The organism is Paenibacillus sp. FSL H8-0317, assembly GCF_045040685.1.
In the GTDB taxonomy this organism is placed as follows: Bacteria; Bacillota; Bacilli; order Paenibacillales; family Paenibacillaceae; genus Paenibacillus.
In genome coordinates this window covers 6,861,684-6,919,354 of the sequence record NZ_CP150294.1, presented here as the reverse complement: position 1 = coordinate 6,919,354, position 57,671 = coordinate 6,861,684, and the positions used below count along the sequence as shown (strand labels likewise).

The 57,671-nt window shown below is 46.3% G+C and carries 47 protein-coding genes and 3 pseudogenes (2 of these 50 cut by a window edge); 34 read left to right on the top strand and 16 right to left on the bottom strand.

The window, feature by feature from the left end; all coding sequences use genetic code 11:
• Both MHB43_RS30795 and MHB43_RS30790 read left to right on the top strand, forming a co-directional pair.
• Window positions 1-362 carry the 3' portion of a hypothetical protein gene (locus tag MHB43_RS30795; RefSeq protein ID WP_405131010.1) on the top strand. The gene continues 250 nt to the left of window position 1, outside the view, so the window shows 362 of its 612 coding nt (coding positions 251-612); its start codon lies off the left edge, out of view; its stop codon occupies window positions 360-362.
• A gap of 204 nt (window positions 363-566) precedes the next feature.
• Complete coding sequence (locus MHB43_RS30790) at window positions 567-815, top strand: hypothetical protein (protein ID WP_221819765.1); 249 nt, start codon at window positions 567-569, stop codon at window positions 813-815.
• A gap of 427 nt (window positions 816-1,242) precedes the next feature.
• On the opposite strand, the gene MHB43_RS30785 is transcribed toward MHB43_RS30790, so the two are convergent.
• Window positions 1,243-1,824, bottom strand: coding sequence for a hypothetical protein (locus MHB43_RS30785; RefSeq protein WP_221819763.1), 582 nt, complete (start codon window positions 1,822-1,824; stop codon window positions 1,243-1,245).
• A gap of 31 nt (window positions 1,825-1,855) precedes the next feature.
• A complete protein-coding gene (locus MHB43_RS30780; protein ID WP_405131009.1) occupies window positions 1,856-2,398 on the bottom strand; it encodes a hypothetical protein in 543 nt (180 codons plus the stop codon).
• Window positions 2,399-2,588: 190 nt separating this feature from the next.
• On the opposite strand from MHB43_RS30780, the gene MHB43_RS30775 reads away from it, so the two are divergent.
• From MHB43_RS30775 to MHB43_RS30755, 5 genes are all read left to right on the top strand, one after another.
• A complete protein-coding gene (locus MHB43_RS30775; protein ID WP_405131008.1) occupies window positions 2,589-3,086 on the top strand; it encodes a DUF6385 domain-containing protein in 498 nt (165 codons plus the stop codon).
• A gap of 45 nt (window positions 3,087-3,131) precedes the next feature.
• Window positions 3,132-4,232, top strand: coding sequence for a DUF6385 domain-containing protein (locus tag MHB43_RS30770; protein ID WP_405131007.1), 1,101 nt, complete (start codon window positions 3,132-3,134; stop codon window positions 4,230-4,232).
• Between the two features lie 79 nt (window positions 4,233-4,311).
• A complete protein-coding gene (locus MHB43_RS30765; protein ID WP_339306085.1) occupies window positions 4,312-6,594 on the top strand; it encodes a tetratricopeptide repeat protein in 2,283 nt (760 codons plus the stop codon).
• A complete protein-coding gene (locus MHB43_RS30760) occupies window positions 6,551-8,521 on the top strand; it encodes a glycosyltransferase (RefSeq protein WP_405131006.1) in 1,971 nt (656 codons plus the stop codon). Before MHB43_RS30765 ends, MHB43_RS30760 begins: the two co-directional genes overlap by 44 nt.
• A 108-nt stretch (window positions 8,522-8,629) precedes the next feature.
• Window positions 8,630-10,636 carry a glycosyltransferase gene (locus MHB43_RS30755; RefSeq protein WP_405131005.1) on the top strand — a complete coding sequence of 669 codons (2,007 nt, stop codon included), beginning with the start codon at window positions 8,630-8,632 and terminating at the stop codon, window positions 10,634-10,636.
• A gap of 283 nt (window positions 10,637-10,919) precedes the next feature.
• Here MHB43_RS30755 and MHB43_RS30750 read toward each other — a convergent pair whose 3' ends face one another.
• The 4 genes from MHB43_RS30750 to MHB43_RS30735 are packed head-to-tail and all read right to left on the bottom strand — an operon-like array spanning window position 10,920 to window position 15,415.
• A complete protein-coding gene (locus MHB43_RS30750) occupies window positions 10,920-11,591 on the bottom strand; it encodes a class I SAM-dependent methyltransferase (RefSeq protein WP_405131004.1) in 672 nt (223 codons plus the stop codon).
• A complete protein-coding gene (locus MHB43_RS30745) occupies window positions 11,588-13,129 on the bottom strand; it encodes a glycosyltransferase family 4 protein (protein ID WP_260632657.1) in 1,542 nt (513 codons plus the stop codon). Before MHB43_RS30745 ends, MHB43_RS30750 begins: the two co-directional genes overlap by 4 nt.
• Before the next feature lies 1 nt (window position 13,130).
• Complete coding sequence (locus MHB43_RS30740) at window positions 13,131-14,126, bottom strand: glycosyltransferase (RefSeq protein ID WP_405131003.1); 996 nt, start codon at window positions 14,124-14,126, stop codon at window positions 13,131-13,133.
• A complete protein-coding gene (locus MHB43_RS30735) occupies window positions 14,123-15,415 on the bottom strand; it encodes a tetratricopeptide repeat protein (RefSeq protein ID WP_405131002.1) in 1,293 nt (430 codons plus the stop codon). Before MHB43_RS30735 ends, MHB43_RS30740 begins: the two co-directional genes overlap by 4 nt.
• 383 nt (window positions 15,416-15,798) lie before the next feature.
• On the opposite strand from MHB43_RS30735, the gene MHB43_RS30730 reads away from it, so the two are divergent.
• From MHB43_RS30730 to cydC, 4 genes are read left to right on the top strand one after another with little or no spacing between them, the layout of a single operon-like run.
• Window positions 15,799-17,214 carry a cytochrome ubiquinol oxidase subunit I gene (locus tag MHB43_RS30730; protein WP_405131001.1) on the top strand — a complete coding sequence of 472 codons (1,416 nt, stop codon included), beginning with the start codon at window positions 15,799-15,801 and terminating at the stop codon, window positions 17,212-17,214.
• Window positions 17,159-18,214, top strand: a complete 1,056-nt coding sequence (gene cydB / locus MHB43_RS30725; protein ID WP_405131000.1) for a cytochrome d ubiquinol oxidase subunit II — start codon at window positions 17,159-17,161, stop codon at window positions 18,212-18,214. The genes MHB43_RS30730 and cydB overlap by 56 nt, the downstream gene beginning before the upstream one ends.
• Before the next feature lies 1 nt (window position 18,215).
• A complete protein-coding gene (locus tag MHB43_RS30720; RefSeq protein ID WP_405130999.1) occupies window positions 18,216-20,138 on the top strand; it encodes an ABC transporter ATP-binding protein/permease in 1,923 nt (640 codons plus the stop codon).
• A 1-nt stretch (window position 20,139) separates the two neighbouring features.
• A complete protein-coding gene (gene cydC, locus MHB43_RS30715) occupies window positions 20,140-22,077 on the top strand; it encodes a thiol reductant ABC exporter subunit CydC (protein WP_405130998.1) in 1,938 nt (645 codons plus the stop codon).
• 110 nt (window positions 22,078-22,187) lie between these two features.
• On the opposite strand, the gene MHB43_RS30710 is transcribed toward cydC, so the two are convergent.
• The 3 genes from MHB43_RS30710 to MHB43_RS30700 form a co-directional block, all read right to left on the bottom strand.
• The gene (locus tag MHB43_RS30710; RefSeq protein WP_145325010.1) at window positions 22,188-23,147 is read right to left on the bottom strand and encodes an MraY family glycosyltransferase; all 960 of its coding nucleotides are present in this window, start codon (window positions 23,145-23,147) and stop codon (window positions 22,188-22,190) included.
• Between the two features lie 118 nt (window positions 23,148-23,265).
• On the bottom strand, window positions 23,266-24,081 hold the full coding sequence (locus MHB43_RS30705; protein ID WP_405130997.1) for a hypothetical protein: 816 nt from the start codon (window positions 24,079-24,081) through the stop codon (window positions 23,266-23,268).
• Window positions 24,082-24,146: 65 nt separating this feature from the next.
• Complete coding sequence (locus MHB43_RS30700) at window positions 24,147-24,443, bottom strand: metalloregulator ArsR/SmtB family transcription factor (RefSeq protein WP_221820270.1); 297 nt, start codon at window positions 24,441-24,443, stop codon at window positions 24,147-24,149.
• A 376-nt stretch (window positions 24,444-24,819) separates the two neighbouring features.
• On the opposite strand from MHB43_RS30700, the gene MHB43_RS30695 reads away from it, so the two are divergent.
• Entirely contained in the window at window positions 24,820-25,209 is a 390-nt protein-coding gene (locus MHB43_RS30695) for a nuclear transport factor 2 family protein (protein WP_405130996.1), read from the top strand.
• 197 nt (window positions 25,210-25,406) lie between these two features.
• The gene (locus MHB43_RS30690) at window positions 25,407-25,928 is read left to right on the top strand and encodes a hypothetical protein (RefSeq protein ID WP_339284646.1); all 522 of its coding nucleotides are present in this window, start codon (window positions 25,407-25,409) and stop codon (window positions 25,926-25,928) included.
• A 394-nt stretch (window positions 25,929-26,322) separates the two neighbouring features.
• Here MHB43_RS30690 and gntK read toward each other — a convergent pair whose 3' ends face one another.
• The 4 genes from gntK to MHB43_RS30670 form a co-directional block, all read right to left on the bottom strand.
• Complete coding sequence (gene gntK / locus MHB43_RS30685) at window positions 26,323-27,873, bottom strand: gluconokinase (protein WP_405130995.1); 1,551 nt, start codon at window positions 27,871-27,873, stop codon at window positions 26,323-26,325.
• Window positions 27,874-28,148: 275 nt separating this feature from the next.
• Window positions 28,149-28,976: a carbohydrate ABC transporter permease gene (locus MHB43_RS30680; protein ID WP_036612996.1), complete on the bottom strand. Its 828-nt coding sequence runs from the start codon at window positions 28,974-28,976 to the stop codon at window positions 28,149-28,151.
• A gap of 20 nt (window positions 28,977-28,996) precedes the next feature.
• Complete coding sequence (locus MHB43_RS30675; RefSeq protein ID WP_062837111.1) at window positions 28,997-29,863, bottom strand: carbohydrate ABC transporter permease; 867 nt, start codon at window positions 29,861-29,863, stop codon at window positions 28,997-28,999.
• A 128-nt stretch (window positions 29,864-29,991) separates the two neighbouring features.
• A complete protein-coding gene (locus tag MHB43_RS30670) occupies window positions 29,992-31,266 on the bottom strand; it encodes an ABC transporter substrate-binding protein (protein ID WP_405130994.1) in 1,275 nt (424 codons plus the stop codon).
• A 323-nt stretch (window positions 31,267-31,589) separates the two neighbouring features.
• Between MHB43_RS30670 and MHB43_RS30665 the strand changes: the two genes are divergently transcribed.
• From MHB43_RS30665 to MHB43_RS30635, 7 genes and pseudogenes are all read left to right on the top strand, one after another.
• Window positions 31,590-32,357: a GTP cyclohydrolase II gene (locus MHB43_RS30665; RefSeq protein WP_339180347.1), complete on the top strand. Its 768-nt coding sequence runs from the start codon at window positions 31,590-31,592 to the stop codon at window positions 32,355-32,357.
• Between the two features lie 184 nt (window positions 32,358-32,541).
• A complete protein-coding gene (locus tag MHB43_RS30660; protein WP_339180346.1) occupies window positions 32,542-33,108 on the top strand; it encodes a glycerol-3-phosphate responsive antiterminator in 567 nt (188 codons plus the stop codon).
• Window positions 33,109-33,137: 29 nt separating this feature from the next.
• Complete coding sequence (gene glpK / locus MHB43_RS30655; protein ID WP_339180343.1) at window positions 33,138-34,625, top strand: glycerol kinase GlpK; 1,488 nt, start codon at window positions 33,138-33,140, stop codon at window positions 34,623-34,625.
• A gap of 400 nt (window positions 34,626-35,025) precedes the next feature.
• Complete coding sequence (locus MHB43_RS30650) at window positions 35,026-36,684, top strand: glycerol-3-phosphate dehydrogenase/oxidase (RefSeq protein ID WP_405130993.1); 1,659 nt, start codon at window positions 35,026-35,028, stop codon at window positions 36,682-36,684.
• Between the two features lie 68 nt (window positions 36,685-36,752).
• Window positions 36,753-37,757: a Gfo/Idh/MocA family protein gene (locus tag MHB43_RS30645; RefSeq protein WP_405130992.1), complete on the top strand. Its 1,005-nt coding sequence runs from the start codon at window positions 36,753-36,755 to the stop codon at window positions 37,755-37,757.
• 459 nt (window positions 37,758-38,216) lie between these two features.
• A pseudogene (locus MHB43_RS30640) lies at window positions 38,217-39,375 on the top strand (IS3 family transposase).
• Between the two features lie 70 nt (window positions 39,376-39,445).
• A pseudogene (locus tag MHB43_RS30635) lies at window positions 39,446-39,568 on the top strand (IS3 family transposase); the annotation flags it as partial.
• A 57-nt stretch (window positions 39,569-39,625) separates the two neighbouring features.
• On the opposite strand, the gene MHB43_RS30630 reads toward MHB43_RS30635, so the two are convergent.
• On the bottom strand, window positions 39,626-39,877 hold the full coding sequence (locus tag MHB43_RS30630) for a hypothetical protein (protein WP_339180334.1): 252 nt from the start codon (window positions 39,875-39,877) through the stop codon (window positions 39,626-39,628).
• 8 nt (window positions 39,878-39,885) lie between these two features.
• Complete coding sequence (locus tag MHB43_RS30625; protein WP_339180332.1) at window positions 39,886-40,242, bottom strand: hypothetical protein; 357 nt, start codon at window positions 40,240-40,242, stop codon at window positions 39,886-39,888.
• A gap of 1,077 nt (window positions 40,243-41,319) precedes the next feature.
• Between MHB43_RS30625 and MHB43_RS30620 the strand changes: the two genes are divergently transcribed.
• The 11 genes and pseudogenes from MHB43_RS30620 to MHB43_RS30570 all read left to right on the top strand — a co-directional run bounded on the left by MHB43_RS30620 (window position 41,320) and on the right by MHB43_RS30570 (window position 53,913).
• Entirely contained in the window at window positions 41,320-43,683 is a 2,364-nt protein-coding gene (locus MHB43_RS30620; protein WP_405130991.1) for a hypothetical protein, read from the top strand.
• A gap of 75 nt (window positions 43,684-43,758) precedes the next feature.
• Entirely contained in the window at window positions 43,759-44,109 is a 351-nt protein-coding gene (locus tag MHB43_RS30615; RefSeq protein ID WP_339180327.1) for a hypothetical protein, read from the top strand.
• A 205-nt stretch (window positions 44,110-44,314) separates the two neighbouring features.
• A complete protein-coding gene (locus MHB43_RS30610; RefSeq protein ID WP_339180324.1) occupies window positions 44,315-44,530 on the top strand; it encodes an S-layer homology domain-containing protein in 216 nt (71 codons plus the stop codon).
• Window positions 44,531-44,804: 274 nt separating this feature from the next.
• The gene (locus MHB43_RS30605) at window positions 44,805-45,680 is read left to right on the top strand and encodes a copper amine oxidase N-terminal domain-containing protein (protein WP_339180320.1); all 876 of its coding nucleotides are present in this window, start codon (window positions 44,805-44,807) and stop codon (window positions 45,678-45,680) included.
• Between the two features lie 51 nt (window positions 45,681-45,731).
• Window positions 45,732-45,884: pseudogene (locus tag MHB43_RS30600) on the top strand (YolD-like family protein); the annotation flags it as partial.
• Between the two features lie 965 nt (window positions 45,885-46,849).
• Window positions 46,850-48,616, top strand: a complete 1,767-nt coding sequence (locus MHB43_RS30595; protein WP_405130990.1) for a VWA domain-containing protein — start codon at window positions 46,850-46,852, stop codon at window positions 48,614-48,616.
• A 51-nt stretch (window positions 48,617-48,667) separates the two neighbouring features.
• Entirely contained in the window at window positions 48,668-49,522 is an 855-nt protein-coding gene (locus MHB43_RS30590) for an N-acetylmuramoyl-L-alanine amidase (RefSeq protein WP_339180316.1), read from the top strand.
• A 48-nt stretch (window positions 49,523-49,570) separates the two neighbouring features.
• On the top strand, window positions 49,571-50,065 hold the full coding sequence (locus MHB43_RS30585) for a zinc ribbon domain-containing protein (RefSeq protein WP_339180313.1): 495 nt from the start codon (window positions 49,571-49,573) through the stop codon (window positions 50,063-50,065).
• Between the two features lie 25 nt (window positions 50,066-50,090).
• Window positions 50,091-51,650: a hypothetical protein gene (locus MHB43_RS30580; protein ID WP_405130989.1), complete on the top strand. Its 1,560-nt coding sequence runs from the start codon at window positions 50,091-50,093 to the stop codon at window positions 51,648-51,650.
• 1,265 nt (window positions 51,651-52,915) lie between these two features.
• On the top strand, window positions 52,916-53,419 hold the full coding sequence (locus tag MHB43_RS30575) for a hypothetical protein (RefSeq protein WP_405130988.1): 504 nt from the start codon (window positions 52,916-52,918) through the stop codon (window positions 53,417-53,419).
• Between the two features lie 35 nt (window positions 53,420-53,454).
• Window positions 53,455-53,913, top strand: a complete 459-nt coding sequence (locus MHB43_RS30570) for a hypothetical protein (protein WP_339180306.1) — start codon at window positions 53,455-53,457, stop codon at window positions 53,911-53,913.
• A 395-nt stretch (window positions 53,914-54,308) separates the two neighbouring features.
• Here MHB43_RS30570 and MHB43_RS30565 read toward each other — a convergent pair whose 3' ends face one another.
• Window positions 54,309-55,190, bottom strand: coding sequence for a hypothetical protein (locus MHB43_RS30565; RefSeq protein WP_339180303.1), 882 nt, complete (start codon window positions 55,188-55,190; stop codon window positions 54,309-54,311).
• 573 nt (window positions 55,191-55,763) lie between these two features.
• Here MHB43_RS30565 and MHB43_RS30560 point away from each other — a divergent pair.
• From MHB43_RS30560 to MHB43_RS30550, 3 genes are all read left to right on the top strand, one after another.
• Window positions 55,764-56,165, top strand: a complete 402-nt coding sequence (locus tag MHB43_RS30560; RefSeq protein WP_339185470.1) for a zeta toxin family protein — start codon at window positions 55,764-55,766, stop codon at window positions 56,163-56,165.
• 100 nt (window positions 56,166-56,265) lie between these two features.
• Window positions 56,266-57,222: an IS30 family transposase gene (locus tag MHB43_RS30555; RefSeq protein ID WP_339180301.1), complete on the top strand. Its 957-nt coding sequence runs from the start codon at window positions 56,266-56,268 to the stop codon at window positions 57,220-57,222.
• A 273-nt stretch (window positions 57,223-57,495) separates the two neighbouring features.
• A protein-coding gene (locus tag MHB43_RS30550) for a hypothetical protein (RefSeq protein WP_339180298.1) crosses the window boundary here: on the top strand, window positions 57,496-57,671 show its beginning. It continues 517 nt past the right edge of the window; the window shows 176 of its 693 coding nt (coding positions 1-176); it begins with the start codon at window positions 57,496-57,498; its stop codon lies off the right edge, out of view.

Sequence of the window (57,671 nt, the reverse complement as noted above, 5' to 3'; positions counted from 1 at the left end):
ATATTGGGGATTTAAAGAGTCGTTCTAATGATGATGATTTGATTACACCATTTGCTTTGATTGATCGAAGTAGATACGTTCAGGCTGGCTTCGTACCTACAGTGTATCGGCAAAATTTAGCTCGCAGAATTTCCGTTCCGGTTTATAATTCTGGGACACAAACTGCCACTAGAACTATCTCCTTTGCGGCTTCACAATCCTTTACGAGTAACGTTAGTTTATCCGCTTCTCATACAAAAAAAGCATTTACTGCAGGGGTATCAGTAGGGGCATCGTGGAGCAACTCATACTCTAACACTGATTCAATTGCTCAACCAATACCTCCAAAAATTACTCATGGATGCAATATACTCCCAACATGAGTAATTCTTTTGGTACAATGTATGAAGAACTATGGAACTTCGATGGTAAAACCAATGTGAAAATAACTGATGAGACATATTTTCTAGACGTTTATATCGCTAAAAAAGGAAATGCAGGATTGCCTGATGGGCTCTATGTAATAATGGAAACTGATACAGTTCCGAATTAAAACAAATCTATTGATACCAAGGAGGAATGATTATATGAATAAACGGGCAGCTGGTATTACCCTCCTTGTCATCTCTGCCATATTGTTTATTTCGAGAAATAGTACACATTTTATTGTTGCGGCAATTATGGGCCGCAAAGATAATGTTTTAGGTGAGGGTATGTTTGAGTACGCTTTGTCAGTTACTAGATCCTTTTCTTTTGTCCCAGAAATAATTGCACTATGTCTAGGAATTATTTATCTAGTATGGGCTGAAATGGACAAAAAGAAAGAAGTGCATTGAATAATAAATCATCGTTTTACTCATTCTTAGAGAGCATCCATACGGGTGCTCTTTTTGATCTTAAATGAATCGATTTTATGTCCGTGAGAATATAACACACTGCAAGCATGAATTTTTACGTGTCGCCGCCACATTAGGTGGCCATTACATTCTCGTAACTACTTAGAAGGTATAAGTGTAGATAACTTATTAAAACCGGAGTGGGAGCAATTCATTATGCTCTGTGCTGAACAATCGGTAGAGGTAACGGATTATGATAGAGTGCTTTTTTGATGGTTCGATCTTCGAAGTACAAATCCATATGCTTTTAGGGAAATAAGAAAGATAGACACTAAAGAGATTAAAACATGGCGAGAACTGGCATATGCCGGTTCTTTTTAATGTGTGTCGGCCGTTTGCTATCCTAGAATGTTATATATTGAACGAATCATACTTCCCACCAAGCAAAATAAGCAGTGGAGGCCATCAGTCCTCCAACCGAAAGTGATCCGCTGACAGAGAGATTAATGGCTTGACCCGGAGGAACCACGTAACGGCCATATTCATTGGACAGAAACGGCCCTGCTTGAAGGGGCATAGCCATCAATGGGGTCGCTCCTGAAGGTGTAGCAGCAGAGAACCGTACCGTGGCTACGCTGGTATTGCTGCTGGAAAGATTGCTGTTTACTGATGTTAGTGTGGTGGGCGATGTCAGTGTTCCATTCGCGCTCAGACTCATGGAACCACTGAAGGAAGATAATAGATTGAGTGATACCGTGATTCCGCCGGAGAGCCGTGATACGTATAGGGTTTTCCCACTCCCTGCGGGATTGGCCAATTGTACGGTGGCGATCACCGTTCCTCCCAGCAACCCCAGTGTTGTGGAATTGGTGGAACCTGCATTGTACAGATTGCCTGTATTGCCGGCATCGTTCTCCGGTGGGGCAACAATGCCGGGAGAGGTATATGTGTTGGTATTCGACGTATAGACGGGCTGGCTTAACGGGTTAAATACATTATTGTTTGGCACTGGTTACACCACCTTCTACATATAATCACACTCAGAATTCCCACCAGAACAGGTTAATGGCTGCAGTCTGATTCCCCGTACCTACGCTTATGGATAATGTTTGTCCTGGTGGAACAATAATTGAGCCGTTCAGATTGAGTAAATACATACCTGCTGTCAGCGGGATACTGGTTAGGCTCGTGAAGGCACCACCCAATGTACCTGTATTTTGCCTTGTGGAAACTACACTGGTGTTCGTGTTTCCAAGTAGTGTATTGACGGGTACAGGTGTACTCCCACCAGTCACCGTTCCACCAGAGTAGATGACCAGGGTAGCTGCTGCTGTAGTTCCCCCGGTGAGGCCGGAGATTCGCAAAGTTCTTCCGCTACCTGCTGCATTCACGACTTGTAGTAGAAGGTTCTGGTTGGAAGGAATCGAGGAATTGTTGGTCGTTAGGGCAAAAAAGCTGCCTGCAGCAGCTGCACCGCTGTCTGGTGAAGCTTCAATTCCAGGTGCCGAGAAGGTATTGATCAGTTGAGTAAACAGAGGACCATTGGATTGGTTGAATACATTATAGTTGGTTATCTCATCCACCTCCCATAAACCAGTTCATTTTGAGAAATAATCCGTTTGAATCGCATTTCATTGTACTTGCAGTGTATGTGTAATGAAGAAGAAGGGATTGGGGACTGAACCGTATATCTGGAAATAACGGCGGTTGCCGTGCCCGTATTTCCAATCCGGGCATACGATGCGTAAGCACATTTTTTAAGGGGAAATCGAGATGAGTCGAACAGCGAAGCGAAGCAAGAAGAGAACGAAGCAACCAACTAAATATGTAAGTCGCCGCCGCTCCCGTCTTTCCTGCCGCGCTAAATTGCTGAAACCTCCTTGTTCCCGGATCACTCGTCCCCGGTTCAAGCAGGGTGCTTCCTCACGTACGAAACTCCCTGGTGCTATTCACTGTTTTACAGAGCATACGTATGTCGGAGCCGAGACCAGTAGCAGCATACACTCACTCCCGGCACAAGACACCTCATCCCTCAGCATGTATACCTATGGCATTGTGAATCGCGGCAAACATCCGGCTCTTGTACAGATCCAGATCAGTCCCAATGCCGTGGACTATGCTGTGGACAGCCAGGAGGTGGTCGCGGGAGGACAGACCAAAGCGCTTGTACCCTTGCGTTTTTTGCATTATACCCGGCTTGCCATTCGATCCGTTGAACCGGATCAGTCGACCCGGCTCGATGTTTACTTTCAGGCACAGCGTATGCCGTAAGGGAGTATGATCTCACAGATTTGACCAGGGAGGAGGACGAGACACATGCCTAACTTTACAACGTTTAATACGAATCCGGATAATCTGAGGACGTTGATCTTCGGCCAGGATAGTACAGGCACAGCCCAGCCCGTCAGAACCGATACGAGCGGAAACGTGGTTGGGATCATTTTGGACGGAACAATCAGTAACATCTCCGGTCTGACCACTGTTACGGTTAATGCCGGAACCATTACCAACATTCTGAACGGCACAATTACGAGTGTGCTCGGAGCGACCATCACGGCAGGTACGATCAACAGTGTGCTTGGAGCTACAGTGACCGCAGGTACGTTGACGAACTTGTTGAATGGTACGATTACCAGTGTATTGGGAGCAACGATCACAGCCGGAACCATTACAAGTGTACTCGGGGCAACCGTAACAGCAGGAACACTCACGAACTTGCTTGATGGTACACTTACCAGCGTGCTCGGAGCCACAGTGACCGCAGGGACACTGACGAACTTGTTGAATGGTACGATCACCAGCGTGCTGGGAGCAACGATCACGGCCGGAACCATCACCAGCGTGCTCGGAGCCACGGTGACTGCAGGGACACTGACGAACTTGCTGAATGGTACGATTACGAGTGTGCTTGGAGCAACAATCACTGCAGGTACGCTGACCAATCTGCTGAACGGAACGATTACAAGCGTACTTGGAGCAACGATTACAGCAGGAACACTGACGAACTTGTTAAACGGAACGATCACCAGCGTGCTCGGCGCTACGATTACGGCAGGGACACTCAGCAGTGTGACGTCCATTTCACAGAAGAGTTTTCAGGAGTCGCAGCTCATTAGCACCCCGACGGCTAACACCTTTACACCGCTTCCAGCAGTGACCACTAGTGTATTTGGTACGTATTCTTTCTTTGTATACAATAGGGGACCGGGTGTAAACCGGGTAGATGCTCGCGTTGAGATCAGTGCGAACGGTTCGAACTGGTACACGGATGTGACGACGGTGACGGGCATTTTGTCCGGGTCAGTGGATGTATTGGTTCCGCAGCGTTTTCTCAAATATACACGTCTATCCTACCGCTCCAGCCTAGTTGGTGCACCAAGTACGATTGATGTGTTCTTCAATGGACAAGGCACATAACCCATTCGTTTGTCATATAGGTACATGGAGTTCCTTTGGTGGACTTCATGTACTTTTTTTGTATTGGAGGTGGTTACATTTGCAGAACCGTTTACTTGGAATCCATATGATTGTGCAAAATGGAGAACATCACCTGCCCCGCTGTCTCGACAGTTTGAAGCATATCGGCACGGAATGCTATATCACCGATACAGGCTCGTCCGACCGTACAGCCGAGATCGCCAGATCATACGGAGCAACGGTGCTGCACGCCCGTTGGGAGGATGACTTTGCACAAGCACGAAATATCAGTCTGCCTCTGGCGAACACGGAATGGGTCCTGTATTTGGATGCTGATGAGTACGTTACGCAGGGATTGGAAGAACTGCTGACTTATTTACCTAAAGTCCATAAAAGCATTACAAGATTGCGTATAACTATAGAGAACCGATACGGAGAAGGGGTAGAAGAGAGCGTTATCTCTCAGCCAGTGAGACTGTTCCGTGCTCATCAGGGATATCGATACAAGGGGCGTATTCATGAGCAATTGGTTCGTAGTGGCCCATGCGAGCCTGTCCGGTATGAGGCTGGTGATATGGATAAGAGCGAGAACTGTATAGATGAAGAACATTTGTTGGTTGAGAATGAACCGCTTGCTCCACTATGTCTCATTCATGATGGGTATCTGGCTTCCGCGATTGCCCAGGAGCATAAGCCAAGACGTAATTTGAAGCTGATTAAGCGTGAATTACAGGATGATCCGAAACAGCCCTTTCAACTGTATAATCTGGGCGTGACCTATTGCCAGCTTGGTCAGAATGAACAGGCAATTGAAGCGTTCAGTGAATCATTACGCCTGACAGAGTTGCACGCGCCATATCGTCCTACATTGGTTAGAGATTATGGGAAAGTCCTTGTGGGATTGGAACGATATGAAGAGGCGCATTCACTTCTGGCTGTGGAAAGGCATCGTTACCCATCTTATGCTGATCTGCACCTGTTGTATGGGGAGACGTTGGAGCAGCAAGGTTTGGAGGAACGTGCATACCAATCCTATGCGCGAGCGACCGATTGCCGGGTGGCGCTGGATAGTGATGGACAGAGGAATAGCGGTAGCACGTTAGACGCGTCATATGTAACGGAAGCGGGTTCTGACAGTTACAGAGCGTATACCGCCATGGCCAGACTTGCACAGAAACGGGGCTTCCTGAATGAGTCCGCACATCTGTACGGGCTGGCTCTGGATAGTATGTCTGTGTATGCTCCGGCATGGATGGGGTTGGCAGATGTGCTGCAACAGTCCGGAGAAACGGATGAGAACATAGCAGAAACATTGCTCGTCAGATGCAGAGAGATCGGAGAGTCAGGGCATGGTGACTTGGTTCGTGGTGAATTGTCCCATCCATACGCCGTGACGAATGAGGATCATCTGGTGCATGTGATTCATGTTCTCGCAGGCTGCGGGGCATATGGGCAGTCATTGAATATGCTGGATTCCATTACGCGTAGTGCTCGTATCCATGTAGCAGATCGAATACATTGGTTGTTATGTGCGAACAGGGTTTCGGATGCCTTGCAACTGGTGGAAGAACACTGGGAAGCTGAGGGTATGAATGGGGTTAGCATACAGGCAGAACACAGAATGAATTGGGCACTGGCTTGTTGGGCCAATGGATTACGATTAACCGAGACATTCTTCGCAACTGCGTATCCAGAGGAAAAGGATGTATGGAAGGTCATTGACCGTTTGCTGCATCAGTTGCCCAAAGAGCCACGCTACATGGAACCTGAGTCAGGAGAACAGAAGCTTCTACAATGGGGTCGGCAGGCACAGCTGGTGGCAGAGAAAATTGTGCAGCAGGCCATAAAGACAGGGCAGCTTACGCTTGCTGAGCAACTGCATGAGCTGCGGGCAATCATGATGAGTGAGCATCGGGGAACATCCGTAACGGTACGGCGGGAGTTGGCAAGCCTGCTATATTGTCACGGGTACACCATGGTAGCCGCGAACATCCTGATTCAGTGCATGACCGAGAGTGAGCTGGATGCCGAAGGGTTATTCTGGCTGGGTGAAACGCTGTATACCAAAGGCCACAATGATCAAGCGCTCTCTCTGTTTGAGCAGGCTCTGGAGCGGGAGCCTGCTATGTGGCAGGCTCGAGTTGGAGCAGCGGTATGTTACATGCAATTGGCAATGGAGGCAATTCGGCAGGAATTGGTTCGTTCTCCGTCTTCAGGGGAACTCGCTGCACAACTTACCGCATTGGAACAAAGGCTACAAACGACCGAAGGCATCCCGTGGCGTACGCTTTTCCATGCAAAGGAAAGGAGGAATCAGCTTGCGAGCGGAACGAATTTCCCTATGCATGATCGTGAAGGATGAGGAAGAGTTGCTGCCTCATTGCCTTGCCAGTGTCCAGGGAGCGGTGGACGAAATTATTGTGGTGGACACCGATTCATCGGATCGCAGCGCGGAGATTGCGCAGCAATATGGCGCGTTGGTTGTGCGATTTGAGTGGTGCGAAGATTTTGCCGCAGCACGGAATGCTGGCCTGGAGCGCGCTTCCGGCGACTGGATTCTCTTTCTTGATGCGGACGAGGCGCTCGATAGGGCTGCGCGGGAGCAGATCAGGAGCTGGACGACGGTCAGCGGATGTGACGGATTGTTTTTAAACATTCATAACTATACAGGCTCGGGTCAGCAGGGGGTTACCGTGAATCCGGTTTTGCGTCTCTTCCGTAATGCCCCGGAGCATCGGTTCGAAGGTCGGATTCATGAGCAGATTGCCGCGGCGATTTGCCGTAGGAACCCAGAGGCTGCTTTTCATGTGACGGACATGGTCATCCATCATTATGGGTATCAGACGGCGATTGTGGAGCGCAAAGATAAGGTGAACCGTAATGTTCGCCTGCTGCAACAGGCAGTGGAGGAAGAACCGGATCAGCCGTTCCATCACTATAATCTGGGTGTCGAGTATCTGCGTGTGGGGGAAGCGGAGCGGGCCTTGGAGACGTTTGGTATGGCTCGGATGGGGATTGATCCTGCGGTGACCAGTTACGCGCATTTGCTGTTCAAATATGAAGTTCGTTGTCTCCAGCATCTGAATCGCTGGCAGGAGGCATTAGATCGCATTGATGCTGCGCTTGAACTCTTTCCAGAGTACACGGATCTGATGCACCATCGCGGGGTATGTGCAGACGCATTGGGTGATGCAGATCGGGCAGAATATTCGCTCCGTGAAGCTGTTCGCATGGGACCACCTCCGCCCATATATCATACGGAAGAAGGCATCGGCACCTATCAGACGTGGCATACACTAGGGCGATTGCTGGAAGGAAGGGCGGATCTGGAGGGTGCGGTAGATGCTTACGTCGAGGCGGTGCGTGCCAAATCGAGTCTGTTACCGCCGCTCTATCGGATATTCCGGATTATGCGAGTCTCCGGGCAGGAACATCAGATTCCAGAGCTGGTGAGGGAGCGCTTTGCACTCAGTTCGGAAGGGGCTACACACAAAGTATTGGGCATTCTGGAGCAAAGTCGTTGTTATGATGCGGCTTTGCAATTGTTATCGGGTATATCCTCACAACCTTCCGCAGAGATGAGGGAGCGTTTATCTGTGGCGGAGGCGATGCTCCAAATCCAACAGGGAAGATGGAATAAGGCGCGTCTGAAACTGGAACCTGTGCAGCGGAAAAAAGGGCTGCTCGCAATCTCGTCTGCCCGATGGCTCGAACGTTTGGAGTGGATCGAGGGGAAGAAAGTCAACGGAGATGATCCATTGACCTTGTGGTTAAAGCGTAGTTCGCAGGTGGGTGAAGGAACGAATGAGGAATCTGCTGTGCAGACAGGGCGAACGGTTGGTCTGAGAGCGATAAAGAAGAAGGACATGGACTCCAGCATAGACGGAACGGTTGCAGGAAGAGAGTATGATGGCTGGCAGGCGCTTGGACTGATGATGGAAGGATGTGTACAGTCAGGGAGATGGAAAGAGCTGCATAGCCTGATTCAGATGTGTCGACAGCAATTGGCTGGAGCAGGATTATCGGTGGAACAGAGCGTTCGAATGGGAGAGAAGGAGAAAGAGATGGAAGGGAAAAAGGAAAACGGGAAGGTGAGTGACATTGATTCGTTCCCTGGGGCTTCGGATACCCTGACGGGAACAAGCTGGCTGGTGAAAGGATTGGTCAGTGCTGCGGACCATCATCTGGAGGTGTTCGCTCAGCATACAGATGGACAGCGGCACCGTTGTTGGCCTGTCGTTCAGCATATTCGGCTGGAGTTGCCGGGAGCGGACGGGTTTGAGAGCTGAGAGGGATCAGGTAGCGGGAGTTCAACTTAATTCAGCGGGCTAATTGGTGCGGCTGAACTCCTTTGGTGAGGGGTGGTGATGAATATGGGCATAGGGATTAGCTTGTGTATGATCGTGAAGGATGAAGCGGTGTCACTCCAGCGGTGCTTGAATGCAGTCAAGGATGTTGTGGATGAGATCATCGTTGTGGACACAGGTTCGATAGATGATACAACTGAAATTGCGCGTCTCCATGGTGCCGTTGTAATTCGTACGGAATGGAACGGAGATTTCAGTGAAGCCCGTAATCTGTCACTGGCCGCTGCTACGAAACCGTGGATTCTGGTGCTTGATGCGGATGAGGTATGGGTACAGACCCCTCAGATGAAGACAGAACTCATGCGGTTGTTAGCGGCAAGCAGGGATGACGTGTGGGGATACTGGATACAGGTCACAAGTCTGCTGGGTGTGTCCGGTGAAGAGCATGTGACGGATGCGGTATGTCGTTTGTTCCGAAATGATCCCCGAATTGTTTTTCAGGGCAGAATTCATGAAGAGATTGCTTCTTCCATTATGGCACTGGCTCCGCAAGGTGTGCTTCATTCTGGACTTGAAGTCATTCATTACGGATATCTGGAGCAGGTGATTACCGACAAAAATAAAGGCTCACGGAACATGCAGTTGATTCGCTCTGCGTTGAATCAGGAGGGAGACCAACCGGAGTTGTTATATGCTCTGGCCGCAGAATGGTTTCAGCAAGCGAAGTATGATGAAGCACTCCGTTTGTTACAGCCATTATTGGCACAGCTTAAGCCGGAGTGTGGATATCACTCGGATCTGGTGCTGAAAACGGCTTACGCCTGGCGAGAGATTGGCAGCCCGGAACGGGCGCTTGCTGTAGTGGAAGCATGGGCGTCCGTGTATGAGGATTTTCCAGATTTGTTGGAGTTTGGTGCTGTACTTGAACTGGATCAAGGGCGAGAGGACATAGCCTTGAATTGGTTAAAACAGGCTAAATCAGCTGCTTCCACAGCCAGCAGGTATACATCAGTCTCTGGTGCTGGGACCTATCGTAGCCTGACGCTGGAAGGCATGGCATATGAGCGGGCTGGCCGTTGGGCAGAGGCAGAAACCGCGTACACGGCGGCGCTGAGCATGCAACCCGGCAGCATGTCTGCATGGCAGCGGCTGTTGTTGTTGGCCGCAGCCACAGGGCGGCCGCATGCCATCGCCAGCGTCGCAGCCCGGGTAAGCTTGCCGTCTGCGGCATGGCAAGCGTTGATCCCGGCCGCGCTTGCCGCACATCGGCCGGAGTGGCTGCTGCGCCATGCGGCGGCGCTTGCTGGCCCGCTGCGGGCACAGCCGCTGGCCGCAGGGCTTGCGCTGGCCCAGCTGGGCGAGGACGCCGCGGCTCAGGCGGCTTTGCAGCCCTGGGCGGCGCATGCGCAGCACGGGCCAGAGGCGGCCCTGGCGCTGTGGGCGCTGGGCCACAAGCAGCCCGGCGGGCGCAACGCCCGAGCGGCGGCTCGCCAGCAGGCAGCGCTGAACGCCGCGGCCCATGCCGCCGAGGCGCTGCTGCAGCGTGGGGCCTTGGCCCGCAGCCGCAGCAGCAGCGGCAGCCCGCCCCGCGGCGCAACGCCCGCTGGCCCGGCCGCGCGTGCGCCGGGCGGCGTGCTCGCGGCTGCGCAAGCGCTCGCCGGCGTAGGCGCCTGGGCCGCATGGCTGCGCCTGCTGCAAGCCCTGCCGCCCCGCGGCGCGCTGGCGTTGCTTGCAGCGCTTCCGCCTGCGGCACGCTGCGGGTTGCTGCGCGCACCCGCGAGCGTCCGCGAAGGGCTGCTTGCGCTATGCGGCACGCCTGACGGCACGCAGCAGCCCCACGCGGACGAAGTGCCCGCCTCGGAGCGCACCGCTCACGCGCTCCTCGCGGGCACGCTCGCGCTGCTCGCCGGGCGGCAGAACCTGGCGCGTGAATGGGCCGAATCGGCCCAACTCACTGCGCGGCAACCTGCCGCCACAGGTCGCCCGGCGACGACAATCCCGCCGGGCCTGCAAACCCTGCTGTGCCTCACAGCACACGGCGCAGCCTCTGCTGATGAATACACCAACCAGTGCAACATGTTACTGGTACACCTTTAATCTTTAATCTTTAATCTTTAATCTTTAATCTTTAATCTTTAATCTTTAATCTTTATATCTTTAATCACTAATCACTAATCTCTGATTTCTAGTCCCGAACCTCCAACCCCTGTACATCCCCACATATTCCCGCACTAGCCCATCCGATCGAAATTGTAAAAGCAACGGAGCTACCGGTAATCGGAGCATTTCCCGAACCGTGTATTGTTCCGTTGCTAATGGGTCGAGCCCTTAAGCCCTCAATTTTCCACTCTGCACTTAACTCAACGTAAGCCAATTCGTCTCAGCCTTTGCATATCACTGCTCGAAAACAGCGGATCGGCGTGCCGTACATGTCAGACCAGATGGCATCGTCCGGCTCATCCACATTCAGTTTATCTTCAATGGTTAATCCGGTGACAGCCATAATCGTTTCCAGCAGATCCGGCCGCATCTCAGGCACATCGAAGGTAGCGATTAACTGTCCGTTTGGTTTCAGAACCCGAGCGAATTCACGAAACGCCCGCAGCATCGTGCCCGTATCCAGATGTTCCAGTACAGAGATACAGAACACCCGATCAAACTTACCTGACTCGTACGGAAGCTGGGCCAGATTAGCCTTTGCACGGTGCAATCGGATGAGAGTTGATTCCGGCAGATCCTGGGCCGCTTGCTCACCAAAATCAGAAACGATATCCAGTCTTATCGCCTCTTCAGACAAAATACGTTCATCCCAGTCACAGGCGTGAACCTCGCGGCAGTGTTCGGCAAGCCAGAATTTGAACGGATGGGAGATACCGCAGGCTGCATCAAGGACGACGTCATCTGGACGTGCAAACCGCCGGGCCCATTCATATTCGTAGGGACGGCTCCACCATGCCGGATGCAGCGGGAAGACCAATGTGTCCGTTTTAGGATCACTCTGCCGAATGTATCTTGATTCCATGAATTCCGTTGCCTTGGGCATATCCATCATCCCCGAATTCCCTCCTTCAATCCTGTCTCTGCCAAAAAAGATTCCAACACCGTGTTCCAACGGCTCCGCCACCTGGCAAGATCATAGGACAGTGCAGTCTCGCGCGCATAGATTCCCAGTCGTTCTCGCTCGGCCCGATCCTGTACAAGACGTACCAGTGCAGCGGTTAGTTCCTGCTCACCAGGAGGTACCAGCAGCCCATTAAAACCATCCTGAATCAGATCATTCAATCCGCCAACATTGGAGGCAATTACCGGAAGTCCACAGCTCATCGCTTCCAGACAGGCATAGGAGGTGCCTTCCGAGAACACGGTGGGAATTACGGCGATATCTGCCTGATGGTAGGCCTCTCGAATATCACGGAAATCATACGTGCGCTGGTTAATTCGCTCCGCATGTGGATGAGTACGATGCCAGTAACGAAAGACTCTCCCGACCGTACTGCCTTCGACCAGTTCCCCGGCAAATTCAATCTCCAGATCCGGAAAGGCTCCAAGAAGTTTATCCGCCGCCAGCATCATTGGGATAATACCCCGTTCCATGCTGATGCGGCGCGGATAGATAATGCGAATCGGGCGGGGAGAGGTCACACGGGCATCCACAGTTTTCTTTTCAACCTGTCCCTGAATCGGAACATTAACCTGATAATCAGCATCTGCTTCTACCAGAATCTCCGTAGCCCAATCCGTTGAATTCCGGTGGTTATGAGCAAACCTATACGTTTCGCCATCTGCCTCAGCTTCTTCCCGTTTCGATAACTGCAAATGGAGATCTAACATCCCTTTCTCCTTTCGTTCTTGTTCGCTATCTGTATCCCCACCTCCGTCTCCGTTAGCCTTACCATTGTTCGCTCCATCACGACTCATTCCACCCTTACCTTCTACAGCTTGCACCCCTGATATAACTGCACCAACATTCTCTTCATGACTCGCCAGATCATGCTTCCATGCGACAAGCCATTCGTCTTCCTGTTTCTGCTCCAAGGTCCGTGTTGGTGGGGCTGGTGTGAAATAGGACGTATCCACTGCGTTGGGAATCAGGACAACCTGCCTTGGATCAGTATAGGTGCACGCAGCCCGGCAAAAGGTCTGGAAATGAGAATCCACGGATACAATGCGCACGAGTCCATCCAAAGCCAGTTGAATATGTTCCGCGACTTGTTGTTTGGTCTCCAGTGGCAGTCCGGGACGATCCCAGTTAATGCCGTGACAGATGCCAAGACTGCCGGGTTTGTAGGTGATGGGTTGCCACAGACAGCTGGCATAGATCACGGGACCGCGCGCTGCGGCTGCCATCCGGTCAAAGGCTTCCGGTACATTATCCATGTCGTACGAATAACCAAATACGTCAATCTGCTCCGTCCGAGTCTGGAATGCTTCAAAATAGGACAGTTGATGAACTTCGGGAATATGCCCGAGTCCCCGGATGACACTGCACAGATCCAGAATGTAGCGTTCCAGTCCACCACCAAATACACGACCGAATTCCCGGTTGTACCCGTCGGTGAAACTATGTGTCAGAATACTCACCACGCCCATCTCACGGTCCCTCCTTCCAGGGAATCAGCCGAGGTTCCGGATCGAGAATAGACTCGTAATGTGCAAGATTGCCCCACTCACCGCTAGGATCAATGCGCTTGTAACGCAAATATTTACGAACCCGGTCCTCCAGACTGCCTGCCCAGCCGAGGTGCTGAACCTTCAATTCCGTGCTGACTCCAGGCAATACAGTGCAGGACAAGGGAAGACGGGGGACATGATGATTCTGTTGTGGATAAAAATAAGGATATCCAGGCATATACCGTACAAGTGAAGCGGTATGCCGCTTGTGAAGAGACCAGAGATCATCTTCCCGATAGTGGGTCCGGCCACCCCACATATCGTAGAAACGGAATGCAAACCAGTCCGCATACTCCTGATTAATCAAAGTGCGTATGGCCTTCTTGGCCTCTGAGCTGTACAGCTCATCCGCATCAACTGAGAGCAACCAGTCGGGACATGTTCCCGCCGCCGCTTGCCATAAGGTGTTGCGAAGGCGCCATTCCTCGGAAAATAGCGGTTTCTCCAATACCTCCAGACGGACCACTTTCGGATAGGCTTTGCATAGATCCGGGGTTCCATCTGTGCTGGCATCGTCCACAATCACGATCTCGTCCACGAACTCACTCAGATCATGCAATACTTCTTCAAGGTATCGGCCACGTTCATTGCGAACCTGGAGCATGGCGGTGAGCTTGTTGCCTTTGCTTTTGCGAACCCGGCGAATGGAGAAGGGTTCTTTGAATACGCTTGTTTCCTTCTCTATGGAAGTAGTGTCCTGTTCGAATTGACCTTGTGTGTCGCCCCAGTGATGCACTTGGCTTCGGGAACCATGTGATGGTTGTGCATGATCCGGCGTGTGATCGCCATTTTCCAATACGTTTATATGTGTTCGATCCACTGTTTCCGTTGGCGTGAAAGTGGTTTCGGTTCGGATATCCCTGTGCACCATTGGCCCATTCAACTGTTGTCTACGCTTCTTCGGGTCCAGCATCATGGCACCTCCCCAAGCAATTGCTGTACAGCATGATCCAACAGCTCCAGCTCCACAATCCGGGCCAGCGCATCTTCATCCTCCAATGCTGTCTCAAGGAAATGTCGGACTGCCCCGTGTCTTTCCCCTCGCAGAGCCAGCGCGCTGCCGGATAATTGCTGATAATCCCGGCGACTGGCATCATCCTGAATATCGACTGCATGCACCAGAGCCAGTGCCTCTTCCACACGTCCAGTCTCCTGGTAGATGCGGAATTTCCAATGTCTCGCGGTTTCTCCGCCAAGTTCGTCCAGGATACGCAGAGCATTTCCGTAATCATCGTTCATGCGCAGTAGTTCCGCTCGTACAAGTTGATCTTCTCCCGCCTCAAGCCAGCGACATAACTGTTCATAATGATGGCGTTCCTGTTCGTCGGCTGCACTGATTCCATACACCCGCAGGGCGTCCTCCAACTTGCCGGACCGGGCATGAATGGCAGACAGGAATCGATAGTGGGAGACTACACAGTCACTGCGACCATTCAAGACCGCATGGGAGAATGCCTCTTGAAGTGAATTGATAGCCCGAGAATCTTCAAGCAAGTACTCATAGGCTGCCAGCAAAAAGGATATCGTCTCATGTGCACCTGCTTTGGCACGAAGCTGGCGGTAGAAGTCGGCACGTACACTGCATTGAAGCAAGGTGACGCTATCCGGAGTGCCTGACAGGATCTGCCGCAGCGCATGCAAGAAGAGCAGTTCGTAGTCCCGGAGAGGGACTTCGAGATCATCCTTTTGCATCGTCCCCGCAGGTGCAGAGTCTTCGCCGCCCAGCCAGATGGCACGTACGCCTTGGAATAACAGCTTCATATAACGTGTTTCGGAGGATGTGCCTACCAGATCGGCGATGCCGACCAGTTTGGAAATACTGCTCTCCCATAGCGGAGATTCTGCTTCGTTTCTAGCAGGCTCAGGGAGCAGGGCAATACATAGCTCAGGCTCCAGCGAAGCCGTAGCCATTAGCCAGTAGGGATGGGCGACTACGGCTACGGTGCGAGGTTCGAGCAATAGCTGCTCGGCTTCAGGGAGGGAGATGACGGTAATGACCGGAGGTACATCTTCTGATTGCGTCAGGCTGCTGACATAGTAGACCTCTCCTTCGATCGACAGCAATGCAGCAATATCGGGGTAGGGAAAGGATGACCAGCCTCCTTTGCAAGGGAAGAGAACATATCGGACAGGGGACTGTGTTGTACTGGCCTTATCCAGGCTGACTTCGGAGTCTTCACCTGGTAATGGCGCAGGTTTTTCCATGAATAGTTCACCTCACCTTGACTGTAATATGGTGCGTCATTCACTCTGCATGTACTTCATGCTTTCACTTCATATGTAAAGCCCTCACGGTACTTCGCATGATATGCCTGAGACTAACATATGGGCATTCCGTCCCAAACATGAGTATCTTCCATGAATAGATGCAGTTGGCAAGCTGTGATAATAGGCTGGATTTTATCTTTTATGTGACCAGGATCACTTTTTTTTGCGCTAGAGACGAAGATTGTGATAATTCTCACATGTATAAAATAGGTAATCTGGCACAATACGTTCATCAACGTATTTGGCGGACAGACAGCGAAGGTGCAGCTTCAATGCCAAATACGCATACTGCGAAGTGAACAGAAAGAAGGGGTAACGGTATGGATCCGATTATGTTATCGCGTATCCAATATGCACTTACAACGATTTTCCATTTCTTTTTTGTGCCGCTATCCATCGGTCTTGTACTGTTGGTTGCGATCATGGAGACGTTGTACGTTGTTAAGGGTAAGGAGATCTACAAAACGATGGCCAAGTTCTGGGGCAAGCTGTTCCTGATTAACTTTGCTGTCGGGGTAGTCACAGGTATTTTGCAAGAGTTCCAGTTTGGTATGAACTGGTCCGAGTACTCCCGATTTGTCGGGGACGTATTCGGTGCGCCACTGGCTATTGAAGCGCTACTGGCGTTTTTTATGGAGTCTACATTTATTGGATTATGGATATTTGGATGGGATCGTTTGTCCAAAAAAGTGCATCTGGCCTGCATCTGGCTGGTGTTTGTCGGCACATTCCTGTCCGCGCTGTGGATTCTGGCAGCCAATTCATTTATGCAACATCCTGTTGGGTTTGAGATTAACAACGGCCGAGCCGAGATGAATGATTTCTTTGCACTTATCACGAATGGTCAGCTTCTTGTCGAGTTCCCACATACAATCTTTGGGGCATTGATGACAGGGGCCTTCGTCGTAACCGGGATCAGTGCCTACAAATTGATGAAAAAGCAGGATGTGGAGATCTTCCGCAAATCGTTTAATATTGCGATCATTATCTCTCTTGTTTCTTCATTCGGCGTCGCATTCTCGGGTCACTTCCAGGCGCAATATCTGGTGGAGACACAGCCGATGAAGATGGCAGCGAGTGAGGGCACATGGACAACGACAGAAGATCCGGCCCCATGGACGGTGGTCGCTTTTATTGATCCGGATAAACAGGAGAACACGGGTGAGATCAAAATCCCTGGATTGCTCAGTTACCTGTCTTACAGCAAGTTCTCCGGTAGTGTCAAAGGCATGAAGGAGCTCCAGGCCGAGTATGAGCAGACGTATGGACCGGGGGACTACATCCCGCCGGTACGTACAACATTTTGGAGTTTCCGCATCATGATCGCTGCGGGTGGTTTGATGATTGTGCTGGCTCTGTACGGTACGTTTCTGGCTATGCGCAAGAAGCTGGAGGTCGCTGGAAATTGCTTTATGCGTCTGATGGTATTTGCCATATCTTTGCCGTTTATCGCCAATACGTCAGGTTGGATCATGACCGAGGTTGGAAGACAGCCATGGACGGTATTTGGTTATATGACTACCGAAGCCGGGGTCTCGCCGAACGTATCCGCAGGAATGATCCTGTTCTCGACCATCGCTTTTACCGCTGCGTATACGGTTCTCGGAATCGTGATGGTATACCTGTTCGTACGTGAGATCAAAGCAGGACCGTTTGCGGTCGAGAAGCCGGAAGATCACGATGAATCGGCCGATCCGTTCGGCGTGGATGGAGGTTATTCCGTTGTCACTAAGTGAGTTGTGGTTTTTGCTGATTGCCGTATTGTTTGTCGGTTTCTTCTTTTTGGAAGGTTTTGATTTTGGTGTGGGGATGTCTACAGGCATTATTGCCAAAACAGACCGCGAACGCCGGACCCTGATCAACTCGATCGGTCCGTTCTGGGATGGTAATGAAGTATGGCTGATTACAGCAGGGGGCGCGATGTTTGCTGCCTTCCCGCATTGGTATGCGACGTTGTTCAGTGGTTTTTACCTGCCACTTGTGGTGGTGTTGCTGGCCCTGATTGGCCGCGGTGTTGCCTTCGAATTCCGCAGTAAAATGAAACAGCAGCGCTGGCGCAGAACGTGGGACATCATCATTGTGGTCTCCAGCGCGCTCTTGCCTTTCCTGTTCGGAGTGGTCTTTGCCACGTTGATGAAAGGTCTGCCCATTGATGGGGAGATGCAGTTGCGTGCAGGATTCCTCGATATCGTTAATCCGTACACCGTAATTGGCGGCTTGAGCGTAACCCTGCTGTGTCTGGTACATGGATTGCTGTTTGCATCACTACGGACAGTAGGTGATCTCAGAGAGCGTGCCTTGAAGACAGCACAAAAATTGATGCTGCCGCTGGCTGCACTACTCGCTGTTTACGCGTTAATGACGTATTTCATGACCGATGTGTTCGCCGTACGCGGCTGGGCTCTTTGGATCATGGTTGTACTTGGCGCAGTCTCGCTTGCACTTGCCGCATACTTTGTCCGTCAGAAGCGTGAAGGCTGGGCTTTTGGTATGACAGGGGCAGTAATTGCCATTGCCTTTGCCTCGGTCTTTATCGGATTGTTCCCAAGAGTGATGGTGAGTTCCTTTGGAGCGGCGTATGACCTGACTGTATACAATGCCGCATCGGGTGCTTATTCATTGAAAGTAATGACCATTGTAGCTTGCACATTGCTGCCGTTTGTTCTCGGCTATCAGATCTGGAGTTATTATATCTTCCGCAAACGCCTGAACGAGCAGCACCACCTGGAGTACTGATATGGGACGGGGGCTGCTGAAGCTGCCGGGCATCCGGCCTGTACTCGCGCTGGCATCAGCGCTGGTACTGTTGCAGGCGATGACGATCATTATGCAAGCCAAATGGCTGGCACAGGCCATCACGGCATTGTTTGAAGGTTCATCCGTAACGGAGCAGTACCCGGTACTGCTGCTGTTCCTGGCTGCTTTTGCCGCCCGCTACGCCCTATCCTTCTGGTTACAACTCGTGACCTCAAGATATGCGGAGAGAACAGGAACCGATCTGCGCAGACAGATGGTGGAGCAGTGGTTCAGGCTTGGACCGCGTTATGCCAAGACGGAGGGCACAGGTCATCTGGTTACGCTGGCACGTGAGGGAACAGCACAATACAAGACGTATCTCGAACTATTCATTCCTCGTATGCTGGGCATAGGATTCACACCCATCGTCATTCTGCTGTATGTGTTCAAGCTGGATCTGATGTCCGGGGTTATTCTGATGCTGACACTCCCAATCCTGATTGTGTTCATGATTCTGATTGGCCTCGCAGCGCAGCGGAAGATAGACGGACAATTCCGATCCTACAAAGCACTCGCTAACCATTTTGTTGATACCCTGCGGGGGCTGGAAACGCTAAAAACATTGGGGCAGAGCAAAACACACGAAGGGTCCATTCTGCGGGTCAGTCAGCGATATCGGAAAGCAACGATGTCTACCTTGCGTATGGCCTTTCTTTCTTCGTTTGCCCTCGATTTCTTCACCATGCTGCCCGTTGCTTCCGTAGCAGTTGGTCTGGGATTACGTCTGACGGAGGGGCATATGCTGCTCGGCCCTGCTTTGACGGTACTGATTCTGGCACCCGAATATTTCCTGCCTGTACGTATGCTCGGCGCTGATTATCATGCCACTTTGGACGGTAAGGAAGCCGGAGCGGCCATTAATCAGGTGATTGAACGGGGGAAAGCCGCTGAACAGAAACAGAAACAGAAAGAAGCTTATGCAAACGTTGTTGCGCATGCGGACATGGCAGAGGATGGGACGGGATCTGCATCATCGTTATCTTCGGGTAAAAGGAAAGCAGGCACTTCGACCATACGTGTCGTGTTGAACGATAAAACGGCTGCGGGGCATCTTGCTCCTGATCCTGCTTCTGTTTCTACTACTCCTGAGCTTGTTTCTTCCTCTTCCTCGGTATTCTCTTGGAATGAGAATAGCAGGTTGGCACTAACGGATGTACAGGTACGGCATGATGATGAAGGTCCTTATTCGCTAAAGGATGTCACATTTCAGATCACGGGTCTTGGCAAAATCGGTGTTATTGGTGCCAGCGGAGCAGGAAAGTCCACGTTGATTGACGTATTGGCTGGATTTCAGCTGCCTACTTCAGGTCAAGTACTGGCTAACGGCCAGCCGGTTACACCAGATATGCTCGAATCTTGGCAAAGACAGACGGCAGCCATTCCGCAGCATCCGTATATCTTTAGTGGAAGCCTGGCCGATAACGTTCGTTTCTACATGCCGGAGGCATCGAATGCGGAAGTGGCGAAGGCCATTAGCGCAGCTGGATTAACCAAGCTACTGTCTTCATTATCCGGTGGGCTGCATGAGCTCATTGGGGCTGGTGGCAGACAGCTCAGTGGTGGGCAGGAGCAACGGGTGGCTCTGGCAAGAGCTTTGCTTAGTAAACGAAACATCCTGTTGCTTGATGAACCGACAGCTCATCTGGATGTGGAAACAGAGTATGAACTGAAACAGACGATGCTGCCACTGTTTGAAGGCAAACTTGTATTTTTGGCTACCCATCGTCTGCACTGGATGCCACATATGGATCAGATCATTGTCATGGATGGCGGCACGGTGGCAGAGACGGGAACACATCAGGAATTACTGGCACGACAAGGTGTATATTATCAGATGATTCAGGCCCAGATGGAGGCGATATAAAATGAAGTCCGGATATGAGCATATGGAGACCGTCCGTAACGGAAAAGAAAAAAATAGCTGGATTTCTCCGTATGTGGCACAGTACCGGTGGAGATTCATCGCAGTCATTGCGCTAGGCACTTGTGCTGCGCTGTGTGCGGTACTGTTGCTGTTTACCTCCGGATTTCTGATCTCCAAGTCTGCGCTGCGTCCTGAAAATATTTTGATGGTGTATGTACCTATTGTTGGTGTACGTGCATTTGGGATATTCCGCGCCGTGTTTCGATATATCGAGCGATTGGCAGGACATGATGCCGTACTGCGGGTGTTGGCCGATCAACGGGTGAAATTATATCGCATTCTGGAGCCACAGGCTCTGTTCCTGCGCTCTCGTATGCAGACCGGAGATGTGCTTGGAGCACTCGCCGATGATGTGGAGCGGCTGCAGGATATTTATCTGCGTACAGTCTTCCCCGCCGTTACCGCGCTTGTGATGTACGGTGGGGCTGTGATTGCCTTTGGCAGTGTTGATCTGGGATTTGCGGTGTGGATGGGCTTGTATATGTTATTTCTCGTTGCCGCGTTACCTGCGATCTCCCTGAAAGTGACGTGGAAATGGCGTGTGCGGCTGAAAAAGGAAAACAGCAGGTTGTATACCCGTCTGACCGACGGTGTACTTGGACTGGGAGATTGGCTTGCAAGTGGACGAGCGGCCGAATTTGTTCAGCAGCAGGAAGAAGCGGAGGAACAGGTCGACGCGATTCGTCGCAAGTTGCGGCGCTGGACACGCTGGCGTGATCTGATGGCTCAGTCTGTCATTGGCCTGCTGGTGGTATCGGTTACGCTATGGGCCGGAAATGCCGCTTCTATCGGGCAATTGCCTGCCGTGATGATTGCTGCTTTTGTATTGGTATTATTTCCGCTCACGGAATCAATTCTGCCTGTAGGGGATGCGGTGGAGCATCTTCCCCAGTATCGGGAATCGCTGGATCGCTTGAAACAGCTAGAAGGGAAAGAGCATCTTCCGGTGCAGAATGGAGCCGGTGATGTTGACGGGACGGGCGAATCGATCTCTGCAGTAAAAAACGGCAACGGATTGGCTGGACAGCCATCTGAGTCCTTGCCAGCTGCGAATGATATTCGGGATAGACGAATTCGTCTTCGCATTCCTCCCAAACTAAGAGCAGACATCGAGATCAATCGCGTTAGTTACCGTTATGCAGCAGATGATTCTTACGCTGTACAGGATGTGTCTCTTCATCTGCCACAAGGCAAACGTCTGGCTATCCTTGGACGAAGCGGCGGCGGCAAATCGACATTGTTGAAACTCATTCAGGGGGCTTTGCTTCCGTCTGCGGGGAAAGTTCTGATCAATAATATGTCTGTGCAGACCTTGGGTGAAAGTGTCACTGATGTCATCGCAGTGCTGAATCAGAGCCCACACCTGTTCGACACCACGGTAGCCAATAATTTGCGGATTGGTCGTCCACATGCAACGGATGAGGAGATTCGTCAGGTGGCCGCCCAAGTAGGGTTATCCGGTCTGATCGAATCCTTGCCGCAGGGATATGATACACCGATGCTGGAGACGGGGCTGCGTTTCTCCGGTGGGGAAAGGCAACGGATTGCTCTGGCCCGGGTACTGCTCCGAGAGACACCTGTTATTATATTGGATGAACCAACCGTAGGGCTTGATCCGGTGACGGAACGCGAACTGATGCGGACCATTCTGGACAGCTTGCAAGGCAAAACGATGATCTGGGTCACCCATCACCTGATTGGTGCGGAACAGATGGACGAACTTATTTTTATGGAAAATGGAAAAATTGCCATGCAGGGTTCTCACGAACAATTGCTGTCTGGAGAAGAGCGATACCGCCGTCTTATCGAACTTGATCGACCCGGATGGACAGGTCGGCAGCAACAGACACAACCGTTGCCACCCGTAGCTTCGAGATAAGTGGGAGCCTGTTAGCGCCGAACCATATAAGCATAACAAAGAGACGAGCCAAGAAATCTTGGACTCGTCTCTTTTTACATTTCGATATGACCGCTTTTGGTTGCGGATAATTACATTTCCACCAACATTAAAATAATGGAGGACAGACACAGACAAGTGCTGACGAGATAGAGCACAGCAACAACCTGTTTATGATTCAATCCGGCACGCAGCAGTCGATAATGAGCTTGACTTGCATCGGCCTGATAGATCGCTTTACCTTGAATGAAGCGTTTAATAACGACAAAGATGTTATCAAAGATCGGTACACCCAGCGCCAGAATCGGAATGAAAATGGACAACATGGTTGCTTGTTTGAATGCACCATCCAGAGCAATAACCGCCAGAATGAAGCCGAGGAACGTAGCACCTGCATCGCCCATGAACACTTTGGCAGGAGCTTTGTTGTACTTCAGATAACCGATCGTCACACCGACCAGAATGATCGACATGAGTGCAGAATCACTTTGGCCTTTGGCAAGGGCCACGATGAACAGGGTAATCGCCGAGATGGCCGATAATCCGCCAGCCAGTCCGTCCATGCCGTCCGAGAAGTTGATGACTGTTGTCACCCCGAAGATCCACAGGATCGTTAGAATGAATTGCAGCCAGATTGGAAGCATGACATATTCCGCGTTGAAGGGATTCACGAATCCGGTGAACGCAATACCTGAAGCAAATACGAGTACTGCCGCAGAGACCTGTACGAGCATCTTGGGCAGGGCAGGGAAATCTTTGCCTTTTGTTTTGTACCAGTCGTCGACGGTACCAATCGTTAGCAAAAGCATACCACCAGCGACCAGGGCCGCCGTTTCCCATGTGATTTCTTTCGTCAGAGCAATGTATGTCAGGAAAAATCCAGTAAATATCGCGTAACTCGCCGTGAGCGGGATAGGTTGCCTGTGCAGCTTACGCTCCACATCTTCTCGAGGCTTGTCCACAAAATCGAGCCGATGAGCCAGTCGACCAAGCGGCGGAATAAGCAGAACCACGACAGCAAAAGACACTATAAAAGCCAGTATGTATACCATAAACTCGCTTGTTTCACTCCCATCTACCAATTTCCCCTTATTATACGAGTTAAACAGGAAATCTGTCGATGTCATTATTGTAACCAGACGTACGCAAAGGTGAGCAAAAGTTCAGGTTTTATCGCATTTGAGGAAGATAGGAGCCAAAATAATGTTTTACGGCTTCAGCATGATATCCATCATCACCATGCCAGGTTGCTGCAAAGACAAAATCGCTGGAACCACCTTTGCGTTTTCTTGGTTTATCTCCAGGAACCAGTATGCCTGCTGCCGCCCAGATTTCCAGCAGGGCATCTCGCTCCTGTTTGCTGGAAGGGAAGAGATCCTTCCACTTTTTCTCCAGTGAGCGAGCACTGTCTTTGGGGTCTTCCGTCTGAGCTGCTTTAAGCAGGTTGACCAGGATGGCTTGGTCTTCAGGAGTTACTTCATAACTTGCATCGTTGTCCTGAAGCAGTAATTCCAGATCCATCAGGCAGTAGATAAGCCAGCCATGCCGTACGCCGCCCCACTTGATCCGTTCAAAGTTCAGGACGTTTAGGTCGACGTTGGAATATTCCTTGTCTGACTGCAAACGCAGGAAATTGCAATCTCCACAGGCACTGGTATTAGCGTGAAGGGCAGGGCGTTCCGCGTAGGTGTGTAAAGGCATGTTCGATGTTAAAGCCCAGCTGGATAATGCGCTGCGCAGGTAGACTTTTTTGGTGGACAGACTATGTAGAAAGGCCGAAATCACGCGTTCCTTGAAGGAGTCATCCTGATGCATGGCGTACAGACGCTGGACAATCTCATCATGCGTGATCGTGAGTGGGTCGAACATAACGCCTTTGCTCTTGGCATATTCAAATTCATCTCCAGAGAAGGGTGCGGAAGTTGTTTTCCAGCCGCCGCCTCCCCAGAATGTGCTCAGCAGTATCTTTGCCGCTTTTTTGTCCATATGGTTAGCCTCCTTATATGGGAATTGCGATCATGATCATTGTGATTATTCTATCTCAGACCTGCTTAATGTGCGTATTCCGCGGATGTATTCAGAATCATCTCGACTAGTCCTGGAAAACGTGTATTTAGTTCTTCCTTTCGTAGGGAATAAAAGTGCTGTTTACCTACAATACGCGGCTGGATCACGCCAGCTTCACGCAAAATTTTGATGTGATGGGACAACGTGGATTTGGAAATATGGTCTACTTCGAAGGCGGAACAGTTTTTCTCGCCAGAGCTGGCCAGACAGTGTGCAATTTTCATGCGTATTGGATCACCCAATGCATTGCAGACCGTGGTCAGCTTGAATTCCGAAGCCATAGGTATCGTTGGAGTTCTCATATCTATGACGTTAGCATATTCGGCTGTACCTTTCAATGTTTGAAATATTTCGAACTATAGAAGTTGAACTTGTAACTATTACACTTGTTTACTCCGATTGCAGTACCATCTTTCGATCGCTCTTATCCCCAGATTTTCTTTATTCCCTTGGTCCAAGGGAAAAATCCGTTGATAAAGGCGAACGCTTCGCTTCTTCAGATTGGTTCTGCACTCTCCGTGTTAGTGTAAAAGTCGGTCTCAACTTATATATCTCTTGCGGGGAGTATAAGAAGTATGATACATTTCTTTTCAATTAGTTCGAAAATATTCGAACTGAAAGATTGGAAAACGGCTTTTAATTCTAGGAGGAATATAAATGAGTACCACAAATACAACTACGATGTTGAACAACTATTTCCGTTTATTTGATGCTTCACGCACAGACGAGCGCGCCATGGAGGACTTATTGTCCCTGTTTACACCTGACGCAGAGATTGTGCTTAACGGCACCAGCAGAACAGGATTCGACGGTTTCATGAAAGCTTTTTACGAATACAATAAGGATATAAAACATATGTGGGATGCGTGGGTGCAACAGCCCGACGGCAGCTACCAGACCAACTGGGCGGTATGTGGACAAGCGGCAGACGGAACGGTATATGCCAAAGCAGGCATCGATATCGCACGTGTAAATGATGCGGGACAGATTGTGTATCTGGAGAATGTACAGGCCGACCAGAATGCGTTCAGCAAGTATAATCAGTAATTAAAATCTAGGATTTCAGTTCTATAGTTGTTAGAAATCTGAATCCATAAAAGATAGGAAACCTTAACTCCACCGCTTTTTCATGCTGTGGGGTTTTGTTATACCCAGCATGCTCAATCCTTCTTTTTAGGGTAGGATTAGAATAAAGGGATGAATGTTATAATTCTTATTTGTTGGAATAAAGAGGAGTGAACTACATGAACGAAGTTGGGAACCGAAACGCCATGGAACCTTTAGAGGTCATACCGATGGTCGGTATTGGACCATTTAAGTTGGGAATGAGTAAATCAGAGGTAGAAGAGATCATTGAGTGCATCACCCCGGAGATTAGTCAGCTCTACAACCAAATGGAGTATGATTCGGAACATAAACTCTATTTCATTGAAGTAACTAATCCACACGATTATCCACCTGATGAATCTGATGTTGTCCTTACATATGATAATATTGATGTCTTTCGAACAAAGGCTGATGATCTCGTTAAGCTAATAGATAGTAAAACACCATATACTCGAGACATCGATGCGGAGTTGGGATTTTCTTTTATTTTCAAAGACATCCAATTGGCTTTGTGGAGACCTAGCGTGATGACCGAAGAAATGATGAATTCAGTTGAGTTTCTGACCGAGTTTACGCCAGAGAATCAGGAACTGGAAAAGAGGTTTTTCTATTTTAGGACGGTTGCTGTGGCGGCCCCTGGATACTTTAATAGAACATAAAGGGAAGCTCCAAGTATGATGAGAGATAAATTTGATCCAATCTAAATAGAGTTTATATAGTCTGTGCATGAAAAAAAGCCCATTCCCATATGGACATAACCATGGCGGGGTGGGTCTCTTTAACTTACGGCATCTCGTATTAATTCTAACGAACTGTACACATGCTATTGGAGGGTATTTGGCAAAAGTAATTTTCTAACGAACCACAGACACGTTAATAGGCTAAATTTTCAGTTCTTGTGCAGGTTTTTGCCCATGAAAGCCGATATAAGGTGGCTCAGGTTCGTTAGATTTTGAAAACATGCTAAAAGCTTCAAATAAGACGTCTACGATTCGTTAGCGTATTCCATGTTCGACTTTTTGAATCTCGGACGTGTAACATCCCACGCCTTCCCTACCCCTGCATCGTCTTATTCTGAAAAGCAGCGATATCCGCATACTCTTCTTCAAACTTACGGGAGATGCGGATGAAGATCGGCAGCAGTTCACGGTACACGCGGACACTTTCCGGGTCAGGCTGGTGCCGATGTGTTGATCCGATCATGCCGGAGACGGCACTCAGGGAATCGATGCGGCCAAGGGCGTACAAGCCCAGTACAGCTGCGCCGAGGCAGGAGCTTTCGATACTTTCAGGAATGATGACATCCTGATCGAAAATATCTGCCATCATCTGACGCCACAACTCAGAGCGGGCGAAGCCGCCTGTCGCCTGAATTTTCTTCGGACGACCGATCTTTTCTTCAATTGCCAGCATGACGGTATAAAGGTTGAACAACACACCTTCTAGCGCAGCGCGAATCATATGTTCTTTCTTATGATGCAGCGTCAGGCCGAAGAACGAACCCCGTGCGTTCGGATTCCAGAGCGGAGCCCGCTCACCTGTCATGTACGGATGGAACAAGAGACCTTCCGAACCGGGAGGTACGTTCTCAGCAACACGAGTGAGCACTTCATACGGATCGATGCCAAGTCGTTTCGCCGTTTCCACCTCGGAAGCCGCAAACTCGTCCCGAATCCAGCGGAAAATAACACCGCCATTGTTAACCGGTCCGCCAATGACCCAGGCATCCTCCGTGAGCGCATAACAGAAGAAACGTCCTTTTGGATCGGTCACTGGTTTATCCACGACCGTACGAATCGCTCCGCTAGTACCAATGGTTACGGCCACGACGCCTGGGTCAATGGCATTCACGCCCAAGTTGGAGAGCACACCATCACTGGCTCCGATGACAAATGGTGTGGTGACCGCAATGCCCATCTCCTTGGCGTATTCCGGGTGCAGTCCATGTTTCAACACATGTGTGGTTGGGACCAATCGGGATAGGTGTTCCGGCGTAATGCCCGCCACATGTAGCGCTTCTGCATCCCAGTCGAGTTTCTCCAGATTCATGAGCCCGGTGGCGGAGGCCATCGAGTGGTCAATGACGTATTCAGAGAATAGTTTATAGAAAACATATTCTTTCATGGATATGAATTTGTACGTCTGTCTGAACAGTTCCGGTTGATCCCGGGTGAGCCACATAATCTTGGTGAGAGGGGACATCGGGTGAATCGGCGTACCTGTTCTCAGATAGATTTCGTGACCATTCATCTCCGATTTGAGTGCTTCGGTCCACTCGGCACTGCGATTATCTGCCCAAGTCATGGCCCGCATTAGCGGTTTGCCGTGTTGATTGACAGGCAGAATGCTGTGCATGGCCGAACTGAAGGATACAAACAGGATGTCCTCTGGCTTCACTCCCGCTTTGGACGTGGCCTGTTTAACGGATTCGATGACTGCTTTGAAAATATCTTCCGCATCCTGCTCCGCAATCGCAGGTGTGGGGGTGTGTAGCGGATAATCGGCACTGCCTTGAGCCACAATGGTTCCGTTCTGTTCGAACAAGACGGCCTTGGTGGAGGTCGTGCCGATATCTACGCCGATCATATAGGGTGAAGAAGCCATTTTGTCATCCCTCTTTCTTAAATATATAAGTGAATGAATGCTGTTACACGTTAACACTTCGGGTACAGAAAGCCTTCCGATCGCCGTTATCCCCAAATTTCTTGATTCCCTCTTCAAAGGGAGAAATTTGGTTATAAATGCGAACATTCCATTTCTTCAGGCCCTTTCTGTCCCCTTCGCGCACGTGGCGCTATTCATCCAACTTATATGGCATCTGTTATTTCAACTATAGATAAGAATATCAGACTTGAGGGATGGATCAAAATGCCACAATCTTAGTCCTTCACTGCTCCTGCCGCAATATCCGAGATAAACTGTCGGCTGATGAACAGGAACATAACGATGAGCGGAATGACGGCAAGCAACGTACCAGCGATAACCATGGCATAGTCTGTGTTATACAGTCCGTTTAATTGAGACAACGCAATCTGCAACGTATATTTGCGTTCATCCGTCAGGACGATCAAAGGCCACAGATAATCATTCCATACGCCGATGAAGGTGAACGCGCCGAGGAAAGCAAAGGCAGGTCGCAAGATTGGCAGCGCCACGTTCCAATAGAGTCGGAAGAAATTACAGCCGTCGATGCGGCCTGCATCCAGCAGATCGTTCGGAATCGACTCCGTAGCATATTGGCGAATCCAGAAGATGCCGAAGGCGTTCACCATGCCCGGAATAATGAGGGCTTTGAAGGAACCGACCCAACCGAACGTTGCCATCAGCACGAAGGAAGGCACCAGCGACAGCTGGGAAGGTACCATCATGGTCGCGAGCAGCAGGATGAAGAGCCACTTTTTGCCGGGAAATTCAAACTTCGCAAACGCAAACCCCGCCAGTGAGTCAAAAAACAGCACCAGGATCGTTACGAGGCCTGACACAAACAACGTATTCAGAAAAGCTCCCCAGAAATCAATCTGCTGCAACACCCGCGTGATGTTATTCCACAGTTCACCCCCGAACCAGAGCTGGGGCGGGAACTTATAGATATCGGACGTTGTCCGGGTGGACATTACAATCAGCCAATAGAACGGGAACATGGATATGAGCATGCCCCCGATAAGACCGGTATACAACACCAGCGATTTGAGGTGTTTGGTCGCCATGTGCGCTCCCCCTTATCACATCAGGATGATTTGCCTTGAACAAGCTTCCAGTTCACAATCGAGAACAGGGCGATAATGAGGAACATACCCCAGCCAACAGCAGCACCATATCCAAAGTAATTGTTAATGAAGGATTCACGGTAGAGGTACAGTACAATCGTCATACCTGCTGCACCCGCGCCACCATCATTGCCTACTAATACTTGCGGCTCAGTGAACAGCTGCATACCGCCAATCGTTGATGTAATGACCGTAAACAGGATCACAGGACGCAGCATCGGAATCGTAATTCGGAAAAAGGACTGTATCGCTGATGCGCCGTCAATCTTGGCAGCTTCGTATAATGTCTGCGGGATACTCTGTAATCCCGCCAGATAGATGACGGCGTTATATCCGGTCCAGCGCCAGACTACCATGGAGGAGATTGCGACTTTAATGCCCCATGGTGCATTTAGCCACTCCACAACCGGTAGCCCGACCGACTGCAACAGATAATTGAGAAAGCCATAATTGTTGGCAAACAAGGCACCGAAGATGATGGCCACCGCCACGATGGATGTGACGTTTGGCAGGAAATAACCGACCCGAAATAATGTACGGAACTTCACAAATGGTGCATGCAGCAGAAAGGCAATAATCAATGCGAAGAAGAGCATCGGAATCGTCGAATAGATCCAGATCATGAACGTATTGCCCACGGCTTGCCAGAACTCGGCATCGGTCAGCATGTATTTGAAATTGTTGAGTCCGTTGTACGTCATGACACCGATGCCATCCCATTTATGAAAAGCCAGATAGAGTGAGAACCCGATCGGGAACAGGCCAAATACCGCAAACAGAATATAAAACGGCGATATCGCAACATAAAGTGCACGATGCTCCCACATCCTGGACCACAGTGACTTCTGCCGATCCAGATCAGGTCTTGCATTTCCGGGATCGGGAGTAAGACGAGGTTCAGTTACAGCCATATGAATTCCTCCTTTGCGGATAACGAAACCACACGTTCTTCAGGTTAACGCTGTAATTCCCGCTCGACGCGGTGCACCGTATCCGTCCAGACCTGCTGAGGATCGGCATTTTGCTTCGCGACATCATTTAGCCTTCGAGTAATAATGTTGTGTACGGAGGGGTATCTTTCTCCAAAAAAGGCATCCGGCACTTGCTGTGCCGATTCGGCAAATACCGGCCCCGTCGCCTGTCCGCCGAAGAAAGGTTCTTCTTCTTTCATGGCAGGGTCATCAAATACACCTGGGGCAGAAGGGAACAGGTTCAATGTCTGATATTGCTCGAGCTGATTCTCGGGACTTTGCAGCCAGCGAACCAGTTCAAAGGCTTCCTGAGGATGTTCACTCGACTTCAGGATGGACAGGAAGGATCCCCCGTTATTGCCATCTCCCCCTGGTGCCCGAGCGACCCGCCACTTCCCGGATGTATCGGGAGCGGCTTCCTGAAGAACTTGTTTCATCCAGACAGCACCTACGAACGAGGCGATTTCGCCATTATTCATTGCGGCGTTCCAGCCCGGAGTCCAGCCGTCTGCATTGGCAAGTAGTCCCTTCTCTTTGAAAGCTATGGAGGTATCCCAGCTTGTTCGTACCAGAGCAGAATCCATGCCGATGAATGAACCATCCGGACGGAAATAACGTTCAGCTCCTTGGGACAGCACTTGGTTGTAAACGCTTCCAATGTTATCGGTCAGATATACCTTGCCTCCGAATTTCTCCTTGAGCTGTTCTCCAGCAGCGGCATATGCATCCCAGCTGTTAATCTGGCGTGTAACGTCTTCGGGTTCAGATGGCAATCCGGCTTCCTTAAACAGATCTTCCCGGTAGAAGAGGGCAGTCGGTCCGGTATCCATCGGAAACCCGATCATCTGTCCACTTGGTGTAACGCCTTGCTTCCATTTCCACGGCAGATATTGGTCTTCAATATCTCCTGCACCGAGATCATACAGATTATAGAAACGGTCCTCACTGGGGAATAGCTCCATGATCCAGTCGTTCAATGCCACAATGTCTGGTTCACCTGAGCGTGCAGCGAGTGTTGTTTTGAGCTTTGCTTTGAAATCACCGCCGATTTTCTGAGCTGTCAGTTCAATATTGGGGAACTTTTCCTTAGCCCTGGCAATCAACTTATCATCGATGGAACGATTCCAGTACCATAGTGTAAGCGCTACCTTTTTGTTGTTCGCTGAATCGTCCTGTCCGGGCCAGATGGAGCATCCGCTTATGAGCAGGACGCAGATCATCAGTATGGCTGTCCAGCATGTTCTTTTCCGGCGGATCATGTGCATAACCCCCTCATTGTTAAGTTCGAGGCATGAAGTGCTTTGGACTACAACATTAGTGTATGAGCAGTTTATAAACTCATACCCAATATTCCCGAAATGAAACACATATTTGTGTCCGTTGCGTAACATAATTTTGGTAGTTACTTTAAAAATAAAAGTTACTTGACACTTTATAATTTTTATTCTAAACTAACTTACATAAAGTAACTAATGATGATGAAAATAATATAGATACGTACTATATAATATCCAAGTGATCCATTTTCGCTCTGGATGCGAATCAATCAACATACAAGTTGGCCTAAACAGGAGGAACGACAATGATCAATGCACATATTATTCAACTACTTGCCCCCAAAATTCAGACTTTTCCGAGTGGAAAAGAGTTTATATACCTCGTGGGGCCGATTAAGCTCCCCGTAAACCTCGATGGAGAGACCAAGACATTCCAGTGGTACAGCTGGATGAAATCGGAAAAAGCGATGGAGAGCGGCGAGTTAATTGAATCTCTTGCTGAAGCTGAACTGGCAGAGCGTCAACAATCCAGTGTTCTGGTGTATGGTGACTTTGCCAACGCACAAGAAGCGCTGATCCGGATGCATAGCATCTGTCATACAGGCGACATCTTTGGCAGCAAACGCTGTGATTGCGGCTTCCAATTGGAGCAATCTATGAAGATGATTGCCGCTCACGGAGCAGGTGCCCTGTTCTACCTTGCCAACCATGAGGGACGTGGCATTGGTCTGTTCAGCAAAGCCATGGCGTACATTTTGCAAGAAGAAGGTCTGGATACGGTAGATGCAAACTTGCAGCTCGGATTCACGGACGATGCTCGTAATTATGACGATGCGATTGCTGTATTACGTGCGCTTCGCTCTGCTCCGGTTACATTGATCACCAACAATCCACGGAAGCTGGCTGCCTTGCAGGAAGCGGGATTAAATGTGGGTGGACGTGTGCCACTATGGGGGGATCGTTCTGCTTTCAACGAGAAGTATCTGCAAACAAAAGTGAATCGTTCCGGTCACTTGTCAGAAAATGATGGTTGGGCTGGGGCAGAGACGCTGCTTCCGCATGCGCAGGCTTAATCATTATTAATAGACGTAGTTGATTAGTCGTTGTAGTACTCTTCGTTATGGAGAAGTACAGCAGCGGCTTTTTTGTATGGAGGATAGGATAGCGATCAGGGTTTCCTGATTCATGGAATGGCTTGCCGTTCCCACAGTGCGGATTATACAATATAGGCATCTGATGAATGCGGGAGGAACCAAGGTGCCATTTGAGGGACAACGTATATTGCCGGCTGCAAAGAGCATGAAGCAGTTTGAAGCGATGATTGAAGGCCCTTATACCTATGGGGTGATGCTGGAAACCCATATTGCACAGCTTCAGAGTGTAATGGACGAGGCGCGGCGATATGACAAAAAGATACTTTTGCATGCAGATCTGGTACAGGGATTGAAGAACGATGAGTATGCGGCAGAGTATCTGTGTCAGCATATTCGCCCGGCAGGACTGATCTCTACAAGGGCAAGTGTAATTCAAAAGGCGAAGCAGAAAGGCATTACAGCCATACAACGTATTTTTCTGCTCGATACCCATGCACTGGAGAAAAGTTATCTGCTGCTGGCTAAAACCCAACCGGATTATATTGAAGTACTACCTGGCGTCATTCCGCATATTATTGCGGAAGTATCTGTGCGTACAGGGATACCCATTATTGCAGGGGGATTGATCCGTTCACCGGAAGAGGTTGAACTTGCGCTTGGCGTCGGGGCTACGGCAGTGACCACATCCAACGCAGATCTGATCCGACACTTTGAGAAATCGCTTACATAAAAAAGAACCCACAACTGGAGGTTGTCTGTATGGAAAAATATATTTTGGCTCTGGACCAAGGAACGACGAGCTCCCGGGCCATTCTATTTAACCACGGCGGGGAGATTGTGCACATTGCTCAGCAGGAATTCCCCCAATATTTCCCCAAGCCGGGTTGGGTAGAGCAGAATGCCAACGAAATCTGGAGTTCCATTCTTGCCGTGATGGCTTCATGTCTGGCAGAGAGCGGAATTAAGCCTGTCCAGATTGCCGGAATTGGAATTACGAATCAACGTGAGACCGTTGTGGTATGGGACAAAGAAACAGGCAGACCCATCTATAATGCAGTGGTATGGCAATCCAGACAGACCGCAGATATCTGTGAAGAATTGAAGACGCAGGGTCTCGGGGATCTTTTTCGCCGCAAAACAGGATTATTGATCGATCCCTACTTCTCGGGGACAAAGGTGAAATGGATTCTGGATCATGTCCCTGGTGCCCGAGAGCGGGCAGAGAAGGGTGAACTGTTGTTTGGCACGATTGATAGCTGGCTGATCTGGAAACTAAGCGGGGGCACACATGTCACGGATATATCCAATGCCTCACGTACCCTGATCTATAACATCTATGATCTGCAATGGGATGACGAATTGTTGGATGTCCTCGACATTCCTAAGGCCATGCTGCCAGAAGTGCGAGGTTCATCCGAGGTGTATGCTCACACAACAGACTATCATTTCTTCGGTCATCGGATTCCGATTGCGGGGGCAGCAGGAGATCAACAGGCAGCGATGTTTGGTCAGGGCTGTTATACCAAGGGCAGTATGAAAAATACATATGGTACCGGTTGCTTCATGCTCATGAATACGGGAGAGAACCCGGTACAATCGGATCACGGACTGATTACGACCATTGCCTGGGGGATGAATGGCAAGGTGGAATATGCGCTTGAAGGCAGCATTTTTGTTGCAGGCTCAGCGGTTCAATGGCTGCGTGACGGATTAAGAATGCTACGCTCTTCAAAAGATAGTGAGGACTACGCCTCACGCGTGCCTTCGACAGATGGCGTGTATATGGTACCTGCATTTGTGGGACTGGGCAGTCCGTATTGGGATAGTGAGGTCAAGGGTGCAGTGTTTGGCCTGACCCGCGGCACGACGAAGGAACACTTTATCCGCGCTACACTGGAAGCATTGGCGTATCAGACCAAAGATGTACTGGAGGCTATGGAATCCGACTCGGGTATTCCTGTGCATGCTCTGCGTGTCGATGGCGGGGCGGCGGCTAATGATTTCCTGATGCAGTTCCAGAGTGATATTCTGGGCATTCCTGTCGAACGCCCAACGGTGAACGAAACGACTGCATTGGGTGCGGCTTATCTGGCAGGTTTGGCGGTTGGGTATTGGACGAACGCGGATGAATTGGCCGATCATGAGAATACGGAGCGTGTCTTCCATCCTGTTATGGCTGAGGAACAACGGACAGAACTGTATACAGGCTGGAAGCGTGCAGTGAATGCAGCAATGGCTTTTAAATAAAAGGAATGAAATGAATATCTCTTGGTGTGGGTATTTGTACTTTTTAACTAAACATATGTTATAAATGATATTTACTGGTGGAAAATGATGCATGATTTACAGGGTTATTCTTCCTGGAGAGAGCAAAATATATACCCACTATAAGGAAAAAAACAAGGTTAGTGGATTCATTTGAAATTCCATCCTTTGGCAGAACAACTTTTTGAATTTTTTTTGAATAATGTGTCATTTCAGGACTTCACGCCGTCAAAAATCTGTGATAGGATAAAGGCACAAGTTAAAAAATGATGTCTGGAGATCGGGAGGGACCACGTGCCGCTCAGCAATTGCTGAGCGAATGACGTGGTCCTTTTTTTGTTTTTTTACGGAAAGATTAAGGAAATCAGTGGGAGGTTCAAGAATGACAGAAACGTTCTCGTCAGCACACCGGACCGAATATTTGCAAAGCATGGCGAATGCACATTTTGACGTATTAATTATTGGCGGCGGGATTACAGGCGCAGGGATTGCATTGGACGCGGCTTCCCGTGGATTGAAGACGGCGCTTGTCGAAATGCAGGATTTTGCAGCAGGTACATCCAGTCGTTCGACCAAACTTGTCCATGGCGGATTGCGTTATTTGAAGCAATATGAAGTGAAGATGGTTGCTGAGGTAGGACGGGAGCGGGCTGTCGTTTATGAGAATGGGCCACATGTGACAACACCGGAACCGATGTTGTTACCGATCTATACGGCAGGTACGTTCGGCCGCTTCAGCACATCCATTGGATTGATGGTGTATGACCGGCTCGCCGGGGTGAAGCGCAGTGAACGGCGCCAAATGTTGAATGCTGGAGCGGTGTCGGATAGTGAACCTTTGCTGCGCAAACAGGGGTTGTTGGGTGGTGGACTCTATGTGGAGTACCGGACTGATGATGCCAGGCTCACCATTGAAGTTATGAAAGAAGCTGTCAAACGTGGGGCACAGGCAGTGAACTACGTCAAGGCGAAAGGTTTCCTGAAGGAGAATGGCAAGATTACAGGTATTGAAGCTACGGATCAGATCGATGGGCAGATGTATACGCTAAAAGCAAGTAAGGTGATCAACGCTTCCGGTCCATGGGTGGACGGTCTGCGGGAATTGGACGGTTCGCGCCAGGGGAAAACACTGCAGATGACCAAAGGCATTCATTTGGTCTTTGATGGTGAACGATTCCCATTAAGACAGGCCGTCTATTTTGATACACCAGATGGTCGAATGGTGTTTGCTGTCCCACGTGATGGCAAAACCTATGTAGGCACAACCGACACCGTATATCAGGACGATCCTGCACACCCGCTAATCTCCGACTCGGACCGCGATTATGTGATTGATGCAGTTAATGGCATGTTTCCAGATGTACACATTGGTACCGAGGATGTGGAATCTGGATGGGCGGGTGTACGACCACTAATTCATGAGGAAGGCAAGAATCCTTCCGAAATTTCACGTAAAGATGAAGTCTGGGTATCCGATTCCAACCTGATTACGATTGCCGGGGGCAAATTAACCGGATACCGTAAAATGGCCGAGATGGTTGTTGATCTGGTCGCACGCCAGATGGAGCAGGAGAGTGGGCATTCCATAGGCCCTTGTGTAACGAAAAAGATGCCCATCTCCGGCGGTGATGTAGGGGGATCGGCTGGATTTGTATCGTATGCGGAGCGCAAGATCAAGGATGGTGTTGCCTTGGGGCTTGCTCGGCCTGCTGCGGAGCGGCTGGTCTGCACGTATGGTTCCAATGTGGAAGCATTATATGAGCGAATGCCCGATCCACGAACCAAGTCAGAACTTCATGGCATGCCACAGGAGCTATTGCTTATGCTACATTACGCGATTGATGAAGAGATGGCTGTAACCCCGTCTGACTTTTTGGTACGAAGAACAGGTGATTTATTCTTCCGTATTGATGAAGTTCGTCGCTATAAAGCAGCGGTTATCTCGTATATGGCTGGTCGTTTGGACTGGTCGGAAGAGGAAGTGGTTAAACATACACAGGAGCTGGATCAGCTGTTGCTGGAAGCATCCGGCAAAATCTGAGGCAGGATTTCAAGATCGAGAGTCGAATGGAACATGTAAGCGTGTAACATAGAGAGGGGATTACATCCATGACATTACAGATCGGAATCATTGGAACAGGCTGGTTCAGTAAGGTACACGCGGATATTCTCGCACGGATGGAAGGTGTTCGTGTTGCGAGTGTCTGTGGAACATCGCTCGAAAAGGCAGAGGCTATGGCCTCCGTTTATGATGCTGTGGGTTACGGGGAACTTGAACATATGCTGGATGGTGAGAAGCTGGATGCGGTGTATATCTGTGTGCCTCCGATGTCTCACGGATCGATTGAGTCCGAATTAATCCGCCGCGGTATTCCATTCCTGGTGGAGAAACCGTTGAGCACCGGAATGGATGTTCCGCGTCAGGTATTGGATCAGGTACAGAAGAACGATTTGTTAACCTCTGTAGGTTACCATTTCCGTTATCAGGAGGCTGCGCAGGTCCTGCAGCAAGCGATGAAAGAACAGACGGTCGGCATGGCTATTGGTCGCTGGATGGGCGGAATGCCAGGGGTCGCCTGGTGGCGGCGTCAGGACGGTTCAGGAGGACAATTCGTAGAGCAGACTACACATATTGTAGACTTGCTTCGGTATTGTGCAGGAGAAGTTACGGAGGTATATGCTGTAGCAGCTCAGCGAAGCATGCATGAGAAGCATGAGCATGTGACCGTTGCCGATGTGGCGAATGTGACGCTTAAGCTGGAAAGTGGAGCGATTGCCAGTATCGCCAATACATGTCTGTTACCAGATGGAGAGGGCGGCGCAGGGCTCCAGTTCTACACGGATGCAGGCGTGTGGGATTGGACGCCAGAACGTTTGCTTCTGCCAAGTGCGGCAAAACATGCGATGGCAGGTCTGGAGATTCCGGCAGGACATAATCCATACGAGCGTGAGAATGAAGCGTTCATTCACGCCCTGCGTACGGGGGACCGTTCACGAATTCTGTCCGATTATGCGGATGCCTGCCGTACACAGGAGATTACGACGGCGGCGCTGGCATCAGCAGATTCCGGTCTGCCTGTACAGCTTCAGCCTTCAAAACATCTCTCTCATTAAAAGGTTGAAGGTAATATAAATACGCCTGAATCAGGGAATGATCCGCAGATCAGCCTAACATTCATCAATTTGAGATAAGAACCCAACTGGATTAGCGTAGTGAGATGTACTCAAGTAACGGACAGCACGTTTATTTCAGCTGTCCGTTACTTTTATCCGTTGAGATACTACGGTTCCTTAAGTAAATCGTTAACTATTGATGTTTAATTCTCTTATTAACCATTCGAAATTTATACTATATATCAATAGTTGTGTCCATATAATTGTGTAAAAAGAGTTTCCAGAAAATGAAGGGAGCCATGCGGAATACCCTCGGTTAGAATGTTGTTGCGAGAGAAATTACTCACCGGGATATTCAGAAGAAAGTCAAACGTATGGTATTATCCCCTTTTAGTAGACAAGAGAAAAAAGACATCTGTTAAGATGGACTTAATCTTGTCAAACGAAGGGGATTTTTTCATGGCTAAAAAAGGACAAACTTTCCGGCGGTACTCCTTAGAATTGAAATTGGAGGCGGCCCGGCTGGTCAACGGGGAACACATGAGTATACGTGAAGTCGCGAAATGTTTGGGCATTCAAAATAAATCTCAGGTACAAGTATGGGCAGCAAAAACGAAACAGGGAATGAGTTTAAACCTGTTACATCCAAACGGGGACGCCTTAGGACAAAGTTTTCCAGTACCGAAGAAGAGTGTCATACTTGCGGGCGGAGATTGAATACTTAAAAAAGCAGTATCCAAATCTACACAAGGAGTGACGAGTAAAGCTGCTCGATTTCAGATCATAGAGGATTTACGAGTACGCCACGGCCTTTCTTGGCTCTTAAAGTTAGCTGCGGTGTCTCGCTCGGGCTATTACAAGTGGAGAAAAAGCATACCAGCGGCAAAAGAACGTAGACACAAACAACATGAATTGGAGTCGCATATGCTTGCGATCCATCGCGCACATCCCTATTATGGTTATCTTCGAATGACGGTAGCATTACGAAAAGAAGGCCTTAGAGTCAACCACAAAAAGGTATATCGATTAATGAAACAAGTAGGAATCTCTTCTGTCATTCGAAAGAAGCGTCGATTCTTTGGAAAACAAGCTTCTGTGGTGAATCCGAATCGACTTCAGCGCCAGTTCCAGACGGATACGCCATGTACTAAACTGGTCACAGACATCACCTATATTCGTGCTGGAGAACACTTTGTGTACCTGTTTGTCATTCAGGATTTATACAATAATGAGATCGTAGCTTGGCATCTATCTGTACGAAATGACTGGCTTTGGTTCATGAAACGCTGGATAGACTCCGTCAGCACGCGGATCTGAGTGGCGTAATCCTGCACTCGGATCAAGGATTTCAATATACCTCGAAGCCTTTTAACCGTAAACTGAAACAGCTCGGCATGCTAGGCAGTTACTCTAGGCGTGGAAATTGCCTAGACAATGCCTGTATCGAGTCTTTTTCTCTCGCTTAAAGACGGAGAAAATATACTTGAATAAAGCGGCAAATAAAGCAGAGGTTGAACAACAAGTGAGCGAATACATATTGTTTTACAACCAAAACCGATTTCAGAAAAAACTAAACGACCGTTCTCCGGTAGAACACCGGGAAACGACCGCAGCTTAAATTTTGTCTTTTTTGTACTGTCTACTTGACAGAGTTATGACCAGAAGTTTCGCTGAGGAACTTCCACGACTTAGATGAGGTTAAACGAGAAATTAAAGTATACATGACCTACTATAATCACTACAGATACCAGTGGAACTCAAAAAGGATGATCCCTGTAGAATATAGAGATCACCTTCTTCAAGCCATGTAGGTCTTTTTTAGAAATGTCCTTTTCATAGGGTACAGTTTAAAATTGGTCAGCCATTTTCTATTTTCCAATAGGTTTAACTTTAATTTGATCAGCAACCAATTCATTCCTTAAACTATCGAATTTATATGTGATATTGAAATCACAAACATATGTCGGAGATTCGCCAACAGATCCCGAAAGGCCCAATTTTATTTTTTGATTCTCCAAAGAATAAATCACTACATCACCGAAGGCGAGCTCATCTTGCTTGTAATCTGGCGATGGATCAGTACTATAATTAAATTTAGATTTTTTTCCTTGCACATTCATTGTAATTGCTAATGTCCTATCATCTTTTTAGCAACATGCGATTCAATCTGATCATTGACAATATCCTCATACTTTTGGACTTTAATTTCGGATAAGTCCTCGGCATTAACGACATGAATATCAAAACTATCTAAACCTGTCCCTTTTCCAGTTTGGATAATAACTACAGCTTCTTCTTTACCGTCACCTGTAAGATCAGTATAGAATATCTGCGGGTCATTTCCGGTATCACTAGGGAGATCCAAAGCAAAGTCCTTTTCATTACCGTTAATATCTAGTGGAATCCCATCGGTCATCGAATAAAATTTCACCTTTTCATCTTCGGAAGACCCAAGCAATTTCTCATCTGTATCTTGTACTGACATTGTTGTTGCTTGTTAACTGGGTGACGCACCCGTACCTTGTGTAACCGTTTCAGGCTTATCTGATCCACAGCCTGAAAGCAAAATGACACTCAACAACAGCACTATACTAGCTCTTTTTCCAACAAAACTTTCCCCTTTCATCTACTACCTAGCAGAAATTATATCAGAGCAAATGAACTGATAAATTACACAAAAATAACATTATTTACAAATGAAGTTAATGTTTCGTCATAATCACAAACAATAATATACCCAACAAAAATATCATAAGAATTATATACTCTTTAAAAGTATGCTTGAAAAAATCGTCGATCTTAGCAATGCTCTATGCTTTATTTGGCTTGAAAATTACTCTGTGTATACCGATACATAGAAGAAGGAGATTTCTTGAAACCATTAACAAGATAATTATAGCCTTTTTGTTAATGTGTTTAGCTTTAGGAATACATACCGCTAGTGCAGATGCAGCCTTTAAAGATGTATCATCGACCCACTGGGCAAATAATGCTGTTCAATCTGCAGTGTCTAAAGTTTATTTTAAAGGGCCATGTGACGGAATTCCAAACCCAATGCACCTGTTACTAAAGAAGCATTCGCTGTCTTGCTCTCTCGTGTATCCTCAATGAATCCATGGAAGGCATAAGCTTTTCATCTAGTGTACTTGGACGCTGGAGCGAAGAAGGGGTGACGACGCCTTTGCAAAAGGTTTTGTTTCTAATATAGATATGAAATCAAAAAGTTAACTAAATTATTTAAAAAAGTGATTTCAATTGAATTGCAATCACTTTTTAAATGCTTAAAATCCACCAAAAATGCATAATTCCGGGATGCAATTTTATGATGGCCTAAACATGTGATGACAGTCGCTGCGACTCTTCTAACTGTTCATATTAATTTAATACTTTGTATCTTCGAAAACACGACTGAATCGACCTTTATCCTAACAAATAAAAGAACCAATCAGTATGTGTGAATGAACTATTAGTACATAAGTCCATCCAGCATAAATCTTCCGCAGCATTAGAAAATTAGGCAAGAAATCAAACTCTACGTTTATAATTGGAAAGTGGGGATGTCATGGAAACACCATATTCAATATTGAGCACGTTCGTGTTTGGCGAGAAAGCGGTTTATACCCGGTCTGGTGGATTTAATTTCAATGGTTCTTCCATTGTAGGAACCCAAATTTTGTGTATCACAAATAAGGGGAGAATTATTGTATATGACTCTGGGGGGATATTTGGATCTGAGACAATTCTTGAACAATACGCGATGCCAGGAAAGATCAAGGTAACTTCATTAAGCCATCACCTTATTAAAGTTACTAGTACGAGTGCTTACCCTTTTTCCTTTGAGTTTTCCTTTACAGTGGACGAGTTCGAAACGTGCTTGAACCAGATACCATTTGATTGTTTTCAATTACCTGAAGGCGCCTCAAGTGAACTTCCAGCGTATGTTTCCTATGAAAATAAAGGAAAATCCTACATAAACCTAGGTATTAAAGCGAATCAAATAGATTTAAAGGAGAACCTTGGATATGGTGGAACAATTATAACCATTCCATTCCATCGGATATCTAACATAGAGAAAGCTGGAGAATATTCAGTTGAATTGAAAGGGATTTTTGATATAAACCATAAAAAGGTTTCCTTGATTCGTTTGTTTCTTCCCACTAAGGACAAGATCCATGCGCTATTAGGTTTATATAGTATAGCTCCTAAGATTACCGATTTAGTAGGGTACTATAAAGGGTTATATCCTGTCACATTGAAAAAGAAAATCAATACCGATGAACAATCAGCAAAGTTGATTGCAACATTGGTTCAACGATTAGATGGTATTATATCGATAATTGATGAGAAAAATTGGTTGGTTCTGGGTGAATTTCATCCAAAGGTTGATGAGTGTTACTATCAGTCGGACAGCAAGCGAGTGATCATCTTGAAAAAAAATACACTATATGTTATTGAGGCTATCCAGGCAGATACCATACTTTTACTAAAACAATACCGAGGAAGTAATTATAATACTTTACATGACGATAAAGGATTTTTATATGGCACATATGCTAGTGAAAAGTATCAGGGAGAAAAAGTTTGCATGTTATTGGGTAACGACACCTCTCTACAATTCTTGCTTTGGAACGCTATGAGCTTAATCTCAGCTTCAGAAGAAGAGAGCCAAACAGAAATTATTAAATGCGACAACATGATGTTTTTACTCCAAGGGTCAGATATCGCAATGGTAGACTGGAAAAACGAACACTGGCTTTCAACATATGGTGAAAAACGTGTAGGCCAGCTTAATGGACACAAAATTGGATACGATATGAAGAATCAGCCTTTTTATTTTGAACAGAATGAAATGGAACTTATTTTTAGACAAAGCAATAATGAGATTATGTTCACCTATATAAACACGGAGATTAAAGAAATTTCTGTCGCTGAAGCTATAACCGATCATTCTCAAATGACTTTAGTAGACATTCATACGTTGACGAATTCGGAGAAAGGTACATTTTCCCTCCCTGTTCAGGAGATACCAAGTTTGATTTATCTGACTTATCATCATACTAAAATTCCTCTAGTTATGAATACTCCTCCATCTCAGTTGTACTTGAGTTGGACGAGACAAGTAAATGATTTTGCACTGTACCACCTTTTTGGACAGTTGTATGCCTTACAGGCAGGAATTCAACAGATCAAAGAAGATTCGGTCAAAGATCCAGATGAATCAAATCTCAAGCTATTGAATTTTCTCTATTATGCTATTCAAAATCAAAAAAGGCGACTTGACCAGGTTTCAATATACTTACCTGCAATGTTAGAGCACAAGTCCAGTATGATTCTTGGACAGGCTCAACAGCAGCAGAATCAAGATCATTTCCGTCAGATACAGTATGGTTTTATGGGAATAAGTGCTAAGGTGAAGCAATCTCTCTCAGAAATTGAGAGTGCACTATCGCCGGTATACTCGCTACTCGTTCCCAAACAAAGCATAGAGGCAGTATTTAGTAACCGTACAAAAAGAGGATATGGCCAATCTATAGTAACCTTAGGCGCGAGTATTGCAACAATAGCGATTTCAGGCGGAATAGGGATTCCCTTCCTATTAGGAGGTGCATTTACGGGTATAAACACTTATTTTTCTGAGAAGGAAAATAGAATGAAGACTGAAATGGACTCTAATCATGATCAAAATCGAATAGAATTTCATATGACAAAAGCACTTGATATATTTGAACACTTAATGCAAACTCTAATTCCGTTCTATGTTTCCGAAACTAATCGTTATATGATATCAGGTTTTGAAGGTCTTGCGCGAACTTACAACATTGTCAAAATCCAGAAGTGGCCAAAGGTTTGTTTAATGAAATTAATCAATACTATACGTACAAACATTTGCCTATTGACGAATCTGTCATTATTAAACGGAACATAATCGTTGAACAAATTCAGAATTCAACAAATAGTGCTCAACAGCTTGTTCAAATATTCCATAACGAGGTGAACTACAATGTTCCAAAACCAATTGAGACAGCCAGATAAATCAGATCCTTTTGAAGCATTAGGCATTGATTCGGAAAGTATAGAAAACATACCATCTCATAATCCGTTTGATGAATTCTTTTCAGTTGATATGAGTTTAGATGAGATTCAAGTTAATCCAGAACAGCATTATGTTCATCCACACTACGTTCAGTCCTATACCAGAGAAGATGGTACTTTTGTCGAAGGGTACTGGCGTGACGGAGATGGTGACACTCAAGTTGATTTGCACGTAGAAGATGGAGGAGGTTATATGCAAACTAATCCGGACCACGACCTGTTTAATAATCTGAACTCTCCAGATGGGTTTGATATATAAACAGTAGCTGCATTTCCGAGGGTTTACAATTAAATCAATTCAGCATGCAGGCTGAAGGCAAAGAAATCTTCCTTAATAACATTTCAATTTGAGATGGCTAAACAACGTAAGATCCTCATTTGAAAATCTATCTTGGATTGTCAACAGTAAATTTATTTCCTTGGGATTAAATACACAGTAAAACTGTTTGCCTTGTAACATCAGTGTGGAAGCGTTCATTCGCTTCCACTTTCTTTTTGTATTCTTAAATGAGAGAAAGAAGGCATCATTTAAAGATGTATCATCGACACGTTGGGCAAACAATGCCATTCAATTTGCAGTGTCGAAAGGTTATTTTAAAGGATATGCTGATGGCACTTTCAAACCTAAATTTGTAGCTGAGGAAGGTATGAGATCATATGTCCTTAAAACCAATCATTAGTTAATAGACTTCCCTTAATTTACCGATAGATATTAAGAAAGAAATATTAGGGTGAGTAAAAGATTGTTTTACCTGAGAGGCTTTATATGAGGGAGATGATTTTGGAGGAGATTGTCCAATAGTTTGTGTATTTTATGTCGATAGAAATGTCGTCAAGCAGGAATAGAAACTTGGGTATAGATTACTCTGTATAGCTTTACGGGATCTTCGTTGTTTGACAGTTGGCTCTATGTACTACGTAATTTATTTAATTTAAACTTCAGGGGGAATCTTTATGTCAGTAAAACGAAGTTATTTAAGTTTATTTTTTGCAATTATTCTATTATTATCAACAACAGCTACAGTAGGTGCATCTCCATCTGGTGATCTACACGGCGGGTGGGCTACCTACTCCTTTAGTGACCTTACCTCTAAGTCTACTATGTCTAATGATATTCCGTTATACAAGGTTCCTAAAGGTTCAACTATTTCTTTATCGGGTGGGAATCAAGGATCTGCTCAAATTTTTTTCCAAAAAGTTATTTCGTCAAATTTTAATCCCAAGGCTGTGAAGAATGGTGTGGCTTATTACAGTGAAGCTTTTCTTGGAGATCGCTATAAGTTCACAGGGATTGGTAAATCTCTTAGTATTTGGTCTGGGGAGGGGGATTCCAGTGAGAAGTTTACCTATAGATTCGACACTACTGGATATTATTACTTAGGATCTGAGAAAAATGTAAACCAAAGTGTTGCAATGATAGTGCAAGTTGTTACTGGTAAGTCTGTGGAATCACCTATTCGTGTAAATATTTATGGAAAGGCTATTGTTTTTTCTCAACCTCCAATTATGAAAAAGGGTACTGTGTTAGTTCCTCTTCGTCCAATATTTGATAGCGTAACTAAAAAACTCGATGGCAACATGCATACAGATCTTGAATTTACTAAATCAACAAACAAAGTAAGAGTAGAATATGGAGATTTATATTTCATACTTAAAACAGGCTCTAAAAAGGTTGAAACTAATAGCACTACTTCTGGGATACTTACCTTAGCAGTAGCACCAGAAATAATTAATGGGACTACTTATGTTCCTATTAGGGCATTTTCAAATTTTTATGGTCTTGATGTCTCTTGGAATAATAAAACAAGAATTGTTGATCTAAAGAATTAAAACAACTTGATATAATAATTCGAACGAAAAGAGCGTAATCACAAGCATGAAAAAGTGACTTTGACCTTGTATGACCCTTATCAATTTAAAGAGTTGACGGGTATCATTTCTGTAATTAACACGTTTGGGAAGGAAATAAAATTTCATTTTGAAAATGATTGGGATTGGATTTCGTTCGATAAAATTATATCGACGCTTACGTGAATCCAGAGAATTTACAATTACAAATGACTTCTAAGATAAGGGCGCTCCTGGACTTGGTTTAAACCAAGCCTGGACTAAAGGAATCCAACCCGATCGGGAAGACTCAGCTTCTGCAGGAGGATCGAAGGTGCTTCAGCAGAGGTGTTTATACCAATCAAGAGGATCAGGGCAAGAGATTAAGGCGTTAGGGCTGTGCTACCCGGCTCTAAGGCGGCAAGAGCGGCCACCTAATAGCCGCTACGCACCGCTGCGGGGGTTACTTGGCACGATAACGAGAACACCTAAACCGGGGTAGAAAGTCCCGGTTAAGGCGTTCTACGTTCCTGTCCCGCGCTTTACACCCCCGCACGGAGCCAAGATCAAGGGCGTTCTGCTGCAGAGCAGAAAAGGCATGGCGGCATCATGTCCGATCCGCGTTGCTGCGCTTCCATCAAGCAGCCATGCATAAAGGCGGCACCATGATTTCGCTACGCTTCATCATTGTGCTATCCGTGAGCTGATTCAAGGAAGGAGAGAACCGGCATACGCCGGTTCTTTTAGATTGGAAGCATTTTTTTCCCTTTTGCCTTCCGCATGGTAACCCGTGCAAAGCCTACTAAGTGTCCGGCAAGCCGAGCCTCCGGCTTCGCCCCTCAACCTCCCAGACACGAAGTAGGCGGTCAGACGGTCAAGGAGCAAGAAAATTTTTCATTGTTTTATCAATTTGAACATAAGGATTTTAAAATTTAGATACCCGCTCAATATAATATTCATAAAGTCCATCTACACGGTAGCCATCCAAGAATTCAAACAATTTGGAGGTTTCATAACATTTGAATTAAGGATATGTTACTAATTACCTTGACGACAAGTCCTGAATGAACAGGATATTTTACCTAAATTGTGGTAGCTAATTAGGTAGTGCTAATGGTATGATTATCGGGACATTTAGGACTTTAAGTCTATGAGAGAGGTGCCGAAAAGAGATGTATTGTACGAAATGTGGGAAGAGATCAAACCCGAAAAACATGTTTTGTAGTGAATGCGGACAAAAGAAAAACGTATCCGAGCCTGTATTGGATAAGGAACAAGTTCCTCAACCGCAAAATGGAATTGAAATACCAGATACTCAATCTGAATCGAACCAAACTGCGGATAAGAAAACATTGAGACCCAATGTATCCATCAGATTATTATTATCCATTGCAACGGTTTTACTTATTGTAGGTGTAATAGGACTGTGGTATTGGAACTCCGATAAAACCCCCTTCAATATACAGGTAACCATTGGTTCTAATGAAGCCTCAACCACAGAAACAAACAAAAATACCATGGTAACTGCTGAAGAGGTACATACAGTAGTTGGTTCCTCAAATGTAGAATCAAAACCTGCATTTATCCAAGTCAACCAAGTGGATTCATCCAATTATGAAAAGGGAGAAGTGGACATTTATTTTTCACTGTTTGCTGATGCCGAATTTACAAATCCAATAGATTCTCCAAGTTTGATACAAGACATGTTCAAAGTTAACGGCTTACCCGTTAGCTATGTTTCTCAAGTGAATAATATTGATACCGTAAGTGTCGACCTTGTAATGGACAAAAGTGGTAGTATGATGGATCCACCAAACGGTTCTATGAATCGATCGAAAATGGAATTAGTTCGAAATGCAGCGATTGAGTTTCTAGAAAATGTTCCAGATCAGGCCAAAGGGACATTTGGATTGTTAACCTTTTCAAGCTTTGCTCCTGAGATTGCAGATATTGCCTTTAACTCTAATCGAAAACAGATCGTATCTTACTTAAGCACCTTAGAGTCTGACAATGGAAGAACTGCATTATATGATTCCTTAACTAAAGCTTTATATGATACCAATGTGCAGGTTGGACCTAAATACATTATCGCATTTACGGATGGCATAGACTCACAAGATTCAGACTATGGATCGTCCTCACAATCAGTTATAGAACTATCTAAACAATTGGGAATACCGATCTATACGATTGGCTTCGGAGATACTTCAACAGAATTGCAATGGATTGCTGAGGAAACAGGAGGAAGCTATTTTTCTATTCATGAAGAAGAAAATCTACAGTTAGAGTTACAAAATATATATGAGAACGTGTTTCAAAAATATGTGAAGCAATATAAGTTAACCTATCGCCCAGATCAGAACGTCAGTCCAGGAGAAGAATTTCCTATTGCACTTCAAATGGAATCACCCGATTATACTGCTCAAACATCAACTTTAGAATTCATCCGAAAAATTGAAACCACGGCTATTCAAGCCATGAACGGACTATTTGAATACCAAGTCAATTACGCGAATGCGGTAAATAATCTTGATTTCAGTCTAGTTAGCAATAATGTGAACAGAGATTCAGATTTCTATAACAATCTGAAAATTCGAATTGAGAAAGATTACGTTAGTTCATATAACCAGGGAAGTCCCAAGATCATTGATCCATTAGAAAATTATCGAACCGAATCGATTGAGCAACAAGCAGACGGAAGTTACAAAATTGAGTTCTTTAAATTATTTCCTTTAGAGCTAAATCAAGAAAAAGTATTTGAAGCAGACTTAAATACGTACACAGTAAAAGAAGATCCGTATTCTGGAAAATGGCAGGTTAGTGCTTTTGGTAGAAGCGAATGTTCAATCTATAAAAATGAATCTGATCCAGGGTCCTCATGCAAAAATGTAAATGGAACAACCAAGTTGTACAGCCAAAATCCTTGGACTAGGAATTAAAAAAGGTCTTAAATCATACCAAAATTGAAGGATTCTCAGGTGATTGTTGATATGAAACAAGTAGCACGATGTGTTATGTTATGTTCTCTTTTGCTCACAACCGCATGTAGCGTAAATCATGAAAAAACAGTTGATTTAAATCCTGACACTCCAGAGGTGATGATGGAACAGGAAACGGCCTCTCCTGAATGGACAGATAAAGCTGTCTCCACTAATTCAATTCCGTTAATCGATGAGGAATTAGCTGATGATGATCAACAAGAATTAAAGAAGATTAAAAAGCCCTTAATTTGTATCGAAGCGGGTCATCAAGAAAAGGCAAATTTAGATATGGAACCAACTGCACCTGGTAGTAAAACAATGAAGGAAAAGGTCAGAGGCGGAACGCAAGGGGTTCAAACAAAGAAACCGGAGTATCAATTGAATTTGGAAGTGGCAACTAAACTAGAAATTGCTCTTGCAGAAGACTTTGCGATCATTATGGTACGTCAAACAAACGATGTCGATATTTCGAACAGCGAGCGAGCCATGATATGTAATGACGTACAAGCAGATGTGATGATTCGATTACATGCGGATGGCAGTGATAATAGTCAAGTGAAGGGAATGACCTTCTTCTATCCTTCGATTGAAAATAAGCACACCGGGCCTATTGCAGAGAGAAGCAAAGATATAGTAGAGGTTGTCGCCAAAAAGATCATAAGTGAAACCGGTGCGAAGTCGCGTGGTATTCAGGCTCGGGGAGACTTAACCGGATTCAACTGGCTAAAGGTGCCCTCAATTCTAATTGAAATGGGATTTATGACTAATAAAGAAGAAGACATTTTACTTAGTGGCTCAGAGTATCAGGACAAAATTGTTGCCGGTATAAAAAATGGATTAAAGGCTTACTACTTTCAAAAATAATGATTTAAACTAAATTATAGCACTACATTTATCGAAAGGATGGTAGTTATGTCTAGTAATTTCCAAAATATCATTGGAGAAGGACTATCCAAGCTTCAAGGAGGTATTGAGCAGGGAAAGCAGAAACTACAGACTGCTCAAGAAATAAGTGAGCTGAACAAGCATACGAATGAATTTAATCAAAGAAAAGGTAAAATTCTTCTAGATCTTGGTCAGCTAGCTTATTACAAGATAAGAACCGGTCAGATCTCCGATATAGAGATGACCGAATTAACCAAAGATGTGCTTCAATTAGATCAAAAAATATATGATTCGCTAAGACAACTTTCGGAATTAAATAACGCCAAACCACAAGGCACGACTTGTGGAAACTGCGGTAACTTGACGGATGGTATTGATAAATACTGTGGGAGCTGCGGGTCAAAAGTAGAAATTCAACAAGATCTACTGATACAAGGCGATTCGGAGTGTCTGAGTTGTGGTGAGCTTGCTCCCCTTCATGCGAACCATTGCCCTTGCTGCGGCATGAGAATGAATAACTAACCATCAAGAAGGGGGAAGTGAGAGGATGTATTGCAAGCATTGTGGCACGAAAACAGTGGACGGTGCATTATATTGTCAGATGGATGGAAGTGCCCTATTACCATTGTCTGAAGTATTTCAATTAAAGAAAGATGCAACGATTCTTTTTTGCAGTCATTGTAGTTGTGAGAATAGTAAGGAAAATATCTATTGTATATCTTGCGGAGCATCATTGGATAAAGTGACTGAGAAAGCTAATCCAAACCCGAGCTCAGCGAATGTAGAATCTGCTTATAAAAAAGATAGTAGACCGGCTTTATATACCAATCAGAAGTCAACAGGCAAAAGTACAATATGGACTTCATCAATATACTCGGTGATTCCGTTGTTTGTCTCTATTCTGCTATCTTGGTCGATCAGTGCTGGATTAAACCATAAGATAAAGGACTTAATTTCATCAGAGACCAGATTCGAATTCGCTGACTTTTCTACCAGTGTAGTGGAGAAGATTAAACTTATTGCAACGACAGATGTACTGATGCTTTCCCACTTGGTCAGCTTAAAGTTAGATGCAGACACTTCTTACTTTGGTGCGAATATAGAGACTAGTGGTGGGTTGCTTTTACTAGCGGCTATTCCAATCATTACCTTATTCATCACTGGATACTGGTTAGGTCGGAAAACACAGACTAAATCTGCCATTGAACGAATAACTTCATCTTTCCCAATCGCGGTCATCTATTCCATATGTTTTGCATGTATTTCTCTATTCTCAGGTCTGTCCATGGATGAATCTGGAGTTTGGGGATCAATTTCATTAAAAACAACCTATAGCTTTGGTAATGCGCTGCTACATAGTTTTATCATCAGCTTGATATTTATCTCCGTAGGATCTTTGTTAAGTTTGCCTAGATCATTAAAAGGGTCAGGCTCTAATCAAAAGTACGGAATCTCTATAAAACGAGCACTTATGACAACTATTTCTGGCATGATGATCTGCATCGTTATTGTTTGCGGATATCTGTATTCGGAGAAAGAATTCGCTGAAGATAATAACATGTCTAGTTTCACTAAAATAGTTATTGCAACTCAAATTGGTGGTTACTCATGGCATTTATCCAACTTGAATAATCTTAATGGGAACCTTGGAATCAAAGAATATGACACAACGGAATATGGTCAGTTAAGTTATTCCTTATTCACCGGAATAAAGGCAACGAGTCTGTTTGGTTATTCTCCGCCATCTGGTGCTGTTTCGGTTGGAGGTCAAGGGATCATAGGTGATAAGAATAATATCGACTACACATGGATATTACTCTTTGTTACTGTAGCTTTAGTTCTTCATGCTTGGTCAGGGATACAGTTAAGAAGAGCAGGTAGTGGAAGGACATTAAAGGAACTGATTGCATACGGGGTAGCGTTTGGCGTTGTTATGGTTATAATGGCCTATATTATAAAAGTATCTGTGGATACAGAAACGTTTGAAATCACCCGTGTCAGCCTTCAATTTCCAATCATACAATCGTTTATTATAAGTACCCTTGTCGCTTTTGTCGGTGCATCTATAGGATGGATCTTATCCAGTAAGCTTACTAGAATAAACTAAGCAAGGCATCTCTACTAGATTGTACTGTGACCCGTAGGGTGGACATTGACAAAAAGTCCCCTACGGGTCTTTCTGTGTTTACATGATTGAGCTCCAGCAGTAGCTGGAAGGAGTAGAGCCAAAGATAGGATACTACACAGCAGTCTGAGCCTGGGCCGATCAACTTAGCAGCAGTGGCTGGACGATTCACTATAGCTGTTGAATACTAATGCGTATGCGAATGCGATGGGCATTTTTCAAATCAGACAGACGACCCAGTTAATCCAGACTACTTTAAAAGACGAACATTAGCATTCATAGTCTTCTAGTGAGAGCTTCAAACTTCTTCTTAACGCTACACAGGAATGGTTATGAAAGAAACAACTTATGCCCAACAGCACAACTACTACTAAATACTTAACATTGCTTCAAGTATTTATGTGTATGTTTATATTGACAGGTTAATTACAAAGCCCTCTTTTATTTGCATGGTCTCTTTAGCTCGAGAAAACAAATTGAAATTTATGCACCATTAAACGATAAATATGTAGACACCAACAGCAGAATACACAGGAATAAGCCCAAACGCAACTCACCAAACAAGCCATGTACGAACCTAAACAACTGCCCACAATGCCCGCGTCTGCCCAAGACCCCTGGGCACCCTTGAACCCCTCGCGGACAAGAACACCAATACACATCCGCCCAAACGCCTAAAAAATAAAATTAAAAAATTTATAAGGATGTAGTTACGTTCATACAGGTTTAGGGGCGTGGGCGCAAAGGGCCTCTCTCTCCGGCAAGGGGATAAATTCCGCCCAAAGGGTTCGGGCAAAGTGCGTAGAAAAGTCGAAACCTTGGCCGGTAAACATCTCTCCATGTAGTGGCCCTAAGGCCCAGGCCGGAAAGGGCGGATGATTCTCTCTGACTATCCGCTACATTCAAATCATTCGCCAACAAGGATGGGCAGGATGCTGTGTATCCACATCTCCGGCGCTTTTACAGCTCGTCCCCGCCTTCTTACCCATGTCCCTCCCATGCTGTAAAGCCCGTTTCTCGATCTCCGGTATCCTGACCTCAGGCAGTCAAAGCCTAGGCACGGCGTGCACCTGACTACAAATAGCCGCGCAATCGGGCTGGTCGTTCGATCCCTGGGAGACGGGGGTATTCCAACTCTACCGGTCAAACTTGATACATCGGTAGAGGGTGGCTGGTTACCGCTGGCCTGACACGTATCTTATTCATTTTGTTTCTATCTGTACTATTGCTTATAGTGCTTACGTCTTGTGGAAACAACAAAAATAGTAAGGATCAGCCAAGTGAAAATACCATCTCACAAACAGACGCTGATGAAAAGGCTACAGGCGGAAGTAGATGCCTTGCAGTCTAAATTAGACTCCATGAAGGCAGAACATGCAACACCAGTCGAAACAACACTACCACCTCAAGTTGCGGCAAAACAGCGCTCATTGGAAGAAATGTTGTTTGGGGAATGGTTTGATCAAGGTTCTTTTGTGAATATGGAAGCAATAGGAAGTTTAATATTTAACGCAGATGGTACTGGTTCTGAGATCATAATAAACTATGCCTGGTTTGATTCAAAAATAGACTACATTGCTCCTGGAACTACAGGTGAAGAGACGTATAATTTGAAGTGGAGCCTTGACGGCAACACAATCAACCTTGAATTTGATAAAGAGAGTTGGCGTAACAGGAGTTATACTTTTGTAGATAACGAACAACAGTTGCGATGGCATGATAAGGATGGAGTATTGGCAATGTATTTGTAAGAACGAAACCAACTATCCCCGATGGTGAAGTAGAATTGGCATCCTTGCTTGGACAACACCAGGTAACTCAGGCGGAACTTAAGCGGAGATTTCTTGGGGAATGGTGTTGGGATGTGATGATTTGGAGATTTAATGACGATGGAACAGGTGTAATAGATATACCGGCATTCGGCCAGTACCCTGCTGATAAGAAAGAATTTGAATTTACGGTGACTGAAAATAGTGGAGTTGGGGACGCTAATCTAAACATTTCTTTGGTTGATGGAAAACAGATCATGTATTTCGCTACGTTTGGCAATGAAAGCGACGGCTCGGTCATGCTAAATCCACATGAAGGCAATGCTATTAAGTTAACTAGGTCGTATGATATTGGAAACAGTCCGATTACTGACGAAATCTTGGAAGAAGGGCTTGATTTATTCGAATCATTTTCCGATCCTGCTGGGTATATTGAAGGTATACTGCTAGACAAATTAGTCGAATTTTTTAAGTAGAATACAACATGAAAGACCAGGGGAACTCCTCATAGCCCTAAGTCTTTCGTGTTATTAGTAGGAAGTTGAGTATGTATAAAGTCTTTTTTAAAGTAATACACCGCTCAGCTCAAAACCCTCTGATAAGAGCATAACGGTTTTCTTCGCCGCTACTACTTTATTGCCGTATAATACTCCCATACTTATAGAGTGGATTATGGGGCGATGGTGGAGTTGATCTGACGCGTTTTTATACTTAGGGAATCAATAGATAAATCAAAAAGGATCGTACCTCAGGGAAGATTTTTTCTGAGTTACGATCCTTTTTTCACTTTATTTAGATGTTTACTTTTGTTCATGCATAAGATCAAATAATGCGGTATACATATAAAATCTAGCGTTATTGAAGGTTACTTTTAGAATCCTCTCGTGAATCCTTTAGCTAAAGCATCAACTTTATCTAACCCACTAGCGTGTAAACTTATAATCTTGAGTATTTGGGATTTTGCTGTTAAAACCTCAATTTCACCGTCTGGAGAGTACTTATCTTTAATCTTCCCATTTACCGTCTTTATTACCTCAAATTCACGTATCTGAGGTACGCCAGCATTATATACCTCCGTAAATTCTGTATTAATGTTATACGAAATTCCGTTTTTGTTACCCTTTTTATCAATAGTTGTGTAGGTAACCTGTGAATATCCTTCAATTCCGGAAGTTGTTTTTCTAAATGTTTTATTTTCTCTAAATGAAGCATCTCTATCGAAAAAATCAGAAGCAACATCAATTTCTAATTTCGTATTACTATCTTTGTATCCATAAGTTAGGTAATACAATCCCTGTTCCTCTCTTGTATACCCTTTAATAAAAGCATTGTTTTTAAAGGTTCCCTTTTCAACCGAACTAAAAAACTGTGAAACTGGACCATCATCCCCGGCAAGTAAATAACCTTCTCCATTTTGTTTATCACTTTTCCATTGTCCATTGTAAATAGTTTTTGTGGTAGTTATACGTGGAGGTACAAAGCCATCATCGGCATATTCAGTCTTATTCACAAATTTACCATATCCCGATCTTTTTCCATCAACCCAATCACCTGAATATGTTTTATTGGCCCCCCATTGCATGGTACCTTTACCATTAGGTTTTCCATTTTTAACTTCTCCATAATAGTTTCCACCTGCATACTTAATTGAAACCTTTTTCTTAGCCGTAGCCGCATCAACTGTAGTTCCATTAAAGGAAATTACTGAAACAAAAAGTAGTGAACAAAGTGCTAATAAAAACCTGTTCTTCATGTTTGTTGCTCTCCATTCTAAACTAGGAATATATATCCAATTTTAATGATAATCTTAGGTATCATATAATATTCAATATAAAATATCTAGGCAAGTATATCCATACGATCATCCAATCACCAAAGATACTTCCTTACTCTTTCCTGTGTTTGTTTCTTTATTGCTACTCCTTTTTTATTCAATGACCTTTTTGTTACGCTATCCCGTCCATTAGCCAATACATGCCACAGGCAGCACCGCAGATTATGGAAGAAATTACGTTCTTCCATGGGAGCTGAATGAAGCATTGTCAGTCTAATGTAGTGTAGTGCTTAGTAGATAAGCAAATGAGCCCATCACCGTAATATGGAAGCTTCTTATTTCCAATATCACATTCACCCTGCCAATAGGCTTCTATGATAGGCATAAATCGATCTGAAAGGCCATTTAAGTATACTTGGTACCTTTTTCCTGTCCAACCCATGCCGCTCTGTAGAGCGTTTGAACGGCTCTGCAGAGTCACTCCTACCAAGATTATAGCATGTCAGATATTCGGCATCACTCAAATGACCTATCGGATTCCGGGAAATATAAATAGTACCTTGCCGAGCAGAGGTTATTGATCCGGATGCCATTGCAAAAACTATCAATCCTCGTCATCCAGAATCGGTTTCTCCATCAGCAGGAAGAGAAGCTATCAAACGCGTCCGTGAATGTATTCAGAACGGAAAGAGCTTTTCTATTGAAACAACGCTTGCCGGTAAAAATGCAATAAGGCAAATGGAACAAGCCAAAAAAACAGGATTTGAAATAAACCTATATTACGTAGGTCTTAAAAACGTGGAGTATCACATCGAGCGAGTAGAAATGCGAGTAAAGAATGGTGGCCATCATATTCCAGAAGAGGATATCCGAAGACGATATGACCGATCGATCGGTAACTTACCTGAAGCATTAAAGTTATCTGATCGCTCTTTTATTTTTGACGGATTGTAATATGAAGTGCGACACCTATTGAAAATAAAAAATGGCTCATAGCCTGATTCGTGTAGAATGAAAGTTACCACACCAGCATTCACACAAGGAGAATCAGTCCATGAGTTATTCACATCTTAGCATAATCGAACGCAGCAAGCTAGAAATCCTACATCAACAAGGGAAAAGTGCAAGAGCTATTGCCGAGGAACTTGGTCGGCATCATACGACCATTTACCGGGAAATCAGCCGGAATGTTCAACTACAGCCTTATCAGGCAGAAAGCTCACAACAAGCTTATGTGCAGCGCCGTAAAGCTTCCGTATCCAAGGGTAAATGGACGAAAAAACATGCTGAAGAGCTGGAAGAGAAGTTGCACGCCACATGGTCCCCTGAGCAGATCGTGGAGCGCTTTAGAGCTGAAAATCAACCCACCATATGTTTCAAAACGATCTACCGCTGGATCTATGCAGGTCGTCTAACGAAAGGTGCTTTACACGTACTCCGGCACAAAGGTAAACGTCAGAAACCTGCGGAAACACGCGGGAAGTTTGCTGTAGGCAGACCCATTTCCCAGCGTCCGAAAGACGTTCTCTCCCGGGAAAGATTTGGGCATTGGGAACTGGACACGGTGGTATCGGGACGCGGAAAGAGCAAGGGGTGTGTAGCAACCTTCATTGAACGGAAAACACGTCTGTACACCGCGATTCAAATGCCCAATCGGACAGCTTTGTCGATGGAGATCGCCTTTGGCGTAGTCGCTGCTCAGTATCCTACTGAGGCTTTTCGAACCGCTACGGCAGACCGTGGCAAGGAGTTCGCCTGCTACGCGAACCTAGAACAAACACACGACGTACAGATCTATTTTGCTGACCCTTACTCTTCCTGGCAACGCGGTTCGAATGAGAATGCGAACGGCTTACTTCGAGAGTTCTTTCCCAAGGGCACGGACTTTGCGCAAATCTCAGATGCAACATTGGAGCGTTCGCTTCATTTAATCAACCATCGCCCCCGAAAATGTCTGGGCTGGAAGACCGCTCACGAATCTTTCACACAGGAACTGTCGCACTTGGCTTGACAATCCGTCTTTTGATAACACCTCAAAATTTAGATTAGTAATGGAGGTAGAAAGAGGAAAGGTTCAAACGATATCCAAAGATAACCCCAGTGGGTTAAAGGTGCCTTTTTAAAAGAATCGGAGAAAGAACAGGAGCACACTCAAGTATTAAGCTTGGCTCCAGTATACATATGGAAATTACATTCTGGACTTTTATTCCACAGAAATATACACTAAATGCTGACATATTAACGTAAGTCAATATGATCATATGTGGTGAGGGGTTTTAAGGTAATGAGTGAAACATTGAGTAGAACATTTTGGGGATTCTGGATTATTGCCATCGTGGTTTTATTCGGATGGCAAGCAGTAGCCAGTGATTACAAAGATGTATACAACATGAAAGTTGTTTTAGCATCGTATGGAGTCGATGGTCTGAATACCACTTCAGACAAATTATTAAGCCTCTC

What these genes read in the sequence shown, in the direction of transcription:
- MHB43_RS30790 (WP_221819765.1), top strand. Translation starts at nt 567, where the DNA reads ATGAATAAACGGGCAGCTGGTATTACCCTCCTTGTCATCTCTGCCATA.
- MHB43_RS30775 (WP_405131008.1), top strand. Translation starts at nt 2,589, where the DNA reads ATGAGTCGAACAGCGAAGCGAAGCAAGAAGAGAACGAAGCAACCAACT.
- MHB43_RS30770 (WP_405131007.1), top strand. Translation starts at nt 3,132, where the DNA reads ATGCCTAACTTTACAACGTTTAATACGAATCCGGATAATCTGAGGACG.
- MHB43_RS30755 (WP_405131005.1), top strand. Translation starts at nt 8,630, where the DNA reads ATGATCGTGAAGGATGAAGCGGTGTCACTCCAGCGGTGCTTGAATGCA.
- MHB43_RS30750 (WP_405131004.1), bottom strand. Translation starts at nt 11,591, where the DNA reads ATGATGGATATGCCCAAGGCAACGGAATTCATGGAATCAAGATACATT.
- MHB43_RS30745 (WP_260632657.1), bottom strand. Translation starts at nt 13,129, where the DNA reads ATGGGCGTGGTGAGTATTCTGACACATAGTTTCACCGACGGGTACAAC.
- MHB43_RS30740 (WP_405131003.1), bottom strand. Translation starts at nt 14,126, where the DNA reads ATGATGCTGGACCCGAAGAAGCGTAGACAACAGTTGAATGGGCCAATG.
- MHB43_RS30735 (WP_405131002.1), bottom strand. Translation starts at nt 15,415, where the DNA reads ATGGAAAAACCTGCGCCATTACCAGGTGAAGACTCCGAAGTCAGCCTG.
- MHB43_RS30730 (WP_405131001.1), top strand. Translation starts at nt 15,799, where the DNA reads ATGGATCCGATTATGTTATCGCGTATCCAATATGCACTTACAACGATT.
- cydB (WP_405131000.1), top strand. Translation starts at nt 17,159, where the DNA reads ATGAATCGGCCGATCCGTTCGGCGTGGATGGAGGTTATTCCGTTGTCA.
- MHB43_RS30720 (WP_405130999.1), top strand. Translation starts at nt 18,216, where the DNA reads ATGGGACGGGGGCTGCTGAAGCTGCCGGGCATCCGGCCTGTACTCGCG.
- cydC (WP_405130998.1), top strand. Translation starts at nt 20,140, where the DNA reads ATGAAGTCCGGATATGAGCATATGGAGACCGTCCGTAACGGAAAAGAA.
- MHB43_RS30710 (WP_145325010.1), bottom strand. Translation starts at nt 23,147, where the DNA reads ATGGTATACATACTGGCTTTTATAGTGTCTTTTGCTGTCGTGGTTCTG.
- MHB43_RS30705 (WP_405130997.1), bottom strand. Translation starts at nt 24,081, where the DNA reads ATGGACAAAAAAGCGGCAAAGATACTGCTGAGCACATTCTGGGGAGGC.
- MHB43_RS30700 (WP_221820270.1), bottom strand. Translation starts at nt 24,443, where the DNA reads ATGGCTTCGGAATTCAAGCTGACCACGGTCTGCAATGCATTGGGTGAT.
- MHB43_RS30695 (WP_405130996.1), top strand. Translation starts at nt 24,820, where the DNA reads ATGAGTACCACAAATACAACTACGATGTTGAACAACTATTTCCGTTTA.
- MHB43_RS30690 (WP_339284646.1), top strand. Translation starts at nt 25,407, where the DNA reads ATGAACGAAGTTGGGAACCGAAACGCCATGGAACCTTTAGAGGTCATA.
- gntK (WP_405130995.1), bottom strand. Translation starts at nt 27,873, where the DNA reads ATGGCTTCTTCACCCTATATGATCGGCGTAGATATCGGCACGACCTCC.
- MHB43_RS30680 (WP_036612996.1), bottom strand. Translation starts at nt 28,976, where the DNA reads ATGGCGACCAAACACCTCAAATCGCTGGTGTTGTATACCGGTCTTATC.
- MHB43_RS30675 (WP_062837111.1), bottom strand. Translation starts at nt 29,863, where the DNA reads ATGTGGGAGCATCGTGCACTTTATGTTGCGATATCGCCGTTTTATATT.
- MHB43_RS30670 (WP_405130994.1), bottom strand. Translation starts at nt 31,266, where the DNA reads ATGATCCGCCGGAAAAGAACATGCTGGACAGCCATACTGATGATCTGC.
- MHB43_RS30665 (WP_339180347.1), top strand. Translation starts at nt 31,590, where the DNA reads ATGATCAATGCACATATTATTCAACTACTTGCCCCCAAAATTCAGACT.
- glpK (WP_339180343.1), top strand. Translation starts at nt 33,138, where the DNA reads ATGGAAAAATATATTTTGGCTCTGGACCAAGGAACGACGAGCTCCCGG.
- MHB43_RS30650 (WP_405130993.1), top strand. Translation starts at nt 35,026, where the DNA reads ATGACAGAAACGTTCTCGTCAGCACACCGGACCGAATATTTGCAAAGC.
- MHB43_RS30645 (WP_405130992.1), top strand. Translation starts at nt 36,753, where the DNA reads ATGACATTACAGATCGGAATCATTGGAACAGGCTGGTTCAGTAAGGTA.
- MHB43_RS30630 (WP_339180334.1), bottom strand. Translation starts at nt 39,877, where the DNA reads ATGAATGTGCAAGGAAAAAAATCTAAATTTAATTATAGTACTGATCCA.
- MHB43_RS30625 (WP_339180332.1), bottom strand. Translation starts at nt 40,242, where the DNA reads ATGTCAGTACAAGATACAGATGAGAAATTGCTTGGGTCTTCCGAAGAT.
- MHB43_RS30620 (WP_405130991.1), top strand. Translation starts at nt 41,320, where the DNA reads ATGGAAACACCATATTCAATATTGAGCACGTTCGTGTTTGGCGAGAAA.
- MHB43_RS30615 (WP_339180327.1), top strand. Translation starts at nt 43,759, where the DNA reads ATGTTCCAAAACCAATTGAGACAGCCAGATAAATCAGATCCTTTTGAA.
- MHB43_RS30605 (WP_339180320.1), top strand. Translation starts at nt 44,805, where the DNA reads ATGTCAGTAAAACGAAGTTATTTAAGTTTATTTTTTGCAATTATTCTA.
- MHB43_RS30595 (WP_405130990.1), top strand. Translation starts at nt 46,850, where the DNA reads ATGTATTGTACGAAATGTGGGAAGAGATCAAACCCGAAAAACATGTTT.
- MHB43_RS30590 (WP_339180316.1), top strand. Translation starts at nt 48,668, where the DNA reads ATGAAACAAGTAGCACGATGTGTTATGTTATGTTCTCTTTTGCTCACA.
- MHB43_RS30585 (WP_339180313.1), top strand. Translation starts at nt 49,571, where the DNA reads ATGTCTAGTAATTTCCAAAATATCATTGGAGAAGGACTATCCAAGCTT.
- MHB43_RS30580 (WP_405130989.1), top strand. Translation starts at nt 50,091, where the DNA reads ATGTATTGCAAGCATTGTGGCACGAAAACAGTGGACGGTGCATTATAT.
- MHB43_RS30565 (WP_339180303.1), bottom strand. Translation starts at nt 55,190, where the DNA reads ATGAAGAACAGGTTTTTATTAGCACTTTGTTCACTACTTTTTGTTTCA.
- MHB43_RS30555 (WP_339180301.1), top strand. Translation starts at nt 56,266, where the DNA reads ATGAGTTATTCACATCTTAGCATAATCGAACGCAGCAAGCTAGAAATC.